Origin of the sequence: Bradyrhizobium sp. 2TAF24 (assembly GCF_052115025.1) — a bacterium.
GTDB lineage: Bacteria > Pseudomonadota > Alphaproteobacteria > Rhizobiales > Xanthobacteraceae > Bradyrhizobium_A.
Map to the genome: position 1 here is coordinate 1 of NZ_JBFRFW010000029.1, position 55,563 is coordinate 55,563.

Annotated in this window: 47 protein-coding genes and 1 pseudogene; 24 read left to right on the plus strand and 24 right to left on the minus strand. The window is 67.1% G+C overall.

Annotated features, from left to right (window positions below; all coding sequences use genetic code 11):
• Positions 1 to 145: 145 nt before the first annotated feature.
• The 5 genes from AB4Z37_RS30130 to AB4Z37_RS30150 are packed head-to-tail and all read right to left on the minus strand — an operon-like array spanning position 146 to position 5,153.
• Positions 146 to 2,368, minus strand: coding sequence for a hypothetical protein (locus AB4Z37_RS30130; protein ID WP_441520400.1), 2,223 nt, complete (start codon positions 2,366 to 2,368; stop codon positions 146 to 148).
• Positions 2,323 to 2,517 (minus strand): hypothetical protein, encoded by a 195-nt coding sequence (locus AB4Z37_RS30135; RefSeq protein ID WP_441520401.1) that lies wholly within the window; start codon positions 2,515 to 2,517, stop codon positions 2,323 to 2,325. The genes AB4Z37_RS30130 and AB4Z37_RS30135 overlap by 46 nt, the downstream gene beginning before the upstream one ends.
• 28 nt (positions 2,518 to 2,545) lie before the next feature.
• Positions 2,546 to 3,295: an ABC transporter permease gene (locus AB4Z37_RS30140; RefSeq protein ID WP_441520402.1), complete on the minus strand. Its 750-nt coding sequence runs from the start codon at positions 3,293 to 3,295 to the stop codon at positions 2,546 to 2,548.
• A gap of 8 nt (positions 3,296 to 3,303) precedes the next feature.
• Complete coding sequence (locus AB4Z37_RS30145; protein WP_441520403.1) at positions 3,304 to 4,299, minus strand: ABC transporter substrate-binding protein; 996 nt, start codon at positions 4,297 to 4,299, stop codon at positions 3,304 to 3,306.
• Positions 4,296 to 5,153 (minus strand): ABC transporter ATP-binding protein, encoded by an 858-nt coding sequence (locus AB4Z37_RS30150; RefSeq protein ID WP_441520404.1) that lies wholly within the window; start codon positions 5,151 to 5,153, stop codon positions 4,296 to 4,298. Before AB4Z37_RS30150 ends, AB4Z37_RS30145 begins: the two co-directional genes overlap by 4 nt.
• Before the next feature lie 101 nt (positions 5,154 to 5,254).
• Here AB4Z37_RS30150 and AB4Z37_RS30155 point away from each other — a divergent pair, with 101 nt between their 5' ends.
• Positions 5,255 to 5,989, plus strand: coding sequence for a GntR family transcriptional regulator (locus tag AB4Z37_RS30155; protein ID WP_441520405.1), 735 nt, complete (start codon positions 5,255 to 5,257; stop codon positions 5,987 to 5,989).
• 18 nt (positions 5,990 to 6,007) lie between these two features.
• Here the strand turns inward: AB4Z37_RS30155 and AB4Z37_RS30160 are convergent, their stop codons facing one another.
• From AB4Z37_RS30160 to AB4Z37_RS30185, 6 genes are all read right to left on the minus strand, one after another.
• Entirely contained in the window at positions 6,008 to 6,793 is a 786-nt protein-coding gene (locus tag AB4Z37_RS30160; RefSeq protein WP_441520406.1) for an ABC transporter permease, read from the minus strand.
• Positions 6,780 to 7,625 carry an ABC transporter permease gene (locus AB4Z37_RS30165; protein ID WP_441520407.1) on the minus strand — a complete coding sequence of 282 codons (846 nt, stop codon included), beginning with the start codon at positions 7,623 to 7,625 and terminating at the stop codon, positions 6,780 to 6,782. The genes AB4Z37_RS30160 and AB4Z37_RS30165 overlap by 14 nt, the downstream gene beginning before the upstream one ends.
• 24 nt (positions 7,626 to 7,649) lie before the next feature.
• On the minus strand, positions 7,650 to 8,453 hold the full coding sequence (locus AB4Z37_RS30170; protein ID WP_441520408.1) for an ABC transporter ATP-binding protein: 804 nt from the start codon (positions 8,451 to 8,453) through the stop codon (positions 7,650 to 7,652).
• Between the two features lie 68 nt (positions 8,454 to 8,521).
• The gene (locus AB4Z37_RS30175) at positions 8,522 to 9,625 is read right to left on the minus strand and encodes an ABC transporter substrate-binding protein (protein WP_441520409.1); all 1,104 of its coding nucleotides are present in this window, start codon (positions 9,623 to 9,625) and stop codon (positions 8,522 to 8,524) included.
• Positions 9,626 to 9,638: 13 nt separating this feature from the next.
• Positions 9,639 to 10,994 carry an LLM class flavin-dependent oxidoreductase gene (locus AB4Z37_RS30180; RefSeq protein WP_441520410.1) on the minus strand — a complete coding sequence of 452 codons (1,356 nt, stop codon included), beginning with the start codon at positions 10,992 to 10,994 and terminating at the stop codon, positions 9,639 to 9,641.
• 608 nt (positions 10,995 to 11,602) lie between these two features.
• Positions 11,603 to 12,826, minus strand: a complete 1,224-nt coding sequence (locus AB4Z37_RS30185; protein ID WP_441520411.1) for an acyl-CoA dehydrogenase family protein — start codon at positions 12,824 to 12,826, stop codon at positions 11,603 to 11,605.
• A gap of 411 nt (positions 12,827 to 13,237) precedes the next feature.
• On the opposite strand from AB4Z37_RS30185, the gene AB4Z37_RS30190 reads away from it, so the two are divergent.
• The 7 genes from AB4Z37_RS30190 to epsC all read left to right on the plus strand — a co-directional run bounded on the left by AB4Z37_RS30190 (position 13,238) and on the right by epsC (position 19,829).
• Positions 13,238 to 14,026 carry a MetQ/NlpA family ABC transporter substrate-binding protein gene (locus tag AB4Z37_RS30190; protein WP_441520412.1) on the plus strand — a complete coding sequence of 263 codons (789 nt, stop codon included), beginning with the start codon at positions 13,238 to 13,240 and terminating at the stop codon, positions 14,024 to 14,026.
• A 285-nt stretch (positions 14,027 to 14,311) separates the two neighbouring features.
• On the plus strand, positions 14,312 to 14,881 hold the full coding sequence (locus AB4Z37_RS30195) for a carboxymuconolactone decarboxylase family protein (RefSeq protein ID WP_441520413.1): 570 nt from the start codon (positions 14,312 to 14,314) through the stop codon (positions 14,879 to 14,881).
• A gap of 17 nt (positions 14,882 to 14,898) precedes the next feature.
• Positions 14,899 to 15,990: an acyl-CoA dehydrogenase family protein gene (locus AB4Z37_RS30200; protein WP_441520414.1), complete on the plus strand. Its 1,092-nt coding sequence runs from the start codon at positions 14,899 to 14,901 to the stop codon at positions 15,988 to 15,990.
• Positions 15,987 to 16,754 (plus strand): ABC transporter ATP-binding protein, encoded by a 768-nt coding sequence (locus AB4Z37_RS30205; protein WP_441520415.1) that lies wholly within the window; start codon positions 15,987 to 15,989, stop codon positions 16,752 to 16,754. The genes AB4Z37_RS30200 and AB4Z37_RS30205 overlap by 4 nt, the downstream gene beginning before the upstream one ends.
• Positions 16,755 to 16,769: 15 nt before the next feature.
• Positions 16,770 to 17,957 (plus strand): ABC transporter substrate-binding protein, encoded by a 1,188-nt coding sequence (locus tag AB4Z37_RS30210; RefSeq protein ID WP_441520416.1) that lies wholly within the window; start codon positions 16,770 to 16,772, stop codon positions 17,955 to 17,957.
• A complete protein-coding gene (locus AB4Z37_RS30215; protein WP_441520417.1) occupies positions 17,954 to 18,814 on the plus strand; it encodes an ABC transporter permease in 861 nt (286 codons plus the stop codon). The genes AB4Z37_RS30210 and AB4Z37_RS30215 overlap by 4 nt, the downstream gene beginning before the upstream one ends.
• A 61-nt stretch (positions 18,815 to 18,875) precedes the next feature.
• Positions 18,876 to 19,829, plus strand: coding sequence for a serine O-acetyltransferase EpsC (gene epsC, locus AB4Z37_RS30220; RefSeq protein ID WP_441520418.1), 954 nt, complete (start codon positions 18,876 to 18,878; stop codon positions 19,827 to 19,829).
• A gap of 43 nt (positions 19,830 to 19,872) precedes the next feature.
• Here epsC and AB4Z37_RS30225 read toward each other — a convergent pair whose 3' ends face one another.
• Positions 19,873 to 20,397, minus strand: coding sequence for an OsmC family protein (locus tag AB4Z37_RS30225; RefSeq protein ID WP_441520419.1), 525 nt, complete (start codon positions 20,395 to 20,397; stop codon positions 19,873 to 19,875).
• A gap of 69 nt (positions 20,398 to 20,466) precedes the next feature.
• The gene (locus AB4Z37_RS30230) at positions 20,467 to 22,062 is read right to left on the minus strand and encodes an ABC transporter substrate-binding protein (RefSeq protein ID WP_441520420.1); all 1,596 of its coding nucleotides are present in this window, start codon (positions 22,060 to 22,062) and stop codon (positions 20,467 to 20,469) included.
• Between the two features lie 327 nt (positions 22,063 to 22,389).
• Between AB4Z37_RS30230 and AB4Z37_RS30235 the strand changes: the two genes are divergently transcribed.
• Positions 22,390 to 23,571, plus strand: coding sequence for an acyl-CoA dehydrogenase family protein (locus tag AB4Z37_RS30235; protein ID WP_441520421.1), 1,182 nt, complete (start codon positions 22,390 to 22,392; stop codon positions 23,569 to 23,571).
• A 33-nt stretch (positions 23,572 to 23,604) separates the two neighbouring features.
• Here AB4Z37_RS30235 and AB4Z37_RS30240 read toward each other — a convergent pair whose 3' ends face one another.
• On the minus strand, positions 23,605 to 24,801 hold the full coding sequence (locus tag AB4Z37_RS30240) for an LLM class flavin-dependent oxidoreductase (RefSeq protein ID WP_441520422.1): 1,197 nt from the start codon (positions 24,799 to 24,801) through the stop codon (positions 23,605 to 23,607).
• A 246-nt stretch (positions 24,802 to 25,047) separates the two neighbouring features.
• On the opposite strand from AB4Z37_RS30240, the gene AB4Z37_RS30245 reads away from it, so the two are divergent.
• From AB4Z37_RS30245 to AB4Z37_RS30260, 4 genes are read left to right on the plus strand one after another with little or no spacing between them, the layout of a single operon-like run.
• The gene (locus AB4Z37_RS30245; RefSeq protein WP_441520423.1) at positions 25,048 to 26,034 is read left to right on the plus strand and encodes an ABC transporter permease; all 987 of its coding nucleotides are present in this window, start codon (positions 25,048 to 25,050) and stop codon (positions 26,032 to 26,034) included.
• The gene (locus tag AB4Z37_RS30250; RefSeq protein ID WP_441520424.1) at positions 26,034 to 27,035 is read left to right on the plus strand and encodes an ABC transporter permease; all 1,002 of its coding nucleotides are present in this window, start codon (positions 26,034 to 26,036) and stop codon (positions 27,033 to 27,035) included. The genes AB4Z37_RS30245 and AB4Z37_RS30250 overlap by 1 nt, the downstream gene beginning before the upstream one ends.
• Positions 27,035 to 28,033, plus strand: a complete 999-nt coding sequence (locus AB4Z37_RS30255; protein WP_441520425.1) for an ABC transporter ATP-binding protein — start codon at positions 27,035 to 27,037, stop codon at positions 28,031 to 28,033. Before AB4Z37_RS30250 ends, AB4Z37_RS30255 begins: the two co-directional genes overlap by 1 nt.
• Positions 27,979 to 28,860 carry an ABC transporter ATP-binding protein gene (locus AB4Z37_RS30260; protein ID WP_441520446.1) on the plus strand — a complete coding sequence of 294 codons (882 nt, stop codon included), beginning with the start codon at positions 27,979 to 27,981 and terminating at the stop codon, positions 28,858 to 28,860. Before AB4Z37_RS30255 ends, AB4Z37_RS30260 begins: the two co-directional genes overlap by 55 nt.
• A 39-nt stretch (positions 28,861 to 28,899) precedes the next feature.
• On the opposite strand, the gene AB4Z37_RS30265 is transcribed toward AB4Z37_RS30260, so the two are convergent.
• Positions 28,900 to 29,565 (minus strand): TetR/AcrR family transcriptional regulator, encoded by a 666-nt coding sequence (locus AB4Z37_RS30265; RefSeq protein ID WP_441520426.1) that lies wholly within the window; start codon positions 29,563 to 29,565, stop codon positions 28,900 to 28,902.
• A 195-nt stretch (positions 29,566 to 29,760) separates the two neighbouring features.
• Between AB4Z37_RS30265 and AB4Z37_RS30270 the strand changes: the two genes are divergently transcribed.
• The 3 genes from AB4Z37_RS30270 to AB4Z37_RS30280 are packed head-to-tail and all read left to right on the plus strand — an operon-like array spanning position 29,761 to position 33,579.
• Complete coding sequence (locus AB4Z37_RS30270) at positions 29,761 to 30,270, plus strand: (2Fe-2S)-binding protein (protein WP_441520427.1); 510 nt, start codon at positions 29,761 to 29,763, stop codon at positions 30,268 to 30,270.
• Positions 30,267 to 31,325: an FAD binding domain-containing protein gene (locus AB4Z37_RS30275; protein WP_441520428.1), complete on the plus strand. Its 1,059-nt coding sequence runs from the start codon at positions 30,267 to 30,269 to the stop codon at positions 31,323 to 31,325. Before AB4Z37_RS30270 ends, AB4Z37_RS30275 begins: the two co-directional genes overlap by 4 nt.
• On the plus strand, positions 31,315 to 33,579 hold the full coding sequence (locus tag AB4Z37_RS30280; protein WP_441520429.1) for a xanthine dehydrogenase family protein molybdopterin-binding subunit: 2,265 nt from the start codon (positions 31,315 to 31,317) through the stop codon (positions 33,577 to 33,579). Before AB4Z37_RS30275 ends, AB4Z37_RS30280 begins: the two co-directional genes overlap by 11 nt.
• Positions 33,580 to 33,652: 73 nt before the next feature.
• Here the strand turns inward: AB4Z37_RS30280 and serA are convergent, their stop codons facing one another.
• Positions 33,653 to 34,942: a phosphoglycerate dehydrogenase gene (gene serA, locus AB4Z37_RS30285; RefSeq protein ID WP_441520430.1), complete on the minus strand. Its 1,290-nt coding sequence runs from the start codon at positions 34,940 to 34,942 to the stop codon at positions 33,653 to 33,655.
• A 303-nt stretch (positions 34,943 to 35,245) separates the two neighbouring features.
• Between serA and AB4Z37_RS30290 the strand changes: the two genes are divergently transcribed.
• Positions 35,246 to 35,491, plus strand: coding sequence for a hypothetical protein (locus AB4Z37_RS30290; RefSeq protein WP_441520431.1), 246 nt, complete (start codon positions 35,246 to 35,248; stop codon positions 35,489 to 35,491).
• 80 nt (positions 35,492 to 35,571) lie between these two features.
• Here the strand turns inward: AB4Z37_RS30290 and AB4Z37_RS30295 are convergent, their stop codons facing one another.
• Positions 35,572 to 37,911 carry an autotransporter outer membrane beta-barrel domain-containing protein gene (locus tag AB4Z37_RS30295; protein WP_441520432.1) on the minus strand — a complete coding sequence of 780 codons (2,340 nt, stop codon included), beginning with the start codon at positions 37,909 to 37,911 and terminating at the stop codon, positions 35,572 to 35,574.
• 253 nt (positions 37,912 to 38,164) lie between these two features.
• On the opposite strand from AB4Z37_RS30295, the gene AB4Z37_RS30300 reads away from it, so the two are divergent.
• On the plus strand, positions 38,165 to 38,308 hold the full coding sequence (locus tag AB4Z37_RS30300) for a hypothetical protein (protein ID WP_441520433.1): 144 nt from the start codon (positions 38,165 to 38,167) through the stop codon (positions 38,306 to 38,308).
• A gap of 242 nt (positions 38,309 to 38,550) precedes the next feature.
• Here AB4Z37_RS30300 and AB4Z37_RS30305 read toward each other — a convergent pair whose 3' ends face one another.
• The 5 genes from AB4Z37_RS30305 to AB4Z37_RS30325 all read right to left on the minus strand — a co-directional run bounded on the left by AB4Z37_RS30305 (position 38,551) and on the right by AB4Z37_RS30325 (position 45,844).
• Positions 38,551 to 40,026 carry a nucleobase:cation symporter-2 family protein gene (locus AB4Z37_RS30305; RefSeq protein ID WP_441520434.1) on the minus strand — a complete coding sequence of 492 codons (1,476 nt, stop codon included), beginning with the start codon at positions 40,024 to 40,026 and terminating at the stop codon, positions 38,551 to 38,553.
• Between the two features lie 211 nt (positions 40,027 to 40,237).
• Positions 40,238 to 41,602: an 8-oxoguanine deaminase gene (locus AB4Z37_RS30310; protein WP_441520435.1), complete on the minus strand. Its 1,365-nt coding sequence runs from the start codon at positions 41,600 to 41,602 to the stop codon at positions 40,238 to 40,240.
• Positions 41,603 to 41,680: 78 nt separating this feature from the next.
• The gene (locus AB4Z37_RS30315; protein ID WP_441520436.1) at positions 41,681 to 43,309 is read right to left on the minus strand and encodes an HAL/PAL/TAL family ammonia-lyase; all 1,629 of its coding nucleotides are present in this window, start codon (positions 43,307 to 43,309) and stop codon (positions 41,681 to 41,683) included.
• 22 nt (positions 43,310 to 43,331) lie between these two features.
• Positions 43,332 to 44,597, minus strand: coding sequence for an allantoate amidohydrolase (locus AB4Z37_RS30320; protein WP_441520437.1), 1,266 nt, complete (start codon positions 44,595 to 44,597; stop codon positions 43,332 to 43,334).
• A gap of 11 nt (positions 44,598 to 44,608) precedes the next feature.
• Positions 44,609 to 45,844 carry a urate hydroxylase PuuD gene (locus AB4Z37_RS30325; protein WP_441520438.1) on the minus strand — a complete coding sequence of 412 codons (1,236 nt, stop codon included), beginning with the start codon at positions 45,842 to 45,844 and terminating at the stop codon, positions 44,609 to 44,611.
• 113 nt (positions 45,845 to 45,957) lie between these two features.
• On the opposite strand from AB4Z37_RS30325, the gene AB4Z37_RS30330 reads away from it, so the two are divergent.
• Positions 45,958 to 46,884 (plus strand): LysR family transcriptional regulator, encoded by a 927-nt coding sequence (locus tag AB4Z37_RS30330; RefSeq protein WP_441520439.1) that lies wholly within the window; start codon positions 45,958 to 45,960, stop codon positions 46,882 to 46,884.
• A 165-nt stretch (positions 46,885 to 47,049) separates the two neighbouring features.
• Here the strand turns inward: AB4Z37_RS30330 and guaD are convergent, their stop codons facing one another.
• Positions 47,050 to 48,378, minus strand: coding sequence for a guanine deaminase (gene guaD, locus AB4Z37_RS30335; protein WP_441520440.1), 1,329 nt, complete (start codon positions 48,376 to 48,378; stop codon positions 47,050 to 47,052).
• Positions 48,375 to 49,796 (minus strand): allantoinase PuuE, encoded by a 1,422-nt coding sequence (puuE, locus tag AB4Z37_RS30340; protein ID WP_441520441.1) that lies wholly within the window; start codon positions 49,794 to 49,796, stop codon positions 48,375 to 48,377. The genes guaD and puuE overlap by 4 nt, the downstream gene beginning before the upstream one ends.
• A gap of 175 nt (positions 49,797 to 49,971) precedes the next feature.
• Here puuE and uraH point away from each other — a divergent pair, with 175 nt between their 5' ends.
• From uraH to AB4Z37_RS30365, 5 genes and pseudogenes are all read left to right on the plus strand, one after another.
• Entirely contained in the window at positions 49,972 to 50,343 is a 372-nt protein-coding gene (gene uraH / locus AB4Z37_RS30345; RefSeq protein WP_441520442.1) for a hydroxyisourate hydrolase, read from the plus strand.
• Positions 50,315 to 51,841, plus strand: a complete 1,527-nt coding sequence (gene xdhA, locus AB4Z37_RS30350) for a xanthine dehydrogenase small subunit (RefSeq protein ID WP_441520443.1) — start codon at positions 50,315 to 50,317, stop codon at positions 51,839 to 51,841. Before uraH ends, xdhA begins: the two co-directional genes overlap by 29 nt.
• On the plus strand, positions 51,828 to 54,182 hold the full coding sequence (gene xdhB / locus AB4Z37_RS30355; protein ID WP_441520444.1) for a xanthine dehydrogenase molybdopterin binding subunit: 2,355 nt from the start codon (positions 51,828 to 51,830) through the stop codon (positions 54,180 to 54,182). The genes xdhA and xdhB overlap by 14 nt, the downstream gene beginning before the upstream one ends.
• The gene (xdhC, locus tag AB4Z37_RS30360) at positions 54,179 to 55,027 is read left to right on the plus strand and encodes a xanthine dehydrogenase accessory protein XdhC (RefSeq protein ID WP_441520445.1); all 849 of its coding nucleotides are present in this window, start codon (positions 54,179 to 54,181) and stop codon (positions 55,025 to 55,027) included. The genes xdhB and xdhC overlap by 4 nt, the downstream gene beginning before the upstream one ends.
• 213 nt (positions 55,028 to 55,240) lie before the next feature.
• Positions 55,241 to 55,563: pseudogene (locus AB4Z37_RS30365) on the plus strand (hypothetical protein); the annotation flags it as partial.

Below are 55,563 nucleotides of genomic sequence, written 5' to 3' on the forward strand. Positions count from 1 at the left end.
GCGCCGCCGCGCCCCTTGGCGCCGCCGGCGCCGATCCGCTCGGCACCGTCCGTGCCGCCCCCGCCGGTCAGCGGCGTGACGCCGCCGCGGCCCATGCCTTGAATGCGTGGGGGCTGACGCCATCGCGTCAGCCCGATGCGGTCGTTCAGCCGGCTAGCGTCAGGAAGATCGGCGAGGTCCAGATCCGCGACTGGTCGCGCTGGCGCGCGGTGACGAACAGCGGATGCTCGCGTCCCCGTGCGAGATCAAGCGCGCTCAGATCGATCTCGCCGCCGACATCGCGCGGCAGCGGACCGTCCGCGATCCGCTCGACCGCGACCTCGAGTTCGACACCGCTCAGCGTCAGCGCGCGAGCACCTGCAAACAGCTCCTCACCCGAGACCGTCAGTGCAAAGTGCGGCGCATGGACATGGGGCCGCGGGCGCAGCGGGTCTCCCACCTTGACATAGCCGGCGATGGCGCCGCTTACAGCGATCGTAACGCCCTCGAGCGACGACAGCGTCAGTTCGACGACATCGCTGTCACCATGGGTCGCGGTCGCGAAGCCGACCGTCGTGGCGTCCTTGCGCCAGGCGCGCTGCTCCGGATGGTCGAAGCCGACGCCGCGCACGTCGAGGATCGCAGCCCCGAGGACAACGATCTCGCCCGCCCAATAGGCCGCGCGGTAGCGATCCCTGATCCGTGCCCCCGACAGACGCACGCGCACCTTACGCGGCGACAGGCCGGCTTCGGCGGCGAGATCGCGCCGCCAGATTTCCCGATCGGCATCAAACAGCCGCACGTCCTCCCAACCCTGATCGCCGAGCAGACGATAGGTCAGCGGCGTGCGCAGATCTGTGGTCGCGATCTCGCCCATCCAGGTGTCGCCGAGCCGCAGGCTCGCGAAGCTGCGCTCACCCGTGGTCGCAAAGGTCCGCCGCGCCCGCAGCGCGCGGCCGACGCTGGCGCGATCGAGCCGCTCGGCGACTACACCGGTCAGCCCGCCACGCGAGCCGAACACCGCGGTCGCCGGCGCGCCGCCACCACAGCGGCCCTGATGCTCGTCGCCTGCCGCTGACGCGCCGACGCGATAGCCGCGCGCCAACGCATCGGTATAGAACCAGTGGAACTGGCCCCAGGACGAGCCGACCTCGACCAGCCGCTCCAGCTCAGGATGATGCCAGTCGAGAATGCAGCGGCGCCCGCCGACATGGGGGATCAGGAGATGGCTCTCCGGATCGTCGGCATAGGCCGCATACAGCTCGTCGACCGGCCAGACGCCGGGACGGATGGTGCCGGCGGTGGTCTCGTTCCACTCGAACGAGCGCACCGAGCGCCCCTCGGCATCGAACGGAAAGCGCGGCTTGCCTTCGCCGAGGAAGACGACATTGCGATCGCCGCCGGCGCTGGAGTTGCCGCACCACTCGGTGCCGGGAAAACAGACGAAGCGGCCAGCCTCATTCAGCCCGGCGATGATCTCCACCGCCTGGTCCCAGTGGTTCTGGCGGATATTGAAGTCGTTGACCGTGTAGCCGACGACGTCGAGCGCCGCGACGTCGCGGCCGTAGGCGAGATTATAAAGCGTGTCGTTGGTGCCGACGGTGTCGTGCGAATGGACATGGAGATCGGCATAGAGCGGCCGCAGCCCCTGGGTGAGCGGCTCGACCTGGACGAAGCCGAGCGCAGCATCCGCAACGCCGTCGATCTTCGCTTCCAGCCGCCACTCGCCATGCTGTACCAGCGCGATCCCTTCGACACGGGCGACGCTCCAGCCCGTTTGCGCAAAGGCCAGCGGCAGCGTTCGTACCGTTCCTTCCGGACCGCACAGCCGCAGTTCGCCCCGCGGCGCGAGACCACGGCAGGTGTTACCCCAGAGGTCGTCGAGGCGCACCACCACGTCGAACGGCGCGCCCGGTGCCACCAGCCGCGGCGCCAGCAGCGATGGGGCGACCGGCGCGCCCGGCACGATGTCGATGATGCAGTCGCCGGGCACCTCGGCGAACTTCGAGCTGCCGAGCGGATCGATGAACAGGCGGAAGCGGAAATCCTTCTCGACGAAGCTCTGCACCCGCGTGCCGCCGCCGCCCTGCCGACGGTCGCCGAGCCGGATGACGATGCGGTCGCCCGGATTGAGGTAGCCGTCGACGATGTCGATGATGACCGCCTTCTGGAACGGACGCTCATGCCCCTTCTGGTCGAAGCGCACCTTGAGCGCCTGCACCGTGGATGGGCTCTGCCCCGGTCGCACCGGCGCAGCGTGATACTCCGCAGACACGTAGTTGGCGCCCGCGGGATCGGTGGTCTGGAACAGCGCCCAGTCAGAATAGAATTTGAAGGCGAGCTTCAACCAGGCGCCATCGGCAAGGCCGACCGCGCCGACTTCGTACACCAGCTCGAGCTCGGTCCACTCGCCAGCGACGAGCTGCGAGCGGTTACAACTGACGCGCCCGAGAAACGGCAGCCCTTGTTCTGCTCATAGAGGCCCTGCGGCGCGATGAAGGTGCCGGCACGGCCGCGCGGATCAGTCGGTGTCGTCATAAAGTGCTCTCTCGATGCAAAATGAAGATCAGGTGACGCGCCAGGCCTGGTAGTGGCGCTCGATGCGGCGAAACACCAGGCTCTCGGCCAGCCATGCGATCAAACCGATCAGCACGATGCCGAGCAGCACCTGGCTGGCATTGCCGACCTGGCCGCCCATGGCCACCATCCAGCCGATGCCCTGGGACGCACCAATCATTTCCGCCGCGACCAGCGCGCGCCACGCCTGGCTGAAACCGATGCGCAGCGCCGCGGTGACGAACGGCAGCGACGCGGGAAGATAGACATGCCGCAGCAGTTGCAGGCGGCTGGCACCGAGGGTGCGCGCCGCGCGCACCTGGCCGCCGACGATGCCGACCACCCCTTCCTGGATCGTCAACGCCATCGGAAACACGGCGGCGATGAAGATCACCACCGCGATGGCGAGATAACCGAGCCCAAAGAAGATCAGGCAGAGCGGCGCCCAGGCGATCGGCGGAATCGCCATGAACAGGCCGACCAGCGGTGTCGCGAAGCTGCGAAAGCGTGGCGACAACCCGGCGGCGGTGCCGATGGCGAGCGCCGCGACCACCGCGGCGCCGAAGCCGCCGGCCTCGCGCACAAGGCTCGCCCACACCTGGCGGCCGAGGTCGCCGCGGCCGATCCAGTGCACCGCCTCCCGCGCGACCTCCCAGGGCTGCGGCAGCACATAGGCCGGCACGCGGCTCGCGGCGATGCACCAGACCAGCAGCAGCACCGGCAGCGACGCCCAGCTCCAGGATGGCTTCGGCAGGGTCATCACCAGCGTCAGTTCTGCTCGACCGCGCGTTTCCACGGACCGTCGTCGACGATCTGTTCGACCTTGAGGGGACGAGCGAGGAAGCCGAGATCACGCGAATAATCCATCAGGCGCTGGATGAAGGCGCGGTCCGCAGCTGTCAGTTCGTCCGACCAGCCCAGCCGCTTGCGTGCTTCTGCGACCACCGCCTCCGGCGCCACCGTGTGGCCGTCCGGCGCAGTCACAGCCTCGAGCTTGAATTCGCTGGCAATGATCGCGTCGGCCTCCGCCGCATGATCGCGCAGGAAGGCGATGGCGCGGCGGTGCGCCCGCAGCAGCTTCACAAGGTCTTCCGGGCGATCCTTCAGCGTCTTCGCCGGTGCCATCACCACATACCAGGGATAGCCGGGTATGGCGGCGTTGACATCGAACACCACACGGCCGGTGCCGCGCAGCAGCGCCTGGCTGACGAACGGCTCCCATGAGAACACCGCATCCACCGTGCCGGTGTCGAGCGCCGCATTCATGTTGCCGACCGGCAGCTGCGACAGCGACAAGTCAGCATCGGGATCGAGACCCGCCTTCTCCTTCAGCACATAGCCGCGCAGCAGCACATCCATGCCGCTGCCACGGGCGACACCGGCGAGCCGCCGGCCACGCAGATCCGGCAGATCACGAATTGGTCCGCCGGACTTTGCGACAATCGCCGCCTGGCCGTAGTTCACCTTCGCCAAGATGCGGCTATCGAGCCCGCGGGAGAACCACTGATAGACCGGCGGCGCGCCGATATAGCCGACATCGAGCTCGCCGCTCGCCATCGCCTGCTGGATCACCGGGCCGTCGCCGAACGGCTTGAGTTCGACAGCGAGACCTTCAGATGCGAAAAAGCCCTTGCGCTCGGCGATCAGCGCCGGCGCATTGGCCATCGCCGCCACCCAGCCGATACGCAGCGGCTCGGCCGCCTGCGTTGCCGAAAGCCCCAACGTTGCCAGCGCGGCGAGGCCCGATACCAGACGTCTGATCATTGCACGGGTCCATTGTCCGAAACGAGCGACGGCTTCGCGCGCGCCGCCATGACGGCGGCGATCCGCCGCAGCAGCAGCTCGCTGAGCTCGGCGAAACGCGGCAGCGCCCGGCTGCGCAGCCGATCACGCGGCCGCGGCAAGTCGATCGTCGCCTCACAGTCGATGCCATGGGGCGGCAGCCCGAGCACGATGACGCGGTCAGCGAGGAACACCGCCTCCTCGACATCATGGGTGATGAACAGAATGGTTTGTCCGAGGCGCGACCACAGCCGCAGCAATTCTTCGTTCATGGCGCCGCGGGTGATGGCGTCGAGGGCGGCGAACGGTTCGTCCATCAGCAGCAGGCGCGGCTCGAGCACCAGGGTGCGCGCCAGCGCCACGCGCTGCTGCATGCCGCCCGACAGCCGGTTCGGCAGTTCGTCCGCCGCATCCGTGAGCCCGACCAGAGCAAGCGCCTGCCGCGCTTTCTCCCGTTGCGCGTCCGGGGCGAGATGCCCCGCCATGCGCAGACCGAACCGGACGTTCTCCAGCACGCTCAACCACGGAAACAGGTTCGGCGCCTGGAACACATAGCCGAGATCCGGCATTTCCGGCGTCACCGCGCGACCATCGATGGTGACGCGGCCGGCATCGGGCGCAAGGAAGCCCGACAGCAGGTTGAGCAAGGTGGATTTGCCGCAGCCGGACGGGCCGAGCAGCGCCACGAACTCGCCGGGCTGTGCCGCCAGCGACAGGTGATGGAAAACGTCCCGGCCCGGCCGATAGCCGAAGCTGATGCGATCGGCGGCGAACGCCGCGCCGCGCGCGAACTGTTCTGGCGCGACCTCACAGGCTCTGGTGCGAGAAGCAAGCATGTAATACATTATGATACAAGTTTGCACCGCCGCAACCCGAGCACCAGCCTGCGCGCCAAAACGAAAAATCCACCCCTCGGTGGCGACGAAGCGAGGACAAAATGCCTCTTGTGAGAGAAAATGCGACAGCTCTCTACCAGCAGATCGCCGACCGGCTGCGCCACGAGATCGCCAGCGGCCAGTTCGAGCCATCGGGCCGCCTGCCTTCGGAAGCGGAGATCGGCGCCCGCTTCGACGTCAGCCGCGTCACCGTGCGGCTTGCGCTCGACGCGCTCGACAAGGACGGCCTGATCGACCGTCGCAAGGGCAAGGGCACCTTCGTCGCGGGCAAAGAGGTGCGCCACGAGCTCAACGTGCTGCGCAGCTTCCACGAGACGCTGCGCCGACAGGGGCTGGACGCCACCATGCGCGTTACTGCACTGCGCATGGTGGCGACGCCCGCGGACCTCAAGCCGCTGTTCGGCGCAAGGCAGCGCGAGTGCCTGCTGCTGCAGCGGCTGCATCTGATCGATGGCGAGCCGATTGCGCTCGGCCGCAGCCATCTGCCCATCGATCTCGATGGCCTCAGCCGCGCCGAGATCGAGCGGCGGCCGACCTATGCGGTGATCGCCGACTTTGCTGGAACGCCGGTAGTGCAGGCCAGGATGGAGCTGGGGGCGCAGATCGCGGACGTCAACCTCGCGAAAAGCCTGCAGACCACTGCCGGCGCCGCGCTGCTGACCATGGAGCGCACCTCCTATTTCCGGGACGGCGGCTGCGCCGAGCACTCGACCTTCTTCGTGCGGCCCGAGCGCTACAGGTTCGTGCTCAACGGCATCTTCAGCGAGACCGCCTGAGCACGCCGAACCACGCCGTCAAGGCTGACGCCATCGCACCAGGCGGTGCTCGAGAACGGTCGCGAGGCGGTCGATGGCGAAACCGACGCTGCCCAGCACGACAATGCCGAGCATCACGAGATCCATCTCGAAGCGCTCGCGGCCGGCAATGATCAGGCCGCCGATGCCCGGCCCCGCCGCCATGAAATACTCGGCCCCGATGGTGGCGAGCCAGGCATAGATCAGAGCGAGGTGGATCCCGGTGAGGATCGACGGCAAAGCCGACGGCAGGTAGATCAGCCTGATCGCCTGCCAGCGGCTGAAGCGGAAGACATCGCCGACCTCGACATGCCTCGCCGACGTGCTGCGCACGCCTTCCACGATGTTGAGAATGACCGGGATCGCTGCAGCAAGCGCGATGAACACCACCTTGGCGGCTTCATCGAAGCCGAACCAGATCGCGATCAGCGGAATCCAGGCCAGCAGCGCGATCTGCTTCAGCCCGTTGAACCATGGGGTGACGATGCGGTCGGCGATCGGCGACAGCCCGAGCAGCAGCCCGATCACGGCGCCTACCCCGGTGCCGATGACAAATCCCAGCAGGTCGCGGCGCAGGCTGACGGCGAGATCATAGATCAGCTCGCCACTCAGCAGCTCCCGCACGGCGGTCGCGCCGACCTTCTCGAGCGGCGGCAGAAACTGCGGATTGGCAATCCCCGTACGCGCAGCCACCTCCCACAGGACCAGCAGCACGAGTGGCAGCACCAGCCCGCGGAGCCACGGCGCCCGTCCCTCTCGCGCGACGATGAGCTCAGACGGCGCCATCGGTTCGCCACCGCTGCAGCCGCCGTTCGACCACGGCGAGGAGCTTGTCGGAAACGAACCCGATCACGCCGATCACCAGCATCGCCATCAGCACCGTATCCAGCCAGAACATCTGCCGCCCCCAGACCAGGAGGTAGCCGAGCCCTTCCGAGGAGGCGAGCAGCTCGACGCTGACCAGCGCGATCCAGGCATGGGTCAGGCCATAGCGCAGGCCGGTGAAGATCGGCGGCACCGCGCCCGGCAGCACCACGAGACGCAGCGTCTGCCAGACGCTGAAACGAAAGCTCTCGCCGACCTCGATGAGGCCGCGCGGCACGTTGCGCACGCCAGCGCGGGTGTTCATCACCACCGGCACCAGCGTCGCCTTGGCGATGACCACCACCTTCAACGCCTCGCCGATGCCGAGCAGCAGCATGGCCAGCGGAATCCAGGCCAGCGCCGGCACCTGGGCGATCGCGGTGAACAGCGGCCCGACATAGTCGTCGACAGTGCGCGACAGCCCCATCGCCGCGCCGAGCACAAGCCCGAGCACCGCGCCTGTGGCGAAGCCGTAAACGACCCGCAACAGGCTGATACCGGCGTGGGTCCCGAGTTCGCCGCTCCGCGTCATCTCGATCAAGGCCTTCAGCACCTCGCCGGGTTTCGGGAGGATCTGCTCCGGCAGCCAGCCCGCCGTCGAGCCCCATTGCCAGATCGACAGCACGCCGAGAGGAAACACCAGAAGCCAGAGCGCGGGCGCCGCCGCGCGGGCGATCCGGCGCAGCCGCGCCAGCGGCAGGCGTGGCAGTGCGCCCTGCTCCGTCAGCCGTGAAATGGTGATGTCACTGGCCAAGGGCCCTCCGATCGCTGCGTATGATCAGTGCACCAACGCGCTGGCGGCCGAATGAAGCGGCGAGATCTCGCTCGCTCCAGCCTGCTGCTCCAGCGCGAGCACGATCCTGTTGCGGATATGGGCCAGCGCGTCGTCGGCCCGCGACCGGGGCCGCGGCACCGGCACGTCGATGATCTCGGCGATCCGGCCCGGGCGCGGCGCGAGCACGACCACGCGATCGCCGAGAAAGACCGCCTCGTCGACATCGTGGGTAACCAGGATCATGGTGATCTTCTCGTGCGCCCAGATCTGCTGCAGCTGGATCTGCATCTTCGCCCGCGTCAGGGCGTCGAGTGCCCCGAACGGCTCGTCGAGCAGCAGGATGCGGGGCCGGTTGACGAGGCCGCGCGCGATCGCCGCACGCTGGGCCATGCCTCCCGACAGCTGATGCGGATAGGCCCGCTCAAACCCCTCGAGGCCGACCAGGCCGATATGATCGGCGATCGAACGCTGCTTTTCCCCGGCGCTCATCGGCGAGTTCTGCAGGCCGACCGCCACGTTCTGCCAAACGGTGGCCCACGGAAACAGCCGCGGCTCCTGGAACACGAAGCCACGGTCGAGATCGGTCCCCGCGATCGGCTGACCGTCCTGGGTGATCTCGCCGACGAAGTTGCGCTCCAGTCCTGACAGCAGACGCAACAGGGTCGATTTTCCGCAACCGCTGGGACCGACGATCGAGACGAACTCCCCTGGCCGAACCGACAGCGAGATATCCCTCAGCACCTGGATCGGAGAACCGTCGACCCTGAAGGTCTTGCTCACGTGACGCACGTCGAGAAGGCCGCTCATCGATGGCTCCTGTCGCTGCTTCCTGGTGCGCGCTGCCTCGGCCGTCGAAGCACCGAGCCCTGGGGTGGTTACGGCTGGATCGGCTTGCCTTCGGCGTCGTAGGCCTGCCAGTAGGTGGAGAGCCCCTGGCTCGCCAGCGCCTTTTCGAGGAAGGAACGGTCGAACCAGCCGTCGACATCGACGTCGCGGCGGACGAGGCCATATTCCTTGGCCTGTCTGGCCTGGAAGCGGTAATGCGCGACGATCGCATCGTCGATCAGCGGCGAGTTGCGATATTTGAGATCCTGCCCGGAAAAATCGAAGCGATAACCAGAGGCGGGAAAGCCGGTGCGCGCCGAGATCTCGAAGAACGCCTCGCGGTTGCTCTCCTCCGACGCCCACTTCGCCGCCCGCACCACAGCGTTGACGATCTTCTGCGTGATCTCGGGATGTGCCTTGATGAAGGCCTCCTGCGCGATCAACGTGGTATGGCGCTCATAGGACAGGCTGTCGCCCTTGGTCGTGTAGATGATCTCTGCGACGTTCTTCTCGACCAGCGCCGAAAGCGGAAAATTGCCAAAGGCAGCGTCGATGTCGCGGGAGGTCAGCGCCGCATTTGTGGTTGCGGTGTCCATGTTGATCACCTGCAGGTCCTTTTCCTGCAGGCCATGGCCGACCAGCACCTTGACCGCGGCAAGATGGTTGTTGGTACCACGGAAGATCGAGACCTTCTTGCCGCGCAGGTCCTCGATGCGGCGGACCGGCGAGTCCTTCGGCACTGCAAGATACGTCGGGGAATGCGCACCCGAGGCGAGCAGGATGCGGGTCTTCAGGCCGTTGGCTCGGCCGATGATTTGCGGCAGATCGCCCTGGACGGCAAAATCGAGCTGGTTGTTGGCGAACGCTTCGTTGATCGCCGGCCCAGCGCCCTTGAAGAAGGACCACTCCACCTTGACGTCAGGCAGATCTTTCAAATCGTCATCGAGATAGTGCTCCGAATGCACCACTGCGGCGGACGAGCCTCCGGCAAACTGACGATTGTCGGCCCCGACCGTCGCAAAACCGATCCGCACCCGCACCGGCTCGGACCACGCCGCCGTCACCATCGCCGCCATCACGGCGAACGATGCGATGAGAATTGCGATCCCCTCGCGCCTGTTCGCCGCGGTTGTCACCAGTCCGTCCGTCATCATCTCAAGCCCCTGCCTACTCAGCCGCAACCGCACGCCGCCCGGCGAGGGCGTTCGCCGGACGCTTCAGGCCGAGATGTTCGCGCAACGTCTTGCCCTCATATTCAGTCCTGAACAGGTTGCGCCGGCGCAGCTCGGGCAGCACCAGTTCGACAAAGTCCGTCAAACCACCCGGCAGGACCGGCGCCATGATGTTGAAGCCATCGGCACCATAGGCCCGGAACCGCTCCTCGAGCTGGTCGGCGATCTGGGTCGGCGTACCGACCACCTGCCAGTGGCCGCGCGCACCCGCGATGCGCAGGTAGAGATCGCGCAGCGTCAGGTTCTCGCGGCGCGCCAGCTCGACCAGCAGCGCCTGGCGGCTCTTGCCACCTTCGGTCTCCTTGAGCGGCGGCACCGGTCCGTCGGCCGGATGGTGCACGATATCCGGATCGCCGAGGAACGAGGCCAGCAGGCCGAGGCCGACCTCCGGCGGGATCAGCCCCTGCAATTGCTCGAACTTGTCCCGCGCCTCCGCCTCGGTGCGCCCGACCACCGGAAACACACCCGGCAGGATCTTGATGTCCTCCGCGGCGCGGCCGTACTTCGCGAGCCGCCCCTTGACGTCGGCATAGAAGGCGACGGCTTCAGCGAGCGTCTGCTGCGCCGTGAAGATCACCTCGGCGGTGCGTGCAGCCAGCTCCTTGCCCGGCTCGCTCGACCCGGCCTGCACGACCACCGGCCGCCCCTGCGGCGACGGTGGAATATTGAGCGGCCCGCGGACACGAAAGTGCTTACCACGATGATCGAGGACATGCAGCTTGTCAGGGTCAAAATAGACGCCCTGCTCGCGGTTGCGCACGAACGCATCCGCCTCCCAGCTGTCCCAGAGCCCCTGCACGACATCGACGAACTCCTCGGCGCGCGCATAGCGCTCCGCGTGAGGAATGAGTGCGGCATGGCCAAAATTCAGTGCTGCCGCCGGCTCCGTGGAGGTCACCAGGTTCCAGCCGGCGCGACCACCGCTCAGCAGATCGAGGGACGCGAACTGGCGCGCGAGGTTGAACGGCTCGGTAAAACTTGTGGACGTCGTCGCCACGAGTCCGATGCGGGATGTCGAGACCGACAGCGCCGACAACAACGTCAGCGGTTCGAACGGATAGACGCCGCTATGGGCCTTGCGGCTCTGCGCCGCGAGATCGTCGGTGCGAACGCCGACGATGTCAGCGAGGAACACGGCATCGAACTTGGCCTGCTCGGCGATCGCCGCAAAGCGCGCAAAATCGGCGAAATGCTGACTATCCGACGCATCCGGATGCCGCCATGCCGCGACATGATGCCCAGTGAACAGCAGAAAGGCACCCAGCGAGAGTTTCTCATGACGTCGCGACATGGTGGAACCTCGTAACTGCTCGCCTTCCCGACACTGCATCCGCCGCGCGTCGACCCGAGGCCATCGATCCTAGGGGGCACACCCTTATAGTCAATGAAATCAATAGACTATTATCGCGCCATATCAGCAACATTTGCCGCGCCGTCCGCGCCCTTCATGGAATGTTTGTGCAATGGCAATCATGCCGTCGCTGCTGCGGAGGCAAGGACACGGCTATTTCCCCTCCACGATCTGCTGTGGACGAGAATCACTGCTCATATGCGAGAGAAAATTATCACCTGAAACGCAGTTTCCGCGCGTCGGTTGTCGCAGGAACCGCCACCTCTGCACCCGCCATCGTTTCATTTTTCCGATCGTATTGACGCAGCGAGATCGCGATGGTCCGATCCATCCTCGACCACGCACGCGCCGCATGCATCGCGGCGAACGACGAGCGGAGGGAAAGCGGCCATGCAACACATCGGCAAGTGGCTTCGCGAGAGGCAGCTGCACCTGCCAGCCATGATCGGCCTCGTCGTCGGCCACGCGACCTTTCTGACCACTTTCGTCTGGCTGTTCGGCTAAGACGAAGCTGCCAGTGTCCGTGACAACATCCGCCCACCAAAGGCTCAGGTATAGAGCGGATCGGGCGTGATGCGGCCATTGAGCGCGAAGTTGCCGACCTCGCGCGCCTTGTAAGCCACCGGATCATGCAGTGAATGGGTACGGATGTTGCGCCAGAACCGGTCAAAGCCGTAACGCGCCGACGTCGCCCGCGCTCCCATCAGGTCGAAGACCCGCGACGTGATGTCGAGCGCCACGCGCGTGCTGTTCACTTTTGCCGCATAGACCGTCGCCGCAGCCGCCGCTCGCTCCTGCGGATCGAGGTCATTGCCGCGCCGGATGGCCCGTTCGACCTCGGCGGCCGCCACATCCGCCAGCGCAAGGCTCGCCCGCAGGTCGGAATGGAGCTCACCATAAAGCGCCAGCACGTAAGGGTCTTCGCTCGCCGCAGCGACACCTGACGTCTGCCACGGCCGTGCCGTGCTGTGGATGTAGGCGCTGGCTTCCTGCAGGGCGCCTTCGGCCGTGCCGAGGTAAAAATTGACGAACAGCAATTGGTGGATCGGCACCACCAGCGTGGTCAACGCCGGCAGCTCCACGGCGACTGACGGCGGCAACGGCCCAAGAATATGCTCGCGCTCGATCCGGACATCGCGGAATTCGACGCTGCCGCTCTCCGTCAGGCGCTGGCCGAACGCATCCCAGTCGTTGCCATGGGTGATGCCCTCGCTCTCCCCCGGCACGGCCAGCAGCACCACGGCGTCGCCGAGAGCCGCCCGCAGCGTGATGCGGTCGGCCAGCGACGCGTTCGATGCAAAGGTCTTGCGCCCGTTGAGGCGAAGGCCGTCGCCATCCGGGGTCAGCACCGTCAGCGGATCGCGTGGGTTGGAGGCGCCGCCCCAGAACCACTGTCCGGCGACTGACGCACGGATCAGGCGCTCCGCCTGCTCCGGGGTCGCGCGCCAGAATGCGCTGTGCGACAGCAGATAGTGATAGCTCAGGATCTGGGCGATCGATGCGTCCGCCTGCGCGATGATCCGCACCACGTGGAAAGCATCGGCAAACGACGCTCCGCCGCCACCGAATTCCACCGGATTAAGCAGGGTCAGCAATCCGGCATGGCGCAGCAGCGCCACCTCCCCGCGCGGGGCTTTCCCCTGCCGCTCCCGCTCCACGGCCGTCGCCCGCAGGCGCGCCGCAACCTCTGCGGCGGCAGCACGCCAATCCGATCCGGTCGGCACGACTGAGGGAGCGACGGAAGCAGCGGCAGACGACAACGCGGAAGACATCGTGAGAGCAGATCCTGATCCGGCGGCATCGCCCGGCCGGGGCGGGCACGCAGCATGACGGTGAGGCGCGTCACTCTATCGCGCAGCCAATGACCGGCGCCATGATTTCAGGGAGAAGGCACTTTCGAATTTCAGGCGGATGGCAGCACGTCTTGCCGCCGATCGTCCTTGTAACGGCAGGTCACCTCCGCCGGCACGACTCTCGCGCCCTGCTTCGCCGCCGCCGGATCGTCGCTGTCACCGGGGTGAGCAGGACATCCACGCGCCGACGCAAGATACACGTTTCGCGAATCGCCATCGCGGCGACAGCGTCATTCCCCGATCCCCGGCAAATACAAAATTGACCGGACGCGCGGCGGCCACCTAGCTTCGTTGCGACATCCGCTCCACTAATCGAGGATATTGCTGCCGATGATACGAAAGCTCCTGACCGCAGCCGCGGTCGCCCTGAGCCTCACCGCCACGCAGGCCGACGCCGACACCGGCAAGGTGATCCGCATCGGCGTGACTGCGGGCCCCTATGCGGACATTCTGCGCTACGCCGGCACCATCGCCGCCAAGGAAGGCATCGAGCTGCGGATCACCGAATTCACCGACTACACCCAGCCGAACGCGGCGCTCGCCCAAGATGACCTCGACATCAACAATTTCCAGCATCAGCCTTATCTCGACAACCAGGTCGCTCAGCGCGGCTATGACATCGTCTCGATCGCCAAGAGCATCATCGTGCCGATCGGCCTCTACTCCAGCAAGGTGACGAGCCTCGACCAGATCCGCGACGGCGCCAGCGCCGCCATCCCGAACGATCCGTCGAATGGCGCACGCGCGCTGCAGCTGTTCGAAGAGGCCGGCCTGATCAAGCTCAAGCCCGGCGCCGGCATCAAGGCGACGGTGGCCGACATCGCCGACAATCCCAAGCACCTGAAGATCGTCGAGCTCGATGCGGCGCAGCTGCCACGTTCCCTGGGCGACCTCGACTTCTCCGCGGTCAATCTCAACTATGCGCTCAACGCCGGCCTCGACCCGAAGAAGGCGCTGCTGCTGGAGAGCGCCGACAGCAACTGGAATCTCGTGTTCGCGGTGCGCGCCAAGAACAAGGACAATCCGCTGCTGAAGCGCTTCGTCGAGATCTACCGTTCGCCCGAAGTCAAGGCCTACACCGACAAGCAGTTCAACGGCACGATCCTGACGACCTGGTGAACCGAACGCTCCAGCACACGGCGTTATTCCCGAAACTGCCGGATCGTCAGAGACGATCCGGCCCATTTTTGGCCTACACCACTACAAAGAATTCCTGCGCGCGCCGACGCACAAAGCACATCACGTTCGCGACACCATTCAACGATGGAAGATTTTCGTCTTTTTTCCATGCGGCTACCCACCTGCCGTGCAGTTTGGCTAGAAACGCGACACATGATCCGGTGATGGCAGGCGTGCCGCGGCGCGCCGCGCCGTGTGCCATTGCCCCGTCCGCAGGAGATGACGATGTCCCGCTTGCCGCTTCGCACGATCGACGACGCCCCTGAAGCCGCAAGGCCTGGTCTTCAGACCGCACTTGCCAACAATGGCTTTCTCCCCAATCTCGTGCGACTGCTGGCCAACGCACCGACTGCCCTCGAAACCTATCAGACCGTCTCCGGCATCAATGCGCGCGCAGGCCTCGGGCTCGCAGAGCGCGAAGCCGTCCAGATCACGGCTGCGGCGACCCATGGTTGCGGCTTCTGCGTCGCCGGCCACACCGCCATCGCGACCAAGAAAGCGGGGCTCGCCAAGGACACCGTCGAGGCGCTGCGTGCGAACGCGGCCGGTCCGGACGATCGCCTCAATGCGGTCGCCGACTTCACGCGTGCCGTGATCCGCAGCCGCGGCGCCGTTGACGATGCCGAACTGCAGGCCTTCCGGGGCGCGGGCTTCAGCGACGCCGATGCTCTCGAGGTCGTGCTCGGTGTCAGCCTGGCGACGCTGTGCAATTTCGCCAACAACCTCGGCCAGCCGGCGCTGAACCCGGAGCTCGAAAGCTACCGCTGGCCATCCGCAGCAGCCGCGGCGGAATAGGCGCACGGACGCCGGCGATGACCGTAACTCTGCCGCACGACCTGGACGCCTGGCTCGACACCAACGCACAGGTCCTCGACACGACCGCCGCGGGCACGGAGTTGCTGCCGCGTCTGGCCGGCGCCGACCTCTACCGGATCGGCGTGCCGTCCCACCTCGGCGGCGCCGGTGGTGACGTGAGAGGCGCTGTGGAAGCGATCGCCGCGGTCTCGCGGCGCTCGCTCGCCGCCGGATTCGTGTTCTGGGGACATCGCACCTTCATCGAATACCTGCTGCAGAGCCCGAACGGTGCGCTGCGCGATCAACTGCTGCCGGATTTGCTGGCCGGCCATCGCGCCGGCGCGACCGGCCTGTCCAACGCCATGAAATTCCTCTCGGGGCTCGAGCAGTTGCAGGTGCGGGCCCGCCGCGTCGATGCCGGCCTCCGCATCGACGGCAAGCTGCCCTGGGTCACCAATCTGCAACCGGCGGGGTTCGATGTCGCCGCCGCGATCGAAGGCGACGGGCACCAGCCCGCCTTCGTGGCCAGTCTTGCCTCCGAGGACGACGGCCTCACGCGTTCGCCGGACCTCGCGCTGATGGCGATGCGCGCGACCAGCACCGCCGCGATCGATCTCGACGACGTCCGCATCGGACCCGAACGCATCCTGCATCCCAATGCCAGCGAGTGGCTGCCGAAGGTGCGCCCGGCCTTCCTGGGCTTGCAATGCGCCATGTCGATCGGGCTGGCGCAGCGCGCCCTCGATGAGGTCCGCGCCCGGCTGGCCGGCGGCCGGGACGTCCTCGCCCAACCGGCGGAGACGCTTGCCGACCATCTTGCGCACGCCACCGCGCAGTTGCTCGCCGACCTGCCAGGTCAAGGGTTCATCAAGCGGCCGGATCAGCTGTTCCGGCTGCGCATCCGGCTGGCCGAGATCGCGGCCGAGGCGGTCCAGCTCGAGCTGTCGGCGACCGGCGGAAAGGCTTATCTCAGCGCGCCCGGCGAGGGCTTCCAGCGCCGGCTGCGCGAGGTCGCCTTCATTCCGATCATCACCCCGAGCCTCGTTCAGCTCAAGACCGCGCTCGACGGCCATGAGCAACGCCGGCTCGCGGTGGGGGACACGGCATGACCGCCCCCCTGCTCTCCGCCAGCGGCCTCGCCCTGCGTTATCCCGGGCGCGACCACGCGGTGCTCGAAAATTTCGACTTCACGCTCACGGCCGGCGAAACAGTGAGCATCCTCGGCCCCAGCGGGGTCGGCAAATCGAGCCTGTTGCGGGTGCTGGCCGGTCTTCAATCGCCCTCCAGCGGCACGCTGACCATGGGTGGCGCCCCACTGCGGGGCGTGCACCCGCGTGTCGCGGTCGCCTTTCAGGATCCCAGCCTGCTGCCGTGGCTGACGCTCGAGCGCAACGTGGCGTTCGGCCTCGATTTCAAGCACCAGCCGCACCTGTCACCGCACGACAGGCGGACCCGTATCGACGCCGCCATCGATGAGGTCGGGCTCGCTGCGGCCCGCCAGCTGTTTCCCGACCAGCTGTCCGGCGGCATGGCGCAGCGCACGGCTCTGGCGCGCTGCCTCGCCCGCAAGCCGGATATCCTGCTGCTCGACGAGCCGTTCGGCGCGCTCGACGAAGTGACCCGGACCGAAATGCAGCAGCTGCTGCTCAAGGTCGTGCGGGATTTCCGGACGGCCGCGGTCCTGATCACCCACGACATCGATGAAGCGCTGCTGGTCTCCGACCGCATCGTGCTGCTCGGCGGTGCGCCGGCCCATCCCATCGGAGAATGGACGATCGACCTCGCAAAGCCACGGGACGACGACATCGCGGCGCTGGGCGCCATCCGCATCGACATCCTGAGTACCCTGCGCGCCGCCATGCAGCGCAACTGACCGGAGAATTCGACCGTGCCTTTCGACGATATTTCCCGCCGCGACATGATCAAGCTTTCCGCGCTGCTCACGGCGTCGGGCGCCCTGCCGTTGCTGCGGGCCTATGAGAGCCGCGCGCAGGAAGCCGACGCGCCGGTGCGGATCGGCTACCTCCCGATCACCGACGCAACTCCGCTGCTGGTGGCACACGGCAAGGGCTTCTTCGAGGCCGAAGGAATCAAGGCCGAAAAGCCGGTGCTGCTGCGCAGCTGGGCCCAGGTGCTGGAGGCTTTCATCTCCGGACAGGTGAATGTCGTGCATCTGCTGTCGCCGATGACGGTGTGGGCCCGCTTCGGCAGCAAGGCGCCGGCCAAAGTCGTGGCGTGGAACCATACCGGCGGCTCCGGCCTCAGCGTCGCGCCGCACATCGACAGCGTCAAGGATCTCGGCGGCAAGAGCGTCGCGATCCCGTTCTGGTATTCGATTCACAATGTCGTGCTGCAGACCCTGCTGCGCGAGAACGGCCTCGTCCCGGTCGCCAAACGCACCGGATCACCTGCGGCGAACGAGGTCAATCTGATCGTGATGGCGCCCGCCGACATGGTGCCCGCCCTGTCTTCGGGCCAGATCGCGGGCTTCATCGTCGCCGAGCCGTTCAACGCCACGGCGGAAACCCTCGGCGTCGGCAAGATCCTGCGTTTCACCGGCGACGTCTGGAAGGATCACGCCTGCTGCGTCGTGTTCATGCACGAGCGCGATCTGCAGGAGCGTCCGGCCTGGTCGCAGAAGATCGTCAACGCCATGGTCAAGGCCCAGCTCTGGACACGCGAGAACCGCGGCGAGACCGCCGCGCTGCTGTCCAAGGACGGCGTCAACAAGTACACGCCCCATGCCACAGCCGTGCTGGAGAAGGTGCTGGCGCCGCCGGAGAGCGACAACGCCGCCTACCTGAAATCGGGAGCGATCCGCAACCCGGCCTGGCGCGAACGGCGGATCGACTTCCAGCCCTATCCCTATCCCAGCTACACCGAGGAACTGGTGCGACGGCTCAAGGACACGCTGATCGAGGGTGACCACGGCTTTCTCGCCAACCTCGATCCAACTGCAGCGGCCCGCGAACTGGTCGACGACCGCTTCGTCAAAACCGCGGTGACGGCCGCGGGCGGCATGACCGCGTTCGGCCTGCCGGAGTCGTTTGCCCGCACGGAGGTCGTCGTCGCGTGACCACGAGCTGGACCACCGACGCCGTCCCGGCTGCTGCGGGCAAGCGCCCGGGGCCGCGGCGTCAGCGTCCCGGATCGGGCGCCGCTGCCATCCCGTCCCGCCTCCGCTCTGCTCTCGGCGGGAGCGCTCTTGGCATCGCCGGCCTCGTTGTTCTGCTGCTCGCCTGGTGGCTCGGCACCGACGTTCTCGCACCGGCCGGCTTCATCCGCCGCTTCTCGCCGTCCAGCACCTTCGGCAGCCTTACGGTCCTCCTCACCCAGTCGGACCTGCCGGTGCATCTCCTGGTCAGCCTGCGGCGCATCGCCGTCGGCCTTGCCTTCGCGCTGCTGATCGGTGTGCCGCTTGGCCTTGCCGTCGGCCGCTCCAGGTGGTTGAACGCGGCGACCTCGCCGGCCTTTCAGTTCCTTCGCATGATCTCGCCGCTGTCGTGGATGCCGCTCGCGGTCATGGTCTTCGGCGTCGGCGACCGGCCGATCTATTTCCTGCTCACCTTCGCCGCCGTCTGGCCCATACTGCTGAACACTGCCGAAGGCGTGCGACGGCTGGAGCCGAGCTGGCTCCGCCTCGCCGCCAGCCTGTCCGCGACCCGTTGGGAAACCCTGTGGCATGTCATTATCCCCGGCGTCCTTGGCCACGTGCTGACCGGGCTGCGCCTGTCCATCGGCATCGTCTGGATCGTGCTGGTGCCATGCGAGATGCTCGGCGTGTCGGCCGGGCTCGGCTATTTCATCCTGGATACCCGTGACCGGCTCGCCTACTCCGAACTGATGGCGATGGTGCTGATCATCGGGCTTTTGGGCTTCCTGCTCGATGGCGGCGCGCGGCTGCTCTATCGCACGGTTGCGCGCGGGCGTTGAGCGCGGGTGTCGTTGATGGGTGGCCGCTGCACGGCCAACGCAATGGTCAAAGGGGGCGAGCATGACAAGTGATTCTCTGCTGACGGCCTATGGCGGAACGACGGACGAGCTCGCCGGACGCGAGCCGCGCTGGCGGCTCGACACCATCGTGTCCGAACTGCGCCGGTCACGCGACGTGCAGCACAACATCCGCCACGACGGTCCGGCACGGCGCGCGCCGTCGCGGGAGGCGCTCGGCAAGGTGATCGACGGGCTGATCGAGGCGCTGTTCCCGCGGCACTACGGCCAGTCCGAGGTCGACGGCGAGACCATCGACTATTTCGTCGGCCACACCCTGAACGCCGCGCTGAACGGACTGCTCGAGCAGGTGCACCGCGGCGCGCTGTTCGTGTCCGGCGAGCCCGCATCCGAGCCGCAACACCAGGATGCGGTGGCGTTGACCCGGGCGTTCGCCTCCGCGCTGCCCGGGATCCGCGGGCTCCTGGTCAGTGACTTGCGGGCCGCGTACAGCGGCGATCCGGCGGCAACCAACTTTCCCGAGATCCTGATCGGCTATCCGGGCATGCTGGCGATCATTCATCACCGCCTCGCCCACGTGCTGCACCGGCTCGGCGCGCGGCTGGTGGCGCGTCTCGTGGCGGAGATCGCCCATACCAAGACCGGCATCGACATCCATCCCGGCGCCACCATCGGCCCCAGCTTCTTCATCGACCATGGCACCGGCGTTGTGATCGGCGAGACGGCGGTCATCGGCGAGCGCGTCCGCATCTACCAGGCGGTGACGCTGGGCGCGCGTCACTTTCCCAAGGACGACCAGGGTGACCTGATCAAGGGCGGCGCCCGTCACCCGATCGTCGAGGACGATGTCGTGATCTATGCCGGCGCCACCATCCTCGGCCGTGTCGTGGTCGGCCAGGGCTCGACCATCGGCGGCAATGTCTGGCTCACCGACAACGTGCCGCCGCGCAGCTTCGTCACCCAGGCGGTTGCCCGCAGCAAGAACGGCGCGGGCTGAGCGCAGGTTCTAGCGCCGGGGCCGAGCCGCTGGGGATTGCCCCTCATGCCGCCGCGGCGTTCAGTGCACCCTTGTGAAGGGACAGCGTGACCGGTGTCGGGTTGCGCAGGATGTCCAGCACCGGGCAATGGCGATCGACAATCTCCTTAAGGCGGGCGAGATCGGCGTCCGACGCCGGGCTGTCCAGCGTGACCTCGGCGCGGATGCCCTGATAGCCCGGGCGCACGCTGTCATCGACATTGAAGAAGCCGCGGAGATCGATCGTGCCGGTCAATCGCACCGAGACGCCGCTCAGCGGAATGCCGAGCGCGTCGGCATAGAGGCGGTAAGTGATTTCCTGGCACGAGCCAAGCGCCGCCAGCACATACTCCACCGGATTGGGCGCCGTATCCTGCCCTCCGAGGCCCGCGGGTTCGTCGACCCCGACCTTGAACTGCCGGATCGCCACCGTGCTGTCGAGCCCGCCGCCAAGGCGGCTCTGCGCCTCGAACGTCGCCTGCCCCTGCGCGGGATCAGTACCGAGCGCAGCCTGCGTTCCCGCGAAGACATCCTTGAACTTGAAAGTCATCCTTCTCTCCCGGTCAATGCTTGGGGAATGCGCCGCCGCCATCGCGCGCCGGCCTGTGAATGCCGCACATCATGCGTTGGGATCGATCCAGATATCGGCAAAGCTGCCGGTGATTCCTTCGGCGCCCGGCGCGAAGTTCTTCACCTTGCGATGGGCAACGATCACGCCGGCGGGCGCCACCAGGTCGATCGAGGCGACCTCCTCGTGGATGATCTCCTGGAACTTGAACCAGATCTCGCGCCGCCGGGGCAGATCGGATTCGATCGCGGCGGCTTCGAGCAGGCTGTCGACCTCTGGATTGCCGTAATGCGCCGCGTTCGAGAACGGCAGCCCCAGTTTGAAGTTCTTCGACCAGTAAGCCCGCTGCACGCCAAGCGAGGGATCGAAGGTGTTGGAGAGGCTTTCCACCACCAGGTCGAACGCGCGGTCCTTGTAGACCACGTTCAAAAAGGTCGCGAGATCGAAGCGCTGGACCTCGACATCGACCCCGACGCGCCGCAGCGAGTTGCGGATGAAATCGCCGAAGCTCGCGGGAATGAACGGGTTCTGGGTGAGGCGCAGTTTCACGCGAATGCCGTCCGTGCCGCGCTTCAATCCGGCCTCGTCCAGCAGCCGCTCCGCCGCCTTCGGGTCGAATGGCCATGCCTGGATTTTCGGATTGTAGAATTTCGGCAGCACCGTGCTCACCGGTGACGGCGAGACCTGGCCGTAGCCGAAATAAACGATGTCGAGCAGCGCCTTGAGATCGATGGCGTGCGCCAGCGCAAGACGCACGCTGCGGTTCTGGAACAGCTTGTTGTCGAAATTGAAGAACAGCTGCTGCTGCGGCCCGGAATAGGCATAGGTCGTGGTGTCGACGACCAGGTTCTTGTTGGCCTTCAGGCGATCGATATCGCCATAGGGCACCGGGTTGCCACCGATGTCCACCTCGCCGGCCTCGAGCGCGGCTGCCCGCGCGGCGGGATCGAGAACGACCTTGAGCACCAGGCGATCGACATAAGGCTTGGGCGCGTCCCAGTACAGCGGGTTGCGCACGAACAGCAGATGGCTGCCCGGCACCCATTCCTTGAGCAAGAACGGACCGGTGCCGATGGTCTGCTCCAGGCGCGGCTGCTCCTCGGGCTTGAACGCCGCATAAATGTGCTTGGGAACGATCGGCGATTCCGCGCCCGCAAGCGCCGTAATCAGAAACGGCGCCGGCCGGGACAGCACCAGGACCGCGGTCAGCGGATCAGGGGTCTCGACATCCTCGACATTGGCAAAAGTGATGCGCCCGCGCGGATGCGCGATCTTCAGGCGCAGAATGGAGAATGCGACGTCGGCGGACGTAAAGTCATGCCCGTCGCTCCACTTCACGCCGGGGCGCAGCCGGAAGGTGTAGCGCGTGCCGTCGGCGCTGATGTCCCAGGCGACGGCGAGCACCGGTCGCGGACTGAGATCGTAGTCATAGGACAGCAGCCCCTCATTGATCTTGCTGCCGATCGTCTGTCCGGTGCCCGATGACGTGTTGATGGCGATGATCGCCGACGGATCCGGAAAGTACACCCAGTTGAGCGTTCCTCCGGATACGGGCCTTGTCCCCTGCGCGCGGCCGCGCCCCGGAATGACCAGGCCGGCTGACGCCAACAGCAGGGACGACTGGAAACGGCGGCGGGTCAGCGGCATCGGTAGCTCCGAATGATAAGTTCCGTGGAATGAATGCGACGCGCGGAAGGTTCGCGCGCACGACATTCCGCGGCTGCAGAGCTTGTCATGCCGTACATGGAAATTGTTTTCGTTGTTGCACCGGATCAGCTGCCAACAACATCGTCGGCTTGCATTTTGGAAGATTCGGCATCTCTCCGCACAATTTTGCATGCCTGCCACCGGCATCACCACGCCAACTGACGATCGCGCATTCACAAAATCTACTGACGCACTATACTAATTCTCCGACATCCCGAACCACGCGGCTCCACGAGCACGCTCCTTCAGATACAGGCGACCAGCATCATGAGTTTCGATCTCGACGTCACCCATCCGTATTTCGCCAAGGCCGTCGCGCTGCGTGAGGCCTTCGCCAGGGACGCCGTCGATCGCGACAAGGCGGGCGGCAAGCCGCTCGAGCAACTGCGGCTGCTGAAGGAGAGCGGCTTGCTCACGATCCTGATCCCCCGCGAATATGGCGGTGCCGGCGAGCCGTGGTCGACCGCACTCAAGATCGGACGCGAATTCGCCAAGGTCGACGGCTCGCTCGGCCACCTGTTCGGCTATCATTTCAGCTCGGTCCATGCCGCCTTCCTGCGCGGCACGCCCGAACAGGCGGCCGACATCTACCGCCGTTCCGCCGCCGGCAACTGGTTCTGGGGCAACACCGCCAACAGCTTCTCCAAGAGCCTGTTCGGCCGCCGCGACGGCGACGGCTACGTCCTCAACGGCTTTCGCCCCTTCACCTCCGGCTCCCATGTCGCCGACTATCTGCAGATCGCGTGGGAAGACCATACGACCAACGAGCGGAGCTTCGCCGCGATCCCGACCAGCCGCGAGGGCCTCAGGATCGAGGACGACTGGGACGGCATCGGCCAGCGCCAGACCGGCAGCGGCCGCGTCACCTACACCGATGTCAGGGTCCATCGCGACGAGGTGTTCGCTTTCAAGGCCGATCAGGTGAAGCCCTACCAGACTCTGACCCCGTTCCAGCAGCAGAGCGTCCTGCTCAACGTCTTCGTCGGCAGCGCCCAGGGTGCGCTGCTCGCTGCCCGCGACTACACCCGGGACAAATCACGTCCCTGGGTGCATTCCGGGGTCGAGAAGCACATCGACGATCCCTGGATCAAGCGCGTCTATGGCGACCTCTACACCAGGACCCTGGCCGCAACGCAGCTCGCCGACCAGGCGGCGCAGGCGCTGGATGACGCCTGGGCCAGGGGACGCGACCTCACCGAGGCGGAGCGCGGCAACGCCGCGATCAAGATTGCCGCGGCCAACGTGTTTGCCGGCCAGGTCGCGCTCGACGTCACCAGTCAGATCTTCGAAGTGATGGGTGCGCGTTCGGCGACCACCGCCAACGGCTTCGACCGGTTCTGGCGCAACGTGCGCATCCACACTCTGCACAATCCCGCCGAGTACAAGACGCGCAATGTCGGCCACTGGTTCCTGACCGGGGACCATCCCGAGCCCGCGACGTTCCAATAGACGCGTCGCAGGCTTCGGCCCGCGCCGGCGGCTCTAGGCCGGCGCAGCGACCTTGAAGCGCAGGCCCGCCTGTTCCATCAACGGAATCACCCGCTCGCCGAAGAACTGCAGGTCAGGCTTGAAGTCGAAGAAGCTGAGCTGCAGCCCGTCGACACCCGCCGCCTTGAGCTGCAGGAACTGCTCGACCACCTGCTCGGGCGTGCCGATCACCTCGATGTTGCCGCCGATGGCGCGGCGCTTTTCCGCATCGCGCCCCACCCGGCCCTTCCAGGCATGGGCATCACTGTCGAGGTTCTGCATGCTGGCAACGGGATCGAGGTGTGCGACGATCGCGTCGTGATACTGCCACGTCTCGTGCTCGGTCTCGCGGCAGATCACCATAGGGTTGATCAGCGTGCGGACCTGCCGGCCGACATCGACCGCCGCCTGCTTGACCCTTTCGACATGGGGCGGGAGCACTCCGATGGCGTCCTTGAAGGCCGATCCGCCGGGACTGGTGATGAACACGATGTCCGAATAGCGCCCGGCGAACGCGATACCCGCATCGGATCCGGTGGCATTGACCAGGATCGGGCGACTGAACCGTGGCTTCGGCGTGACGAAGGCATTGCTCAGCCGCCAGGGCGACTGTCCCTCGAACGAGAAATTCTCGCTGTCGCTCCACAGCCGCTGCAGCACCTCGATGAACTCCGCCGCCAGCTCGTAACGGCGATCATGCTCGATCCGGTTCCAGCCGAACGCCTCGTGCTCCACGGCGCGATGGCCGGTGACGACATTGATGCCCCAGCGGCCGCCGGAGATGTGGTCGAGGGTGGCGCCGTATTTGGCGAGATGCAGTGGATGCAACGGGCCGTACAGCACATGAATGGTCGAGATCAGCAGGATCCGCGACGTCACGCTCGACAGCGACGCCGTGGTGATGAACGAATCCAGCGCTTCGCCGGTGAACACGCCGCCATAACCGCCCTTCGGCAGCCATTGCGACAGCGCGAACACCAGGTCGAAACCGAATGCTTCCGCAGCGAGCGTCAGATCGCGGTTGTAGTCGAACGTCCAGGTGGTGGAGCGCGGCAAGGTCGAGGCGCTCCAGCCGCCGGCCTGGATCGGCAGGAACAAGCCGAGCAGCAGCGGCTGACGCAGCGCGCGCGACAGCGGGCTTTCGGCATGATCCGCAGGGCTGCTGAACACCGGAGATCCCACCAGGGCGCCGGGCTTGTGGACGATCGTCATGCTGGAATCTCTGCGGTGACCGCGGCCCCGCGAAACAGGCCGCGCCGTTGTGTTGCTTGTTGATGTTCGCGGCCATGACGACGCCGGGAGATCGGCTCGCCGAGCGCTTGACACGATCGACGTTGACTTAGTCTAGTATTGTTGTCAACTATTGAAAGCTGTTGCGCTTCAGTGACTTGCAACGCGACACGCGGCAGCCCGGACAAAGTCATTTATGCTGACGCGCACTGCATCCCAGGAATAATCATGTCGAACGCCGGACGTCTTGCGAAGACTTTTCGCCGCACCGCGCTGCAGGCGATCCCGACCATTCTCGGAATCGTCGTGCTCAACTTCCTGCTGCTGCAGCTCGCCCCCGGGGATGCCGCCGACGTCCTTGCGGGCGAGTCCGGTTCCGCAACGGCGGAAACCGTGGCGGCGCTGAAAGCCCGCTTCGGGCTCGATCAGCCGGCGCTGGTGCAGTTGCTCGCCTATCTCGAACATCTCGCCCATTTCAGCCTGGGCTTCTCGCCGCGCTACAATTTGCCCGTCGCGCAGATCATCGGCCAGCGCCTTCCCGGCACGCTGATCCTGATGCTGACCGCCCTCATCATGGCCATCGCGCTCGGCATCGTGCTCGGCGTCATCATGTCGTCGTTCGCCGGCCGCTGGCCGGACCGCATCATTTCCGTGGTCGCCATCCTGTTCTACTCGATCCCGGGCTTCTGGATCGGCCTGATGCTGATCGTGCTGTTCTCGGTCAAGCTCGGCTGGCTGCCGAGCGGCGGGGCCGAAACCATCGGCGCCGGTCTCCATGGCCTCGATGCGGTGCTCGACCGGCTGCGCTACATGATCCTGCCGGCGACCTCGCTCGCGCTGTTCTATGTCGCGATCTATGCCCGCCTCACCCGCGCCGCGATGCTCGAGGCCAACACCCAGGACTATGTGCGCACCGCGGCGGCCAAGGGCCTGCCGCCGCTGACCATCACCGTGCGCCATATCCTGCGCAATGCGCTCTTGCCGATCACCACCTTTGCCGGCCTGCATTTCGGCGGCCTGCTCGGCGGCGCTGTGGTGGTGGAAACGGTCTATAGCTGGCCCGGCCTCGGCCGCCTCGCCTTCGAAGCCGTGATGAGCCGCGACTTCAGCGTGCTGCTCGGCATCCTCCTGCTGTCGTCCCTGCTGGTGATCGTGATCAACGCGGCCGTCGACCTCATCCAGGCCTGGCTCGACCCGCGGATCGAGGTGCGCTGATGACCTCCCTCGAAGCCGACCGCGAGCTGATCGAAATTCCGGCGGCACCACCCCTGGTGTCACACCCGCCCCAGCCCGCCGCACCGTCCACCGACCAGCAGCCGGGCTGGCCGAACGTCCATGCCGCCGACACCCTGATCGTCGCGGCCGAAATCGGCACTTACGCGCCGCGGGCGCTGTCGCGCTTCCTGCGCAGCCCCACCGCGCTGACCGGAACCCTCATCCTGCTCGCCATCGTCACTGCGGCACTCGCCGCGCCACTGCTCTATCCCGACGATCCCCTGGCAATGGTGGCGCGGCCGCTGCTGTGGCCCGGGCAGAACGCGGCCTATCCGCTCGGCACTGACTCGCTCGGCCGCGACATCGCCGCCGGGCTGCTGCATGGCGCGCGGGTGTCACTGCTGGTGGGCATCACCGCCACCATCATCGGCCTGACGCTCGGCATCCTCGTCGGCTCGACCGCCGGCTATGTGGGCGGGCGCACCGACGATGCGCTGGTGCGGCTGATCGAACTGTTCCAGACCATTCCGAGCTTCATCCTGCTGGTGGTGCTGATCGCGATCGCACAGCCATCCATCGCCACCATCACCTGGGCGATCGGGCTGATCACCTGGCCGACCATCGCCCGCCTGGTCCGCGCCGAATTCCGCTCGCTGCGGGAGAAGGAGTTCGTGATGGCGGCACGCAGCCTCGGCTATGGCCATACACGCATCATCTTCCGCGAGATCCTGCCCAACGCGCTGCCGCCGATCATCGTCACCACCTCGGTGATGGTCGCGTCCGCCATCCTGATGGAATCGGCGCTGTCGTTTCTCGGCCTCGGCGATCCCAATGTCGTGAGCTGGGGCAGCATGATCGGTGCCGGGCGGGAGCTGCTGCGCACCGCGTGGTATCTCACCGCTCTGCCCGGACTTGTCATCGTCATCACCGTGCTGGCGCTGAACCTGATCGGCGACGGGCTCAATGACGCGCTCAATCCCCGTTTCAGCAAGGATGCGTGATGACCGACGAACTCCTGCAGGTCCGCGACCTTTCGATCGGCTTTCCGGACAGCACGCCGGTGCGCAATTTGAGCTTTTCCGTCGGACGCGGCGAGACCGTCGCCCTCGTCGGCGAGTCCGGCTCCGGCAAGTCGCTGACCGCCCTCGCGCTGATGCGCCTTCTGCCACGGGCGGCGCGCGTCGCCTCGGGATCGATCCGGCTCGACGGCCAGGATCTCGCTGGCCTGTCCGACCGGGCGATGCGGCAGCATCGCGGGCGCGACATCGCCATGATCTTCCAGGAGCCGATGACGTCGCTCAATCCGGTGCTGACCATCGGCCGTCAGATCAGCGAGGCGTTGCGGCTGCATCGCGGCCTGTCGGCGCGGCAGGCACGCCTGCGCGCCATCGAGCTGCTCGACCTCGTGCGCATCCCCGATCCCGGCCGGCGCTACGACGATCACCCGCACCAGCTGTCCGGCGGCATGCGCCAGCGCGTGATGATCGCGATTGCGGTGGCCTGTGAACCCAAGCTGCTGATCGCCGACGAGCCGACCACCGCCCTCGACGTCACCATCCAGGCGCAGGTGCTCGACCTGCTCGACCGGCTGCGGCGCGAGCTGTCGCTGGGATTGTTGCTGATCACCCATGACCTCGGCATCGTCGGCCAGTGGGCCGACCGCGTGGTGGTGATGTATGCCGGCCGCAAGGTCGAGGAGGCGCTGCCGGCGCCGCTGTTCGCCGATCCGCGCCATCCCTACACCCGCGGGCTTCTGGCGGCCGCGCCGCGGCTCAGTGCCGACCAGCACTACCGCCTGGCGCCGCTGCCCGAAATTCCCGGCAGCATCGCCTCCGCGCTCGGCCAGCCGGGATGTCCGTTCGCACCGCGCTGCCCCATCAGCCGCCCCGCCTGCCGCAGCCAAGTGCCTGACATCATCGCGCTGTCGCCGGACCGGCAGGTCGCCTGCCCCGTTACTCTTCAGGAAGGAGCCGTCCATGCCGCTGCTGTCGGTCTCTGACCTCCGGCTGTGGCAAGTCGAGCCTCGGCAAGAGCATCCTGCGTCTGGTCGAGCCGGCCTCGGGACGGATCACCTTCGATGGCGCAGAGCTGCGCGGACTGTCCGGCCACGCACTGCGCAGCCAGCGCCGCCGCCTGCAGATGGTGTTCCAGGACCCGTTCGCCTCGCTCAACCCGCGTCACACCGTCGGCGACATCCTGGCGACGCCGCTCAAGGTCCACGGCATCGGCCGGCGTGACGAACGCCGCTACCGTGTCGCCGACATGCTCGACCGCGTCGGCCTGCCGTCCTCGGCCGTGTCGCGCTACCCGCACGAATTCTCCGGCGGCCAGCGGCAGCGTCTCGGCATCGCCCGCGCGCTGATCCTGCGGCCGGAGCTCGTGATCTGCGACGAGCCGGTGTCCGCGCTCGATCTGTCGATCCAGGCGCAGATCCTCAACCTGCTCGCCGGCCTCAAGCGCGAATTGAACCTGTCGCTGCTGTTCATCTCCCACGACCTGTCGGTGGTGCGCTATTTCGCCGACCGGGTGCTGGTGATGTATCTCGGCCGCATTGTCGAAGCCGGCTCGCACCGCCAGCTCTGGGAGCAGCCGCGCCATCCCTATACCCGCGCGCTGATGGACGCAGTGCCCGACCCGGCACGCCGGCGCTATGCCGCACCGCTTGGCGGCGTTCTCGGCCCATCGGCCCGGACAGAAGGCTGCCGCTTCCAGTCCCGTTGCCCGCTCGCGACCGAACTCTGCAGGAGGGTCTCGCCGACGCTGCGCGATGCAGCGCCGGGCCATGCCGTCGCCTGCCACCACCTTGAGCCTCAGGCCGCCAACTGAGCGGCGCGCCGGCTGCCGCCCGAGCAGATGACAGCCTCGCTATCGCGCCGGTTTGCGCGGCGCCGGCTTACGGGCTGCGGTCTTGCGGGCTGCAGTCTTGCGCGGCCCGGCTTCCCCCGCCATCGCAGGCCGCACCCGCAGGCCGTCGACGAACACGTCGAGCAGCCGCAGCACGCTCGCCTGCCAGCCCGGCTGGTCATGCAGGTAGCACATGCCGATGAGCGCGCGCAGCAGATCCTCCGGCCCGATATCGTCGCGGATCTCGCCGGCCGCGACCGCCCGCGCCAGCAGCACCCCGACGGCCTTGGTCAGACGCTTGAACGAGAACACGGCGAGTTCCGAGGACCCCTGAGCCGCCAGCTGGAGCGCGGCAGACATGCCCTTCTTGGTGGCGACGAAAGCGACATTGGAGTGCAGCCATTGGCGCAGGGCCTCGACCGGAGACGCCGCCTCCTTCAATTGCTCGGCGAGTTCACCGAGCTGATCCACCTCGCGCCGGTAAACCGCTTCATACAATGCCTCGCGGGTCGGAAAATGCCGGTAGAGCGTGCCGATCCCCACTCCGGCATGGCGCGCCACCGCCTCGAGGCTGGCGTCGGCGCCGCCGGCGCTGAACACGGCTTTCGCGGCCTCGAGCACGCGCTCGCGGTTGCGGAGCGCATCGGCGCGCGGCTTGCGGGAGCTCTCGGTGGACTGGCCTGTCATGTCACTGCCGGCGTTCCTGCCCGACCCCACTTGAAAAACGGAGGATCCCTCCGTATAATACACCCACCATCGGATACGCCCACTGCCAAATCCTGGGCGGTCCCGCGTGCGATGAACGATCCGCCGCCCGGTGCGTTGCCGTGCGGCGACGCGCCCTGACGATTCTGCTGACCATAGCATCGATCGGAACACCACATGAATCTCTTGATCCGTCTCACCGTCAACGGTGAGCGGCGTGATGTCGCGCTGGACGACCCGCGCGTGACGCTGCTCGACCTCCTTCGCGAACGCCTGCACCTCACCGGAACCAAGAAGGGGTGCGACCGCGGCCAGTGCGGCGCCTGCACCGTGCTGGTCGATGGCCGTCGCATCAATTCCTGCCTCACCCTCGCCGCGAGCCTCGACGGCGCCGAGGTGCTGACCATCGAGGGCGTCGCGCATGGCGACACGCTGCATCCGGTGCAGGCCGCCTTTATCGCCCATGACGGCTTCCAGTGCGGCTTCTGCACGCCCGGCCAGATCATGAGCGCGATCGGCCTGATCCGTGAAGCCCAGACCGGCGACGATCCCGAGCGCATCCGCGAAGCGATGAGCGGCAACCTGTGCCGCTGCGGCGCCTATGCCGGCATCACCGATGCCGTGATCGACGCGCAGCGCGCAACCGCCCGCTCCGAGGCCACCGCCAGCGAGGAGCGCGCAGCATGAACGCGTTCGATTACATTCGCCCCGCAACCATCGCCGATGCCATCGCCGCGGCCAGTGCGCCCGGCGCGGCTTATCTCGCTGGGGGCACCAACCTGCTCGACCTGATGAAAGGCCGCATCGCGCAGCCGACGCGGCTCGTCGACATTTGCCGCCTGCCGGGTCTCGACCGCATCGACACGCTGCCCGACGGTGGCGTGCGCATCGGCGCACTGGTGCGCAACGCCGACCTCGCGCACGACCGGGATTTTGCCCGCGACTTTCCGGCGATCGCTGAGGCGCTGCTGTCAGGCGCTTCCGCGCAACTGCGCAACGCGGCCACCGTCGGCGGCAACCTGCTGCAGCAAACGCGCTGCGCTTACTTCTACGACGTCGCCAGCGCCTGCAACAAGCGCACGCCCGGCACAGGCTGCGACGCCCGCGACGGCGACAACCGCCTGCATGCCGTGCTCGGCTGGAGCGAGCACTGCATCGCTACCCACCCGTCCGACTTCTGCGTCCCGCTCGCCGCGCTCGACGCCGTCGTCGAGATCGAAGGGCGCAATGGACGGCGCGAGGTAGCGCTGGAGACGCTGCACCGCCTGCCCGGCGCCACACCGGAGCAGGACAGTGCGCTGGCGCCGGGCGACCTGATCGTCGCCGTGCGGCTGCCGGCTACGGCGCGGACGTTCGCAGCGCACGAACGTTACCTGAAAGTGCGCGAGCGCACGTCCTACGCTTTCGCCGTCGTCTCGGCGGCGGCCGCGCTGACCATCGCCGACGGCAAGATCACCGCTGCACGGCTGGCGCTGGGCGGCGTCGCCGCAAAGCCGTGGCGGGCGCGCGAGGCGGAAGCTGCCCTCGCCGGCGCAACGCCATCGCGAACGGCCTATGAGCGTGCAGCGCAGGCGGCGCTCGTCGGCGCGACACCGTCCGGCGACAACGCCTTCAAGATCGAACTGGCGCAGCGCATCATCGTGCGTGCGCTGAGCCTCGCCGCCGCCGGGACGCCGGACCGCGTTCCCGCGCTGCCCGCCTCGCCGTTCTCCTCCGCCACCGGAGCCGTTCATGTCCTCTGACATCAGCCTCACCCGCGACCCCGCCCATCTGCGGCAGGGCTCGAACATCGGCCAGCCGCTGACACGCCGCGACGGCGTGCTGAAAGTCACCGGCCAGGCCCGCTACGCCGCCGACAACCATCCGCCTGGCCTGCTCTATGCCGTGCTGGCGACCAGCAGCATCGCCCGCGGCCGCGTCGCGTTCCTCGACGTCGCGGCAGCGAAAGCTCATGCCGGCGTCATCGAGGTGATGACGACAGCCAACCGGCCGCAGCTCGCCGACGATCCGGACGCCAAGACCCATCCGTTCATGTTCCGCCTCGACCTGCTGCAGAACGACGAGGTGCGCTATGCCCAGCAGCCGATCGCGGTCGTGGTCGCCGACAGCCTGGAGGCCGCGACCGAGGGGGCTGCGCTGCTCGCGCCGCGCTACGAAGTCGTACCGCCGCGCATCGGCCTCGATGCCGGCGAGGTGTTTACGCCACCGGCCGTCGGCGTCGGCAGTCCGGCGGTCGAGCGGCATGGCGACGTGGAAGCGGCGCTCCGCAGCGGCGCACACCATATCGAAGCAAGCTACGAGACGCCGCTTCAGTACCACAATGCCATGGAGCCCCATGCCATCGTCGCGGCCTGGCACGGCGACACGCTGTCGATCGACACCCCGACCCAGGGCCTTGCCATCGCACAGGGCCGGCTCGCCGGCCTGCTCGGCCTCGCACCGGACAAGATCCACATCCGCAGCCCGTTCCTCGGCGGCGGCTTCGGCTCCAAGGGCCTGATATCGGGGCCGCAGATTCTCGGCATCCTGGCTGCAAAGCTGGTCGGCCGGCCGGTCAAGCTGGTGCTGCGGCGCGACCAGATGTACGGCCCGGTCGGCCATCGTTCAGCCAGCCGCCAGCGGCTGCGCCTTGGCGTCGCCGCCGACGGCGTGCTGACCGCGATCGACCATCACGCCCGCGTCGCATCCAGCGCCTTCGACGACTTCTACGAGCCTGCGGCCAACGCCTCGCACTCGCTCTATGCCAGTCCGGCGATCGCCACCTCCCATGACGCGGTGCGTGTCGACACCGGCACGCCGCTGTTCATGCGCGCGCCGGGCGAAGCCACCGGCTCGCTGGCGCTGGAGTGCGCGATCGACGAAGCGGCCCATGCCTGCGGCCTGGATCCGCTCGCCTTTCGGCTGCGCAACTACGCCGAGGTCGAGCCGATGACCGGCAAACCGTTCTCCTCGAAAGCGCTGCGCGCCTGCTATGCGCAGGGCGCCGAGCGTTTCGGCTGGTCGACGCGGCCGCTGGCGCCACGGCAGATGCGCGACGACAACGGCTTCCTCCTCGGCTGGGGCATGGGCACGGCGACCTTCCCGGCGCTGATGTTCGCTGCGCAAGCGCGCGCGGTGGTGCGGCGCGACGGCTCCGGCTTAATGGAGACCGGCGCCCATGACATGGGCCAGGGCGCCTGGACCGCGCTCGCCCAGATCGCCGGCGACGCACTCGGCCTGGACGTCGACGCCGTCACGTTCAAGGCCGGCACCTCCGACCTGCCGGACGCCGGCATCGCCGGCGGCTCGGCCCACACCGCCACCGCCGGCATGGCGATCCACAATGCCGGCGCGGCCGTGATCGCCAGGCTCGCCACGCTCGCAACCGAAGACCGGCGCTCGCCGCTGTTCGGCGCCGGCAATGCCGGCGTGGTCGCGCGCAACGGCCGCCTGTTCCGCCGTGACGACGAGACCCGCAGCGAAAGCTATGGCGAGATCCTCGATCGCGCCGGCGTCGCCGAGGTGGAGGCCAGCGGCAGCGGCGCCGCCGATCCGGCGGCGCAATCGGCCTATGCCATGCATGCCCACGGCGCCGTATTCGCCGAGGTCAAGGTCGATCCGGATCTCGGCCAGATCCGTGTCACCCGCATGGTCGGGGCGTTCGCCGCCGGACGGATCATCAACCCGCGCATGGTGCGCAGCCAGCTGCTCGGCGGCATGATCTGGGGCGTGTCGTTCGCGCTGCATGAAGAAGCCATCATGGATCGGCGCAGCGGTCGCACGCTCAACGCCAACCTCGGCGAATATCATGTGCCGGTGAATGCCGACGTCCCCGCGCTCGACGTCTTGACGGTCGATGAGCACGACCCGCATGTCAATGCGCTCGGCATCAAGGGCGTCGGCGAGATCGGCATCACCGGCAGTGCCGGCGCGGTCGCGAACGCGGTGTGGCACGCCACCGGGATACGGCCCCGCCACTTCCCGATCCGGCTCGACCATCTGCTGACGCCGCACTGAACGCGGCGGCGGTTGTTGCCAAACGCAAAGCGCCGGGGGACTTTGCCCCCGGCGCTTTTTAGGCCTGCATGAATCAGTTCTTGTACTCGTACAGCAACCGCGCACGGATCGTGCCTTCGAGCGCGCGGATATCCGCCAGCACCTGCTGGGTATCGGCGGCGGACGCGTCAGCGTCCAGCACCACATAGCCGACGTCACTGTAGGTCTCGTAGTACTGCGCGGCGATGTTGACCGAGCTGCGCGCCAGCACATCGTTGAGCCGTCCGAGCATGCCCGGCAGGTTGCGCTGCACCTGGATGAAGCGTGTCCCCTGCGGCCGCGCCGGCAACTGCACCTGCGGGAAGTTGACCGCCCCCACGGTCGAGCCGGTGTCGCTGTAGTCGATCAGCTTGCGCGCGACCTCGGCACCGATCCGCTCCTGCGCCTCCTCGGTCGAGCCGCCGATGTGCGGCGTGAGAATGACGTTATCGAGGCCCTGCAGCGGCGTGACGAAACGCTCGCCGTTGGCGCCGGGCTCGACCGGGAACACGTCGACCGCGGCTCCGCGCAGATGGCCGTCGCGCAACGCTTCCGCCAGCGCGTCGAGATCGACCACTGTGCCGCGGCTGTTGTTGATGAAGTAGGCGCCCTGCCTCATCGCCCGGATCTCGTCGCGGCCGATCATGCCCTGGGTCGCCGGCGTCTCCGGCACATGCAGCGTGACGATATCGCTCTGCGCCAGCAGCTCCTGCAGGCTCGCGATCGGCTCGGTGTTGCCATGGCGCAGCTTGTCGGTGTGATCGTAATAGATCACCCGCATGCCCATCGCCTCGGCGAGGTTGGAGAGTTGCGAGCCGATGTTGCCGTAGCCGATGATGCCCAGCGTCTTGCCGCGAACTTCGTGGCTGTTGCTGGCGGATTTGTCCCACCGCCCCTCATGGGCGCCGTTGGAACGCCCGATGACCCGGCGCAGCAGCATCACGATCTCGCCGATCACCAGCTCCGCCACGCTGCGGGTGTTGGAGAACGGTGCGTTGAACACCGGAATGCCATGCTGGCGCGCGGCGTTGAGATCGACCTGGTTGGTGCCGACGCTGAAGCAGCCGATCGCGATCAGGCGGTCGGCGGCCTCCAGCACCTGCGGCGTGATCTGGGTGCGCGAGCGGATGCCGAGCAGATGCACGCCATGCAGCGCCTCCTTCAGTGCGGCGCCATCGAGCGCCTTGGGCAGGCGAGTGACGTTGCTGTAGCCCGCGCCGGTGACCAGGTCGACGGCGCTGTCGTTGACGCCCTCGAGCAGCAGGACCCGGATCTTGTCCTTGGCCAGCGACAATTGCGGAGACGGGATCTGGGGAGTGGGCACGAGCGCAGCGTCCTTCAGCATGGTGGCGGCCGACTGGGTGGCGGCCGGCGGCTCCGGTCGAGATTCGTCCGGATGATCGCAGTTTATCCGGCGCACATATGGCACGCGCGTCCTGCCGATCAATCGCAAAATGGCGAGAACAGGATTTTCGATACGCCCACGAATGCGAAAAATATTCTTTATATTTCAGCCATATACGCCATTTTATTTCGATTTTCCGCCGCATCGCGGTGCGGCCGCGTCGCGAAAAGGCGGCCTAGGGCGTTGATCCTGCGAGCGTTTCGAGGTCAAACTCGCGCGATCTGTTGGCAAAGGAGGCGTGCGATGAAACGGATCGTTGTGGCTGCGGTGGTGTCGATGCTGGCGATGGGCACGGCCCTCGCCCAGGATGCCTGTGAAACCAAGGCCGTCGGCAAGGACGGCAAGGCGCTCTCGGGCGCGGCGAAGACGTCGTTCATGAAGAAGTGCATGGCCGATGCCTGCTCGACCAAGGCGGTCGGCTCGGACGGCAAGCCGCTGCATGGCGCGGCGAAGACCAGCTTCATGAAGAAGTGCGAAAAGGGCGCCTGAGGCGCTCCGACACGCAGACCCCGGAAGGCGGGGCTCGGCCATGCCCCGCCTGAGTTGCTGCCCGCTCCGCGCGCCGCGCGTCAGAACCGGACGCCGAACGTTCCCCTGACGCTCTGATCGGAGGCGTTTGCACTGAACTGGCCGCCATAGGTCACCCCGAGCGACATCCACCTGTTGAGCGCAACGTCGAAACCGGCCTCGACCACCGCCGCTTCCCTGGCGACCGGCAGTCCCGCCACCCCGAACGCACTGCTGCCGGCAAAGGCAAGACGCGCCACCGGCGTGGTGTCGCCTTCCGCGTGACGCCAGCCGAGCGAACCTTTGACCACCGCATCGGCCGATCCCAGCGTGACGTGGTTCGCCGCACGCACGCCGACCGTCGCGAAGGTGACGCCGGTGGTGCCGGACAGGCCGGAGAGCGCGGCCGCACCACCCTGCTCGGTGAAGCCGCGGGCCGAGAGCGCGGCATAGGCGATGTTGGCGAATGGCTCGATGCTCGCCGCGCCGAACACAGTGCGGCCGAGATCGATGCCATAGCCGACCTCACCGAACACCTGCGCCGTGCCGGCCTTGTCATATCCCTTCAGGCTGTCGGCGAAGCCGTTGAAGCCGACCGTACGCGTGGTTGCAAGATCGTGCCAGGTGTAGGCTGCACCGGACCGGACGCCGAACGCGCCGAAGCGCGTGCCGCCGAAGACGCCGACATGGTAGTTGTCGCTGCTGCCCGACGACAGACGGTCGCGCAAGTTAAAGTCGGTACGGCTGTAACCGGCCTCGATACCGACACGCCAGGTGTCGAGCACGGCCGTGTCGGCGCCGAACAGCACGCCGCCAGTCGAGCGGTCGAAGCGCGCGGCATTGCCATCGCCGTCACCATGCCCCCAGGCGCCGAAACCATGGGTCCAGACCGCGACGCGGTCGGTGGTCGGCGCGGCCTCGACCAACCCGCCGGCGGCATAGGCCATCACCGGCGAGCGGTCGGCGCCGACGGCGCCGAACGACGCCCGCAGGCGGTTGATCGCGGCGTCGCGCACGAAGCGGCTGTCATCCACCAGCACACCTCGCATCGAGGCATGGAGCTCGCCGGACAGTTGATCGAACGCGGCGCGGGCGCCGACAATGCTCTGCTGCACCAATGCGCCGGAGAGCGCACCTCCGAGCCCCGGCGTATCGAGCGCGCCTCCCACCGCCACCTGGTTGCGGGTGGTTGCGACGGAGGCGAACGAGACGCGGCTGCGCGCGATATCCAGATAGACATTGTTGGCGTCATAGCCGAGCCCGAACGACACGAACGGCAACGCCCCGTCCAGCGTGAGGCCGGCGAACGTGCCGGCCACCCCGCCTGTTGCATTGACGATGGTGTAGCGCATCCCGGGCAGATACACGCCCGCGGCCTTGGCCACCTGCACCGTACCGCCGGCAAGCGTCGCATTGCCGTTGACCTGCAAGCGGTCGCTTCGCCCAGCCGGATCGATCTCGACCTGGTAGACCGAGCCCGATGCGAAGCCGATGTTGCCGGCGACCGTCAAGGTGCCGATCGAATTGCCCGGCGCGACCACACCGCCCGCGACCACGGCAAGCCCGGGAATGGTACCGCTGCCACCGATCACGCTGCCCGCAGCCATGCGCAACGAGCCGCCGAGCGCACCGTTGACCACCAGTTTACCGCCGGACACGGCGGTGGTGCCGGTGAAGCCAGAGCTGTCTGCGGTCAGAACGGTCGTGCCGGCCAGCTGGGCGATATTGCCGTTACCCGCGAGCTGCGGCGCGAAACCATAAGCGCTGTCGGTATGGTTGAAGTTGATCGCGGCTGAGCCCGCGGCGAGGACGACCCGCCCCGCATCGAGAAAGCCGGCCGCGACCGGAGCCGATCCTGGCGCGGCGCCGATGGTCAGGACACCGCCGCCGCCCAGCGTCAGCGTGCCGCTTCCGGAGCCGATGGACACTTTTGCCTTGTCCGCGATGGTCAGCGTCCCGCTGATGCCTCTTCCAAGACTCACGTCACCGCTGTTGGTCCATGTCGACCCCACGCCGGTGACAGTCATGGCGCCGACTCCATTGTCACCAATGGAAGCCGCCGCGCTGAATACAGCGCCGCCATTCCTGGCGATCAGCTCGCTGTGGGCGTCCGCCCCATCGGCAATGAGGAGAATGCCGGAGGTGATCAGTTTCGAACCGCCTCCGGTCACAATCACCGAGCTGTCACCACCATAGACGCCCAATTCCGCACTCGTGACACTGCTGACCGTCGCACCGTCGGCAACGATCAGCCGGCCGTTGCCGAGAACGCCAACCAGCAGCGTGCCGGTGTTGGTCCAGGAAGATCCCTTTCCCGTCACAGTAACGGTGCCCTCCGCCCCTTGATAGAAGCCGACATAGCCGTCTCGGTCGAAGACCTGACCACCGCCGATAATGGTCAATTGGCCAACATCAAAGTCGCCGACGGAGAGCCTGCTTTCAGGAATCGTCCATACGGGGGACGAGGCTGGAAACGGAGAGACATCGCCGGTCGCGACCACGCTCTGCGCCGCCGCCCGTTCCGTGCCACCGCATCCCAGCGCCAGCGCTGAGCAGCCGGCGATCGCAGCCGCCCGCCAGCGCCGCAGCGGTCCGGGGACAGGCCTGCGTCCTCCAGCGACCTTGCGCTGCCCCACCATTTCCTGTGCCATTGTCATGATCGTCGGTCCGCTCGAAAGCCGCGATCCGCCGCTCTCGCCCCTCATCGCGCGGGCGCCGTTGCGCATCACGCTTGCCACCTTCGCCCTGCCACCGATTCGGCGGTTCGCACGGCTCGAGCAGATCACAAGCGGCTCCTGACAACGTCAAATGCGCACGCTTCAAGAGATGATGAGGATTATGCATCGAAGGGCGCTGCCGCCGCGCATTCGCGGGCCAATGCGCCGAATGCACAGGCAGCTGGCTCATCAGGCCATCAGCACATGCGGACGTGCTGACATGATGTCGCACCCGTGCGACGCCGGTGGATGCCCCCGGCGTCGCCTCGGAAGCGGTAACACCGGGTGGCGGGCGCCACCCGGTCGACAACACGAACGCGGATGCTAGTGCGCGTGCGCCATCACCGGCACCTCGTTGCCGTTCTGGTCGTAGAGCTTGCCGTTCAGGAAATAGTCGCCGTCATGCAGCACGGCGATGTCCTGGTAGCGGATGATGCGCTCCGTGCCGGCAACGAACACCGACTGCTGGTCCGAATTGCCCACCCGCAGATGATTGAACAGCAGGTTCAGCACGATCGCCATGATCGCCGCAGAACTGATGCCCGAGTGGAAAATGGTGGCGAACCACGCCGGGAAATGTTCGTAGAACTGCGGCGCGGCGATCGGGATAATGCCGAAGCCGATCGAGGTCGCGACGATGATCAGGTTCATGTTGTTGGTGTAGTCCACCTTGGACAGCGAGCGGATGCCGCTCGCCGCCACCGTGCCGAACAGCACGATGCCGGCGCCGCCGAGCACCGACGGCGGCACCGCGGCGACGACCCGTCCCATCACCGGCAGCACGCCGAGGGTCACCAGGATCAGACCGCCTGTCGCGACGACGAAGCGGCTGGTCACGCCGGTGACGGCCAGCAGGCCGACGTTCTGCGCGAACGCGCTCTGGGTGAACGAGCCGAACACCGGCGCGATGGTGCTGGACAGCATGTCGGCGCGCAGACCGTCGCCGAGACGGCGCGAATCGACCTTGGTGCCGATGATTTCGCCGACCGCGAGAATATCAGCCGACGTTTCGACCAAGGTCACGATGATCACGATGGCCATCGACACGATGGCCGCGACATTGAAGGTCGGCCAGCCGAAATGAAAGATGCTCGGCAGCGCCACGAACGGTCCGGTGGCGACTTTCGAGAAGTCCGCCATGCCGAGTACAACAGCAATCGCGGTGCCGATCGCCATGGCGAGCAGGATCGACAGCCGCGAGATCGCGGCACTGCCGAGCTTGCTGAGCAGCAGCACGGTGACCAGCGTGACTGCGGCGAGGCCGACATTACCCATGCTGCCAAAATCCGCGGCCTTGGGATTGCCGCCCATCGCCCAGCGCGCCGCGACCGGCATCAGCGTGAGCCCGATGGTGGTGATGACGATGCCGGTGACCAGCGGTGGGAAGAAACGGATGATCCGCGAGAACACCGGGGTCACCAGAAGTCCCGCGAACGCCGCCGCCATCACGGCGCCGAGCACCGCCGGCAGACCGCCGCCGTCGCGGCTGGTGACGATCGCCACCATGGTCGCGACACCGGCAAAAGACACCCCCTGCACCAGCGGCAAGCGGCAACCGAAGAACGGTATACCCATGGTCTGTAGAATGGTGGCAAGGCCGCCGGCGAACAGTGAGGCGGTAATCAAGAGGCCGATCTCCGCGGGCGGCAGGCCCGCTGCCTGACCGACGATCAACGGCACGGCGACGATGCCGCCATACATGGTCAGCACGTGCTGAAAGCCGAAGGCGAGATTGGATCCGAGCCCGAGCCGCACGTCTTCTGGACGCTCCTTCTGAGCGCCATCGATGGTCGCTAGCACGACGATTCCTCCAGTTATGATTTTATAGGCTGGATGATCGACGACGTCGCCGCCAAGCGGAAGCCAGCCGCGGCAGGAAGCACTTCCAGAAAAATTACGAAAATGGGCCGGGACGTGTTCGTGGAATGCGGCGCGGCACATGTGCCGACGCGTTGCTCAGCATGAGACGGTATTCAGGATGGAACTCTGTCCGAGATCATCGCCGCCGGGCTCAGGCCGTTTCGCCGTTCGCCAGTTGCCGCGCCAGCGCATTGTGCCGCTCGACCAGAACCGGCAAATCGACCGTCAGGAGATGTCCGTCGCGCACGACGACACGTCCGTTGATGACGCTGAGCGCAACCTGCGCCGGCGCGCAGAATACCAGCGCCGCCAGCGGATCATGGCGCGCACCGGCGAAGCCGAGGGTGCGCAGGTCGAAGGCCACCATGTCGGCGGCCATCCCCGGCGCCAGCGCACCAATATCGTCGCGGTTGAGCACTTCAGCGCCGCCGCGTGTCGCGATCTCCAGCGCCTGCCGCGCCGACATCGCCGCCGGGCCGTGACCGACACGGGCCAGCAGCATCGCCTGGCGCGCCTCGCCGAGCAGATGTCCGGCATCGTTGGACGCACAGCCGTCGACACCGAGCCCCACCGGCACGCCCTCGCAGCGCATGCGCCCGATCGGCGCGATGCCGGAGGCAAGCCGCATGTTGGAGCACGGGCAATGGGCGACACCGGTGCCGGTGCGCCCGAACAGCTTGATGCCGGCCTCGTCGAGCTTGACGCAATGGGCATGCCAGACATCGCGGCCGACCCAGCCGAGATCCTCGGCATAGTCTGCCGGTGTCATGCCGAACACCTCGCGGCTGTAGGCGACGTCGTTGTCATTCTCCGCCAGATGCGTATGCAGCGACACTTTATAACTGCGGGCGAGCTGTGCGGCCTCGCGCATCAGGTCGCGGCTGACCGAGAACGGCGAGCACGGCGCCACCACGACGCGCCGCATCGCAAAGCGGCCGCCATCATGGAAGGTCTCGATCAGACGCTGGCTATCCCTGAGGATCGCCGCCTCCTCTTCCACCACCCGGTCCGGCGGCAGGCCGCCCTTGCTCTCGCCGACGCTCATGGAGCCGCGCGCGGCATGGAAGCGCATGCCGATCGCCTCCGCCGCGGCGATGGAATCGTCGAGCCGGCAACCGTTCGGATAGATGTAGAGATGATCGCTCGACGTCGTGCAGCCCGACAGGATCAGCTCGGCCATCGCCGTCTGCGTCGAGACATGCACCATCTCCGGCGTCAGGCCGGCCCAGATCGGATAGAGCGCCTTCAGCCAGCCGAACAGCTCGGCGTCCTGCGCCGCCGGCACCGCCCGCGTCAGGCTCTGGTACATGTGATGGTGGGTGTTGACGAGCCCCGGCAACAGCACATGGCCCGCGAGGTCGATCACCTCATCGGCCACCTGCGGCAGTTCGGCAGAGGCCCCCACCGCGACGATGGCGTTGTCAGCGACATAGACCCCGCCGCCGGCAATCTCGCGACGGGCGTCGTCCATGGTCACCAGCAGGTCGGCGTTCTTGAGGAGCAAAGTCCGGGGCATGGCGCGATCCTGTCGGGCGACGGGCGTTTCACATGAGCAAAGCTGCGGCGGAGATGCGCTCCGCCGCAGGCACGCCGGCTATTCGAGCGGACCGACGGCGGCTTCGACAGCCTCCACGATGGCGCCCGAGCGCACCAGCGCCAGGGCATCGATCATCTCGTGATGGTACCAGCGATCGCCCGACAGCGCCGGCTTGACCACGCTGCGCAGCGCTTCGAGCGCGGCGCGGCTGCCCTTGCCGATCGGATGGTCCTTGCCATGTTCCTCGACCAGCGACAGCGCCTGCCCGGCCATCAGGATCTCGCAGGCGACGATCTGCTCGACATTCTCGACCACCGTGCGCGCCTTGCGGCCGCACCAGGTCGAGTTCGAGACATGGTCCTCGGCGTTGGACTTGCCGGGGATCGAATCCACCGAGCCCGGCGTCGACAGCGTGCGGTTCTCCATCACCAGCGCCGACATCGAGCACTGTACGGTGGCGTAGCCGGTGTTGAGACCGCGCTTGCCGGCGAGCAGGTTGCGCGGCAGGCCGTAGCTCATGGTCGGATCGATCAGCCGCGCGAGGCGGCGCTCGCTGATCGAGCCGAGATCGGTGGTGGCGATCGCCAAGAGGTCCATCACCTGGGCGACGTACTGGCCATGGAAATGGCCGCCGGAGATGCACGTGTAGCCGCCCTCGCCGTCGTCGAAGATCAGGGGGTTGTCGGTCGCCGAGTTGATCTCGGTGCCGATGACCTTGCCGACATAGCCGAGCGCGTCCCGCATCGGGCCATGCACCTGCGGCGTGCAGCGCAGCGAATAGACGTCCTGCACCCGCGGCGCCGGCGGCTTGCCCGGCGCGCGGTTCTCGTCGGGATAGATCGTTACGCGCGCTTCTTCCGAGCAGCGCTGCGAGCCTTCGACGATACGGCGGATGTTGCGTGCGCTCGCCGCCTGCCCTTCGTGCGGGCGCGCAGCATGGACGCGCGGATCGAACGCCGCGAGCTCGCCGCGCATGCACTCCAGCGACAGCGTCATGGCGATGTCGGCATGCTTGAGAATGCGTTTGGCATCCTCGATCGCCAGCACCGCGAGCGCCAGCGACACGGTCGAGCCGTTGATCAGCGCCGAGGCATCCTTGGCGGACAGCGGGAAGTCGACATCGAGCCCCGCTTCGCGCAACGCCTCGCGGGCCGGCATGCGGCGGCCCTTGTAGATCATTTCGGCCTCGTCGAAGCCGCAGATCGCACCGGACATGTGCGCGAGCGGCGCGAGGTCGCCGGAGGCGCCGACCGAGCCCTTCTGCGGAATCACCGGGTGCAGCCCGGCATTGAGGCAGGCGAGCAGACGGTCCACCACCTCGATGCGCGGACCGGAATAGTTCGACGCAAAGGCGTTGGCGCGCAGCAGCATGGTGGCGCGCGTCACGTCTTCGGCGAACGGTTCGCCGATGCCGGTGGCATGGGCATATACGGTCTTGCGCTGGTACTCGGCCATCTCGGCCATCATCACGCGCTGGTCCTTGAACAGGCCGACGCCGGTGTTGAACGAGTACATCAGCGGCGCGTCGTCGCGCATGAAGTTGGCGTCGATGTAGGCACGCGCCGCGACCACCTTGGCGCGCGCCGCGGCATCGAGCGCGGCAGAGGCAAAGCGGCCATCGGTCGGACGGGCGACGCGCAGCACCTGATCGCCGGTCAGCGTCAGGCCATCGATCGAAACAGTCATGTCAGGGTCTCCAGCAATCGGTTCAGACGGCCCGCACGGGTCGGAAATGACGAATGGCGTCGAGCAGCACCCGCATCGCGACATCGGCGTCCGCGGCGGTGATCTGCTCGAGCGGGTTGTGGCTGATGCCGCCGGCGCAGCGTACAAACAGCATGCCGACCGGACAGAGCGCGGCGAAGGCCATGGTGTCGTGGCCGGCACCGGATGGCAGCCGCAACGGCCGCACGCCCTGACGCACAACTGCGTCCTCAACCTGGGCGATGATCGCCGGATCGCAGGCGCAGGCGCCCGCCTCGTGGGTGGTGGCGATGTCCAGCGTGATGCCGCGCTCCGATGCGATCGCGCTCAGGCGCTCGCGGATCTGCGCAACAGCAGCCTTGCGTTGCACGTCGTCGGGCGAGCGCACGTCGATGGTGAAGCGCACTTCGCCGGGAATGACATTGACGGCGCCGGGCTTCGCCTCGATCCGCCCGACGGTGGCCACGAGATCGGCCTGCCCCCGCGCCAGATCCTCGATCGCGACAAGGCCCGCCGCGGCACATGCCAGCGCATCGCGGCGCAGCGCCATCGGCACGGTACCGGCATGGCCGGCGACGCCGCGCATCGTCACGGCAAGCCGGGTCGCCCCGTTGATCGCGGTGACGATTCCGACCGGCAGATTCTCGGCCTCGAGCACCGGCCCCTGCTCGATATGCACTTCCAGGAAGCCGAGCACGTCCTCCGGCTTGCGGGCGATCGCTGCGATTCCTGCGGGATCGCAGCCGAACGCCACCAGCGCCTCGCGCAGCGACACGCCGTCCTGGTCGCGGGCATCGAGGCTCAATGGGTCGAACGCACCAACCAGCGCCCGCGACCCCGACAGCGTGACCGGAAAGCGTACCCCCTCCTCGTCACCGAATGCGACGATCTCGATGGCGAACGGCAGCCGCTCGCCGCGCCGCGCCAACTCCTCCACGGCAACGAGGCCGGCGACGACGCCGAGATTGCCGTCATACTTGCCGGCATTGCGCACGGTATCGATGTGCGAGCCGATGGTCAGCGTCGGCGCATCCGGCGTCTCGCCGTCATAGCGCGCCACGACATTGCCGATGGCGTCGATGGCGGCGGCAACGCCGAACTCGCCGAACCAGCCGACAAGGGTGTCCGCGGCGCGGCGATGCGCCGGCGAGAGATAGAGCCGCGTCAGCGCGCCGGGCTCGTCGGTCAGGGCGGCAAGCGCCTCGAGCCGCGCCATGACCCGGGCGCCGAGGGTCTCGACCGCCGATAGCGTCTTGGCAGGATCAGACATTGCTCCTCCGCTCAATTGGTGGCGCTGCGCAGCCAGTCGGCGAGCGCAAGGCGCTCGTCCGTGGTCATCTCGGTGATGTTGTTCGGCGGCATGGCGCGGCTGACCACCGCCTGCAGCTTGATCGCGTCGGCCTGGCGGGCGATGTGCGCCGGCGTATCCAGCAGCACCGCCTTCGGCGCGATCTGGATGCCGTCCCACACCGGCTCGGCGGCATGGCACATGGCGCAGCGCGAGGTGACGATCTCGACCACCTTCGCCGGCGGCTGCTGCGGCTGCGCGGATGCCGTGGATACGGCGGCCGGCGCCTCGGCGATCCCGAGCTGCGCCCGGCCGGTCGGCGACGACGCCATGGCGATCCAGAATGTGAACCACAGCGCCACGGCGACGACGGCCCACACCCACCACGGCGACTTGTCGTGGTCGGAGTGCCGAACGTTGTAGAAGTGGCGGAGCAACGCGCCGGAAATGGTGATCAGGAACACGATCGGCGGAATCACGGCCGGGTTGGCGTAGAGCACCGGATAGTGGTTCGACAGCATCAGCAGCACGGCCGGCAGCGTCAGGTAGTTGTTGTGGGTCGAGCGCTGCTTGGCCTGCTTGCCGAGCGCGGGATCGGGGGCCTCGCCAGCCATCAGGGAGGCCACCACCTTGCGCTGGTTGGGGATGATGATCATGAACACGTTGCCGGCCATCCAGGTGGCCATCAGCGCGCCGACATGGATCAGCGTGCCGCGGCCACTGAACACCAGGGTGAATCCGTAACTCGCCGCAACGATGATCACGAGGCCGATCAGACCGAGCACGGTCTCGTTCTTGCCGAGCGATGACTTGCAGAGCTGGTCATAGATCACCCAGCCAGCCGCGAGCGCGCCGATGCCGACGGCAGAGGCCTGCAGGCCGGTGAGCGGGAGCACATCCGGGTTGACGAGATAGAGGCTCGCCTGGGCGTAGTAGATCCAGACCAGCAGGAAGAAGCCGGAGATCCAGGTGGTGTAGGCCTGCCACTTATGCCAGGTCAGCTCCTCCGGCATGAAATCCGGGGCGACCAGATACTTGCGCATCTCGTAGAAGCCGCCGCCGTGCACCTGCCAGCCGACGCCGCCCTTGCCGGCCGGGATGTCCGCGGCCGCCCGCAGGCTGGCGTCGAGATGCATGAAGAAGAACGACGAGCCGATCCACGCCATGGCCGCGATCACATGCAGCCAGCGCAGCAACAGGCTTCCCCACTCCAGAATATACGGAATCATCGCCGTCTCCCGATCGTCCACTCCCGGTCCCGATACACTAATCGGGCCAATTCCATTGCGCATCCACGGATTTCGGGAATATCTTTCGAAACATTCGACAAATCGGAGGTCCCATGATCTCGCTGGAAAACGTCAGGATTTTCATGCGGGCGGCCGAATCCGGGAGCTTTTCGGCCGCGGGACGCAGTCTGCGCATGTCGCCTTCGGTGATCAGCTACCGCATCCAGGCCCTGGAGACCCACCTCAACTGCCGCCTGGTCAGCCGCACCACCCGCCGCATGAACCTGACCGAGGCCGGCCGGGTGTTCTATGAGCGCTGCCTCGACATCATCGAATCGGTGGAGCGGGCGGAGGTCAGCGTCACCGAGGCCGGCGCGACGCCGCGCGGCACGCTGAAGGTCACCGCGCCGCTCGGCCTCGGACGGCGGGTGATCTGCGAACTGGCGGCGCGCTATCGCGGGGAGCATACCGAGACCGACATCCACCTGCGGCTGTCCGACCACCTGCTCGACCTCGTGCAGGAGTCGGTCGACGTCGCCATCCGCCTCGCCCAGTTGCGCGATTCCACCTTCACGCTGCGCAAGATCGCCGATATCGAGCGGGTGCTGTGCGCCTCGCCGGCCTATCTCGACCAGCACGGCGCGCCGCAGGCGGCATCCGAGCTGCTGCGCCACAGCTGCCTGCTGCTGCGCTTCCCGGGCTCGCAGCAGTTCCGCTGGACGCTGATGGTCGACCACGAGCCGACCACGCTGCCGGTGTCCGGCCAGCTCGACGCCGACGACTGCGACGTGCTGATCGAATGGGCCCTCGCCGGCCAGGGCATCATCATGATGCCGCTGTTCGAAGTCGCCGAGCACATCGCCAGCGGCCGCCTGGTGCAGGTGCTGCCGGACGCGCCGCCGCAGCCGGTGACGCTCGGCGTGCTCTATCCCACCCGCAAGATGCTGCCGCTGCGGGTCAAGGCGTTCGTGGACATGTCGGTCGACGGCATCCGCCGCCATGTGACGAAGCAGCTCGCGATGGTCGGCAAGAAGATATAGGCCGCTCCTCTTCGGCGTCATGCGCGGGCTTGACCCGCGCATCCAGCTTCGGAAGCCTGGCTGCGCCTGCAAAGCTGGATCAGCGGGTCACGGCGCTGGCGCGCCGGCCCGGTGATGACGCAGAAAATACAGGAAGCGCGGTGGCTTCCAGCCGAAGACGGACCCTCACACCGCCTTCGGCTTCACCGGCCGCCCCGCGACATAGGTCTCCGCGACGCAGCGGTCGTCGCCGAGGGTCATCAGCAGGAACAGCTCTTCCGCAAGGTTGCCGTCGATGCACTCCATGCGATGCGCCATGGCCGGGGTCGCGCGGGGGTCGAGCACGATGACATCCGCCTCGCGGCCCACCTCCAGGCTGCCGATGCGATCGCCAAGGCCGAGCACCTCGGCATTGCCGCGGGTCATCATGTAGAACGCCTGCAGCGCCGGCCATGTCTGGCCCTGCATCTGCAGCACCTTGTAGGCCTCATTGGCGGTCTGCAGCATGGAATAGCTGGTGCCGCCGCCGACGTCGGTCGCGATCCCGACGCGGATGCCGTGCTGGTGCAGGCGGCGCATGTCGAACAGCCCGGATCCCAGGAACAGGTTCGAGGTCGGGCAGAACGCCGCGATCGAGCCGCTGCCCGCCAGCGCCGCCACCTCGCTGTCTTCGAGATAGATGCAGTGGCCGAAGATCGATCGTGGCCCGAGCAGACCATAACGGTCATAGACGTCGGTATAGGTCTTCGCGGACGGAAACAGCTCCTTGACCAGCGCGATCTCCGCGAGGTTCTCGCCGAGATGGGTCTGCATGTAGGCGTCGGGAAATGCGCGCACCAGAGCGCCGCTGGCCTCGAGCTGTTCCGGCGTCGAGGTGATCGCAAAGCGCGGCGTGATGGCATAGAGCTGGCGGCCACGGCCGTGCCACTTCTGCAGCAGCCCGCGGCTTTCCTCATAGCCGCTCGCGGCGGTGTCGGTCAGCGCCTCCGGCGCGTTGCGGTCCATCATCACCTTGCCGGCGATCATCCGCGTGCCGCGCCGCTCGCTCTCGGCGAAGAACGCCTCCACCGATTCCGGATGCACCGAGCAGTAGACCACCGCGGTGGTCGTACCCTGGCGCAGCAGCTCGTCGAAGAAGAAGCGCGCGACATGCTCGGCATGGCCCTGCTGGCGCAGCTTCTGCTCCTCGACGAAGGTGTATTTCTGCAGCCACTCCAGCAGTTGCGCGCCATAGGAGGCAATCACCCGGGTCTGCGGATAGTGGATGTGGGTGTCGATGAACCCGGGCAGGATCAGCCGGCCGCGATGGTCGTCGACCGTGACGCCGGCAGGCAGTTGCCGCAACAGCTCTGCCGCCTCGCCGACGGCGACGATCCGGCCGCCAGCCACCAGCACGAGGCCATCCTCGATATAACGATGGCTGGCGTCCGCCCCCGCAAGACGCGGGTCGGCATGAAAGCTCAGCACACGGCCGCGCAGCGCGCGCTCCACGGCTGCGGGAACGGTGTTGGTCATGGCAGGCGGTCCTTCAGCCGCAGCAGCGCGATACGCTCGATCTGGCATAGCGCCTCCTCGAACTCCGCCTCGACGCCATTGTCGACGCGGCTCTTGAAATTGGCGAGGATGCCCGCCTTGTCCCGCCCCTTCACCGCGAGAATATAGGGAAAGCCGAAGCGCGCGCGATAGCGATCGTTCAGGGCGGTGAATTCAGCGAGCTCGGCCGGGGTGAGGCGGTCGAGACCCGCGCTGCCCTGCTCACGGGTGGAATCGGCGGTGAGCTGGTTGGCGAGTGCCAGCCGCCCGGCAAGGTCGGGGTGGGCGTCGACCAGCGCCCGCTGCCGCTCCGCGGGCTGCGCCCGCATCGCCGCGACCATGGCGGCATGCAGGCCCTCGGCGGTATCGTCGGCCGTGGTCAGGCCGCCACGATGAGCCGCCGCCGCGATCTCCGGGGAATGCTCGAAAATGTCGCCGAATATCTCGACGAACTGGGCCTGCGACATCCGGCTCGGCGGCAGGCCGCCGGCCGGAGGATGGTGTCGCAGCCAATGGCGCGCGATGTCGATGCGGCGGGCGAACCAGACCTGCGGGTGCGACGCCACATAATCGAGAAAGCGCATCAGCGCCGCGATCCGCCCGGGGCGCCCGATCAGCCGGCAATGCAGGCCGATCGACAGCATCTTCGGCGCGGTCTCGCCCTCGGCATAGAGCACGTCGAAGGAGTCCTTCAGATACGAGAAGAACTGATCGCCGGCATTGAACCCCTGCGCCGTGGCAAAGCGCATGTCGTTGGCGTCGAGCGTATAGGGCACGATCAGGTGCGGGCCGCGCGCGCCCTCGACCCAGTATGGCAGGTCGTCGGCATAGGAATCCGAGGAGTAGAGAAAGCCTCCCTCCTCCATCACCAGCCGCGTGGTCCGCTCGGAACAGCGCCCGAGATACCAGCCGGTCGGACGCTGCCCGGTCACTTCGCGGTGCAGCGCGATCGCGCGATCGAGATGCTCGCGCTCGGCGGCCTCCGGCATGTCCTTGTACTCGACCCACTTGTAACCGTGGCTGGCGATCTCCCAACCTGCCTCATTCATAGCCACGACTGCCGCCGAATTGCGCGCCAGGGCCGTGGCCACGCCATAGACCGTGACGGGAATGCCGCGGCCGGTGAACAGCCGCCACAGCCGCCAGAAGCCGGCGCGGCTGCCATATTCGTAGATCGACTCCATGTTCATATGGCGCTGGCCCGGCCAGGGCTGGGCACCGACGATTTCCGACAGGAACGCCTCGGAGGCGGCATCGCCATGGAGGATGCAGTTCTCGCCGCCCTCCTCGTAGTTGATCACGATCTGCACGGCGATCCGGGCCCCGCCGGGCCAGGCGGCCTGCGGCGCGGTCCGGCCATAGCCGACGAGGTCGCGGGGATAGTCGGTGGTATCGATCATGGAGCGTGGTATCCTTGGCCAAACAGCGCGCAACACTATGCGCGTGGCCGCTGGCTGGCCTTTCGGGAATTTCAAAAGATGTTTCCGAAGCCGCCGGCAAGCCGGTTGACGGCGGACGTGGCACTATTCCTGCTGAAGGAAGCCGCGCGGATAGCGCGCCAGACGGGAAACGCACATGACCAGCCAGCACAGAAGCGGGCGCCTGACGACGCACGTCCTCGACACCACGAACGGCCGACCGGCGGTGCGCCTGCGCATCGTGCTGTCCCGCCTCGATGCGCAGGGGGCGACGGTCGTGATCGGGACCCAGACCAATCTCGACGGACGCTGCGACGCCCCCCTGCTGTCCGGCGACACCATGGTTCCCGGCCGCTACGAGCTCGTGTTCCATGCCGGCGCCTACCTGCAGCGCGAGCACGGCACGCTGCCCGAGCCGCCGTTTCTGGATGAGATTCCGATCCGGTTCGGCATCGCCGACGCCGATGCCCATTATCACGTGCCGCTCCTGATCTCACCCTATGGCTACAGCACCTACCGGGGCAGCTGACGACCTGGATGGAGGACTACGCTTGCGACCTCATATTCGCTTTCTGTTCGGCGAAAACCTGCAGGAGATCGACCGCATCGCACCAACGATGACGGTGCTCGACTGGCTGCGTCTCACCCAGCGCCATCTCGGCACCAAGGAAGGTTGCAACGAGGGCGATTGCGGCGCCTGCACCGTGGTGGTGGTGCGGCCGGACAACGGCCGGCTGACCTATCGTGCGGTCAATGCCTGCATCCAGCCGGTGGGCAGCCTCGACGGCTGCCAGCTCCTCACCGTCGAGCACCTCAAGAACGACGACGGCACACTGCATGCCGTGCAGGCGGCGATGGTCGAGCAGCACGGCTCGCAGTGCGGCTTTTGTACCCCGGGTTTCGTGATGTCGCTGTTCGCCTTCAGCAAGGTGAGCGGCCCTGCTCCCACCGACCAGGCGATCGACGACGCCCTGTCCGGCAATCTGTGTCGCTGCACCGGCTACGCTCCCATCGTGCGTGCGGCGCAGCAGGCCTGTGCAGCCGCCGAAGCCGACCGCTTCGACCGTCACGCCGCAGAGACGCTAGAGCGCCTCGAGGCGCTGCAGGACGACGCCACGGTCCATGTCGGCGATGCGTCCGGCAGCTTCTATGCCCCCGCGACCATCGATGCCCTCGCCGACATCCTCGTCGCCACCCCGGAGGCGACCATCGTCGCCGGATCGACCGACGTCGGGTTGTGGATCACCAAGCACATGCGCGCGCTGCCAACGCTGGTGTGGATCGGCCGGGTGCGCGAACTGCGTATCCTCGACGACAGCGGCGCCGCGATCGAGATCGGTGCGGGCGTCACCTACAGCGATGCCAGCGAGGTGCTGGCCCGCCACTATCCCGACCTCGGCGAGCTGATCCGCCGCCTCGCCTCCACCCCGATCCGCAACGCCGGCACCATCGGCGGCAACATCGCCAACGGCTCGCCGATCGGCGATGCCTCGCCGGCGCTGATCGCGCTCGGTGCGACGCTGCATCTGCGCCGCGGCACGGAGCGGCGTTCGATTGCGCTCGCCGACTTCTTCATTGCCTATGGCAAGCAGGATCGCCGCCCCGGTGAGTTCGTCGAGCGCATCACTGTGCCCAAGCCCGCGCCCGCCGACCGCTTCCGCGCCTACAAGATCTCCAAACGTTTCGACCAGGACATTTCCGCCGTGCTCGGCGCGTTCTGGCTGCGGCTCGACGACGACCGCATTGTCGACGTCCGCCTCGCCTTCGGCGGCATGGCCGCAACCCCGAAGCGGGCGGCGGCGACCGAGCAGGCGCTGCGCGGGCACACCTTTGACGCTGCCGCGGTGGCGGCGGCCAAGGCCGCGCTGGCAACCGACTTCAGCCCGATCACCGACATGCGCGCCAGCGCTGGTTACCGGCTGCGCAGCGCGCAGAACCTGATCGAGCGGCTCCATCTCGAACTCATGCACCCCGACACCGAAACCAGGCTCGTCGGCGACAAGGCGCTCGCACATGTCCAGGGCTGAACGCATCTTTCCGCAAGAGACCACGCTGAAGGGCGGCGTGACGGCATCGCTGCCGCACGACAGCGCCCGCCGCCATGTCACCGGAGAAGCCGTTTATATCGACGACATGCCCGAGCCTGAAGGCATGGTGCATGTCTATGTCGGCCTCAGCGAGCGCGCCCATGCCCGCCTCGTCGACGTCGACCTGTCGAAGGTGCGCACCGCACCGGGCGTGCTCGCGGTGTTCACCGCCGCCGATATTCCCGGTGACAACGACGTCAGCCCGCAGCACCTGCACGACGAGCCTCTGCTGGCAAGGGATCGCGTCGAGTTCGCCGGCCAGCCGATCTTCATGGTCGCGGCCCGCACCCGCCTCGAAGCCCGCGCCGCGGTCCGTCTCGCGGCCATCACCTATGACGACCTGCCCGCGGTGCTCGACGTCGATGCCGCCAAGGCCGCCGGCAAGATGGTGACCACGCCGATGACCCTGGCGCGGGGCGATGCCGCCGCCGCACTCGCCGCCGCCCCTCGCCGCATCCAGGCCCGGCTGCAGATCGGCGGCCAGGAGCATTTCTACCTCGAAAGCCAGATCGCGTTCGCCGTGCCCGGCGAGGACGACGACGTCACCGTCTACTCCTCGACGCAGAATCCCACCGAGGTGCAGCACATGGTGGCGGCGACGCTCGGCGTCGCCAACCACGCGGTCACGGTCGAAGTCCGTCGCATGGGCGGCGGTTTCGGCGGCAAGGAGACCCAGTGCAGCGCCTTCGCCTGCTATGCGGCGATCGTCGCCAAGCGCCTGAAGCGGGCCGCCAAGGTTCGCCCGGACCGCGACGACGACATGGTGATGACCGGCAAACGCCACGACTTCACCGTGGACTATGACATCGGTTTCGACGACGGCGGCCGCATCCACGGCGTCGATATGACCTTCGCCGCCAAGTGCGGCTGGTCAGCCGACCTGTCCGGTCCCGTGACCGACCGCGCCCTGTTTCATGCCGACAACTGTTACTTCTATCCTGCGGTGCGTGCGGTGTCCGAGCCGCTGAAGACCAACACCGTCTCCAACACCGCGTTCCGCGGCTTTGGCGGCCCGCAGGGCATTGTCGGCGCCGAGCGCCTGATCGAGGAGATCGCCTACGCCACCGGGCTCGACCCGCTGGATGTGCGCAAGCGCAACTTCTATGGCGACGCCGGACGCGACGTCACCCCCTACCACCAGACGGTCGAGGACAACATCGCGCTCGAGCTGGTCGAAAAGCTCGAGCGTGACTGCGATTACCGCGCGCGTCGCGCCGCGATCCGCGCCGCCAATGCCCATAGCCCGGTGATCAAGCGCGGCCTCGCACTCATTCCAGTCAAGTTCGGCATCTCGTTCACGCTGACCTCGTCGAACCAGGCCGGCGCGCTGCTGCTGGTCTACACGGACGGCAGCGTGCAGATCAATCACGGCGGCACCGAGATGGGCCAGGGCCTGTACATCAAGGTAGCCCAGGTGGTCGCCGAAGTGCTGCAGATCGACATCTCCCGGATCAAGATCACCGCCACCACCACCGGCAAGGTGCCGAACACCTCGCCGACCGCCGCGTCTTCCGGCGCAGACCTCAATGGCAAGGCTGCGGAAGCCGCCGCCCTCACCATCAAGGAGCGGCTCACCGCCTTCGCGGCGGAAAAATGGGGCGTCGGCAAGGACGAGGTCACCTTCCTGCCGAACCGGCTGCGGATCGGCCAGCAGGACATCCCCTTCGCCGAGGTGGTCAAGCAGGCCTATCTCGCCCGCGTCCAGCTCTCCGCCACCGGCTTCTACAAGACGCCGAAGATCCACTGGGACCGCCAGGCCGGCCGCGGCCGGCCCTTCTACTACTTCGCCTATGGCGCCGCCTGCACGGAAGTCGCCGTCGATACTCTCACCGGTGAATACCGCATCGAGCGGGTCGACATCCTGCACGACTGCGGCCGCTCGCTGAACCCGATCCTCGACATCGGCCAGATCGAGGGCGCCTATGTCCAGGGTGCCGGCTGGCTGACCACCGAGGAGCTGTGGTGGGACGGCAAGGGCCACCTGCGCACCCATGCGCCCTCGACCTACAAGATCCCGGCCTGTAGCGATCGCCCCCGTATCTTCAACGTCGCGCTGTACGAAGGCCAGAATCGCGAGGACAGCATCTTCCGCTCCAAGGCGGTCGGCGAGCCGCCGCTGCCGCTCGGCGTCTCGGCGCTGCACGCCATTTCCGACGCGGTGGCAAGCGTCGCCGGCTATCGCCATTGCCCGCGCCTCGACGCACCGGCGACACCCGAGCGGGTGCTCGACGCGGTCGATCGGCTGCGGACAGAACCGCTGCGAACCCAGGGGGCGCCATGACCCAGGGCCTTGCCGACACGCTCGCGAGCTATCTGACGGCCGGCGTCGACGTCGCCCGTGTTGTCGTCACCGATGCCAGGGGCTCGACGCCACGTGAAGCCGGTGCCGCCATGCTGGTGACGGCGGACCGCACCGACGGCACCATCGGCGGCGGTCGGTTCGAATGGGATGCGATCGCCATCGCCCGCGAGCTGCTGGCCTCGGGCGGCGACCGCCGCATCCTCGAGGTCCCGCTCGGGCCGGCCATCGGCCAGTGCTGCGGCGGCCATGTCACCCTCACGATCGCGCGCGCCGATGCCCAGCTCCTCGCTGCGATGACCGCGAGCGAAGCCACCGAGCGCGCCAGCCGTCCGCAAGTCCTGATCTTCGGTGCCGGCTTTGTCGGCCGGGCGCTGGCCACCGCGCTGTCCCCGCTGCCCTTCGACGTCCGCCTGATCGACAACCGCGCAGCCGAATTCACCGGCTTCGATGCGCCCGGCGTCGCCCAGGTCATCACCGAGCGCGTGATCGCCGAGGTCGAGGCGGCCGCGGCCGACGCAGCCTACCTCGTGATGACCCACAGCCATGCCCTTGACGCGCTGATCGCCAGCACAGTGCTGGAGCGTGGCGACTTTCGCTATCTCGGGATCATCGGCTCACGCACCAAGCGCAAGCGTTTCGAGGCGGCCTTCCGCCAGCAGGGCATTTCAGCCCGCGACATTGCCCGCATCACCTGCCCGATCGGCAGCCCCTCGGTCCGCGACAAGCGTCCCGCGGTCATCGCCGCGCTCGCCGCTGCCGAGCTGATCACGATTTTTGCCACCGACATGACCGCGCAGACCGACGCCAGCCGGCGAGTCGCGTGATTGCCGGCGGCATTCTTGCTCTCTCCACCACCGGTACACCGTCGTCGTGACACAGACCGGTCCGATTGACGACACGACACAACAGGTCCGCGGGTGCGTATGGGGGAACGCACAGCGTTGAAGTCAGCGAATGGCGGGAGCCATGAGGCGTTCGCTGATCACCTTGTCATGGGAAGACCACAGATCAAAATCAAACATTCAGGGGGAATATTAATGTCTTACAAATCGATTGCTGTTGCCGCCGGCCTGACTTTTGCCGCAGCCGGCTCCGCCTTGGCCGCCGACGTGGCTCTGCCGGTGAAAGCGCCGAAGTCGGTGCTCGACCTGCCGTTCTTCATCGTCAACGACAACCGCCTGACCTATGCCTACCAGTTCACGGCGACGGCGCCGGGCGCGGCCGATCGCACTGCCAAGCAGGTGTTCGCCTTCACCCATTTCGACGTCTGGGCCTACGGCACCAACTTCATCAACCTCGAACTGCTGAAGTCCGACAGCCGCGATCCGGCCTCGCCCTGCCTGCCGACCGTCGGCGTGGC

Coding starts and splice junctions, on each gene's coding strand:
- AB4Z37_RS30135 (WP_441520401.1), bottom strand. CDS start 2,517: ATGACGACACCGACTGATCCGCGCGGCCGTGCCGGCACCTTCATCGCG.
- AB4Z37_RS30140 (WP_441520402.1), bottom strand. CDS start 3,295: ATGACCCTGCCGAAGCCATCCTGGAGCTGGGCGTCGCTGCCGGTGCTG.
- AB4Z37_RS30145 (WP_441520403.1), bottom strand. CDS start 4,299: ATGATCAGACGTCTGGTATCGGGCCTCGCCGCGCTGGCAACGTTGGGG.
- AB4Z37_RS30150 (WP_441520404.1), bottom strand. CDS start 5,153: ATGCTTGCTTCTCGCACCAGAGCCTGTGAGGTCGCGCCAGAACAGTTC.
- AB4Z37_RS30155 (WP_441520405.1), top strand. CDS start 5,255: ATGCCTCTTGTGAGAGAAAATGCGACAGCTCTCTACCAGCAGATCGCC.
- AB4Z37_RS30160 (WP_441520406.1), bottom strand. CDS start 6,793: ATGGCGCCGTCTGAGCTCATCGTCGCGCGAGAGGGACGGGCGCCGTGG.
- AB4Z37_RS30170 (WP_441520408.1), bottom strand. CDS start 8,453: ATGAGCGGCCTTCTCGACGTGCGTCACGTGAGCAAGACCTTCAGGGTC.
- AB4Z37_RS30175 (WP_441520409.1), bottom strand. CDS start 9,625: ATGATGACGGACGGACTGGTGACAACCGCGGCGAACAGGCGCGAGGGG.
- AB4Z37_RS30180 (WP_441520410.1), bottom strand. CDS start 10,994: ATGTCGCGACGTCATGAGAAACTCTCGCTGGGTGCCTTTCTGCTGTTC.
- AB4Z37_RS30185 (WP_441520411.1), bottom strand. CDS start 12,826: ATGTCTTCCGCGTTGTCGTCTGCCGCTGCTTCCGTCGCTCCCTCAGTC.
- AB4Z37_RS30190 (WP_441520412.1), top strand. CDS start 13,238: ATGATACGAAAGCTCCTGACCGCAGCCGCGGTCGCCCTGAGCCTCACC.
- AB4Z37_RS30195 (WP_441520413.1), top strand. CDS start 14,312: ATGTCCCGCTTGCCGCTTCGCACGATCGACGACGCCCCTGAAGCCGCA.
- AB4Z37_RS30200 (WP_441520414.1), top strand. CDS start 14,899: ATGACCGTAACTCTGCCGCACGACCTGGACGCCTGGCTCGACACCAAC.
- AB4Z37_RS30205 (WP_441520415.1), top strand. CDS start 15,987: ATGACCGCCCCCCTGCTCTCCGCCAGCGGCCTCGCCCTGCGTTATCCC.
- epsC (WP_441520418.1), top strand. CDS start 18,876: ATGACAAGTGATTCTCTGCTGACGGCCTATGGCGGAACGACGGACGAG.
- AB4Z37_RS30225 (WP_441520419.1), bottom strand. CDS start 20,397: ATGACTTTCAAGTTCAAGGATGTCTTCGCGGGAACGCAGGCTGCGCTC.
- AB4Z37_RS30230 (WP_441520420.1), bottom strand. CDS start 22,062: ATGCCGCTGACCCGCCGCCGTTTCCAGTCGTCCCTGCTGTTGGCGTCA.
- AB4Z37_RS30235 (WP_441520421.1), top strand. CDS start 22,390: ATGAGTTTCGATCTCGACGTCACCCATCCGTATTTCGCCAAGGCCGTC.
- AB4Z37_RS30240 (WP_441520422.1), bottom strand. CDS start 24,801: ATGACGATCGTCCACAAGCCCGGCGCCCTGGTGGGATCTCCGGTGTTC.
- AB4Z37_RS30245 (WP_441520423.1), top strand. CDS start 25,048: ATGTCGAACGCCGGACGTCTTGCGAAGACTTTTCGCCGCACCGCGCTG.
- AB4Z37_RS30250 (WP_441520424.1), top strand. CDS start 26,034: ATGACCTCCCTCGAAGCCGACCGCGAGCTGATCGAAATTCCGGCGGCA.
- AB4Z37_RS30255 (WP_441520425.1), top strand. CDS start 27,035: ATGACCGACGAACTCCTGCAGGTCCGCGACCTTTCGATCGGCTTTCCG.
- AB4Z37_RS30265 (WP_441520426.1), bottom strand. CDS start 29,565: ATGACAGGCCAGTCCACCGAGAGCTCCCGCAAGCCGCGCGCCGATGCG.
- AB4Z37_RS30270 (WP_441520427.1), top strand. CDS start 29,761: ATGAATCTCTTGATCCGTCTCACCGTCAACGGTGAGCGGCGTGATGTC.
- AB4Z37_RS30275 (WP_441520428.1), top strand. CDS start 30,267: ATGAACGCGTTCGATTACATTCGCCCCGCAACCATCGCCGATGCCATC.
- AB4Z37_RS30280 (WP_441520429.1), top strand. CDS start 31,315: ATGTCCTCTGACATCAGCCTCACCCGCGACCCCGCCCATCTGCGGCAG.
- serA (WP_441520430.1), bottom strand. CDS start 34,942: ATGCTGAAGGACGCTGCGCTCGTGCCCACTCCCCAGATCCCGTCTCCG.
- AB4Z37_RS30290 (WP_441520431.1), top strand. CDS start 35,246: ATGAAACGGATCGTTGTGGCTGCGGTGGTGTCGATGCTGGCGATGGGC.
- AB4Z37_RS30300 (WP_441520433.1), top strand. CDS start 38,165: ATGATCGTCGGTCCGCTCGAAAGCCGCGATCCGCCGCTCTCGCCCCTC.
- AB4Z37_RS30310 (WP_441520435.1), bottom strand. CDS start 41,602: ATGCCCCGGACTTTGCTCCTCAAGAACGCCGACCTGCTGGTGACCATG.
- AB4Z37_RS30315 (WP_441520436.1), bottom strand. CDS start 43,309: ATGACTGTTTCGATCGATGGCCTGACGCTGACCGGCGATCAGGTGCTG.
- AB4Z37_RS30320 (WP_441520437.1), bottom strand. CDS start 44,597: ATGTCTGATCCTGCCAAGACGCTATCGGCGGTCGAGACCCTCGGCGCC.
- AB4Z37_RS30325 (WP_441520438.1), bottom strand. CDS start 45,844: ATGATTCCGTATATTCTGGAGTGGGGAAGCCTGTTGCTGCGCTGGCTG.
- AB4Z37_RS30330 (WP_441520439.1), top strand. CDS start 45,958: ATGATCTCGCTGGAAAACGTCAGGATTTTCATGCGGGCGGCCGAATCC.
- guaD (WP_441520440.1), bottom strand. CDS start 48,378: ATGACCAACACCGTTCCCGCAGCCGTGGAGCGCGCGCTGCGCGGCCGT.
- puuE (WP_441520441.1), bottom strand. CDS start 49,796: ATGATCGATACCACCGACTATCCCCGCGACCTCGTCGGCTATGGCCGG.
- uraH (WP_441520442.1), top strand. CDS start 49,972: ATGACCAGCCAGCACAGAAGCGGGCGCCTGACGACGCACGTCCTCGAC.
- xdhA (WP_441520443.1), top strand. CDS start 50,315: ATGGCTACAGCACCTACCGGGGCAGCTGACGACCTGGATGGAGGACTA.
- xdhB (WP_441520444.1), top strand. CDS start 51,828: ATGTCCAGGGCTGAACGCATCTTTCCGCAAGAGACCACGCTGAAGGGC.
- xdhC (WP_441520445.1), top strand. CDS start 54,179: ATGACCCAGGGCCTTGCCGACACGCTCGCGAGCTATCTGACGGCCGGC.